This is a genomic window from Moraxella boevrei DSM 14165 (assembly GCF_000379845.1).
GTDB lineage: Bacteria > Pseudomonadota > Gammaproteobacteria > Pseudomonadales > Moraxellaceae > Faucicola > Faucicola boevrei.
On record NZ_KB903804.1, the window covers coordinates 1 to 57,671 of the forward strand.

At 39.0% G+C, this 57,671-nt stretch carries 45 protein-coding genes, 3 tRNA genes and 1 pseudogene (1 of these 49 running past the window's edge); 12 read left to right on the top strand and 37 right to left on the bottom strand.

Annotated elements, in window-relative coordinates; all coding sequences use genetic code 11:
• From A3G3_RS0108955 to A3G3_RS14070, 4 genes and pseudogenes are all read right to left on the bottom strand, one after another.
• Window positions 1–350, bottom strand: a pseudogene (locus tag A3G3_RS0108955) (hypothetical protein); the annotation flags it as partial.
• 133 nt (window positions 351–483) lie between these two features.
• Window positions 484–909 carry a hypothetical protein gene (locus A3G3_RS0108960; RefSeq protein WP_019520189.1) on the bottom strand — a complete coding sequence of 142 codons (426 nt, stop codon included), beginning with the start codon at window positions 907–909 and terminating at the stop codon, window positions 484–486.
• 40 nt (window positions 910–949) lie between these two features.
• The gene (locus A3G3_RS14770) at window positions 950–2,137 is read right to left on the bottom strand and encodes an alpha/beta hydrolase family protein (protein WP_019520190.1); all 1,188 of its coding nucleotides are present in this window, start codon (window positions 2,135–2,137) and stop codon (window positions 950–952) included.
• A gap of 719 nt (window positions 2,138–2,856) precedes the next feature.
• Window positions 2,857–3,210: a hypothetical protein gene (locus A3G3_RS14070; protein WP_019520192.1), complete on the bottom strand. Its 354-nt coding sequence runs from the start codon at window positions 3,208–3,210 to the stop codon at window positions 2,857–2,859.
• 155 nt (window positions 3,211–3,365) lie between these two features.
• Here A3G3_RS14070 and A3G3_RS14935 point away from each other — a divergent pair, with 155 nt between their 5' ends.
• Window positions 3,366–3,446 carry a transposase gene (locus A3G3_RS14935; protein WP_156802147.1) on the top strand — a complete coding sequence of 27 codons (81 nt, stop codon included), beginning with the start codon at window positions 3,366–3,368 and terminating at the stop codon, window positions 3,444–3,446.
• A gap of 211 nt (window positions 3,447–3,657) precedes the next feature.
• On the opposite strand, the gene A3G3_RS0108985 is transcribed toward A3G3_RS14935, so the two are convergent.
• The 7 genes from A3G3_RS0108985 to ndk form a co-directional block, all read right to left on the bottom strand.
• A tRNA-Lys gene (locus A3G3_RS0108985) sits at window positions 3,658–3,733 on the bottom strand.
• Window positions 3,734–3,823: 90 nt separating this feature from the next.
• Window positions 3,824–5,806: a MacB family efflux pump subunit gene (locus A3G3_RS0108990; RefSeq protein WP_019520194.1), complete on the bottom strand. Its 1,983-nt coding sequence runs from the start codon at window positions 5,804–5,806 to the stop codon at window positions 3,824–3,826.
• 49 nt (window positions 5,807–5,855) lie between these two features.
• Entirely contained in the window at window positions 5,856–7,157 is a 1,302-nt protein-coding gene (locus tag A3G3_RS0108995; RefSeq protein ID WP_019520195.1) for an efflux RND transporter periplasmic adaptor subunit, read from the bottom strand.
• 270 nt (window positions 7,158–7,427) lie between these two features.
• Entirely contained in the window at window positions 7,428–9,887 is a 2,460-nt protein-coding gene (gene lon, locus A3G3_RS0109000) for an endopeptidase La (RefSeq protein ID WP_019520196.1), read from the bottom strand.
• 255 nt (window positions 9,888–10,142) lie between these two features.
• Window positions 10,143–11,168, bottom strand: a complete 1,026-nt coding sequence (locus A3G3_RS0109010) for a cell division protein ZipA C-terminal FtsZ-binding domain-containing protein (RefSeq protein ID WP_019520197.1) — start codon at window positions 11,166–11,168, stop codon at window positions 10,143–10,145.
• 247 nt (window positions 11,169–11,415) lie between these two features.
• Window positions 11,416–15,180, bottom strand: a complete 3,765-nt coding sequence (locus A3G3_RS0109015) for a chromosome segregation SMC family protein (protein WP_019520198.1) — start codon at window positions 15,178–15,180, stop codon at window positions 11,416–11,418.
• Between the two features lie 204 nt (window positions 15,181–15,384).
• Window positions 15,385–15,816 carry a nucleoside-diphosphate kinase gene (gene ndk / locus A3G3_RS0109020; protein ID WP_019520199.1) on the bottom strand — a complete coding sequence of 144 codons (432 nt, stop codon included), beginning with the start codon at window positions 15,814–15,816 and terminating at the stop codon, window positions 15,385–15,387.
• A gap of 175 nt (window positions 15,817–15,991) precedes the next feature.
• Between ndk and A3G3_RS0109025 the strand changes: the two genes are divergently transcribed.
• Window positions 15,992–16,068, top strand: a tRNA-Ile gene (locus A3G3_RS0109025).
• A gap of 132 nt (window positions 16,069–16,200) precedes the next feature.
• Here A3G3_RS0109025 and A3G3_RS14075 read toward each other — a convergent pair.
• The 4 genes from A3G3_RS14075 to rpsO all read right to left on the bottom strand — a co-directional run bounded on the left by A3G3_RS14075 (window position 16,201) and on the right by rpsO (window position 22,111).
• Complete coding sequence (locus tag A3G3_RS14075; RefSeq protein ID WP_019520200.1) at window positions 16,201–17,166, bottom strand: TaqI-like C-terminal specificity domain-containing protein; 966 nt, start codon at window positions 17,164–17,166, stop codon at window positions 16,201–16,203.
• 57 nt (window positions 17,167–17,223) lie between these two features.
• On the bottom strand, window positions 17,224–19,320 hold the full coding sequence (locus A3G3_RS13565; RefSeq protein WP_019520201.1) for an Eco57I restriction-modification methylase domain-containing protein: 2,097 nt from the start codon (window positions 19,318–19,320) through the stop codon (window positions 17,224–17,226).
• 117 nt (window positions 19,321–19,437) lie between these two features.
• Complete coding sequence (gene pnp / locus A3G3_RS0109035) at window positions 19,438–21,558, bottom strand: polyribonucleotide nucleotidyltransferase (protein WP_019520202.1); 2,121 nt, start codon at window positions 21,556–21,558, stop codon at window positions 19,438–19,440.
• A 286-nt stretch (window positions 21,559–21,844) separates the two neighbouring features.
• Window positions 21,845–22,111, bottom strand: a complete 267-nt coding sequence (rpsO, locus tag A3G3_RS0109045) for a 30S ribosomal protein S15 (protein WP_019520204.1) — start codon at window positions 22,109–22,111, stop codon at window positions 21,845–21,847.
• A 507-nt stretch (window positions 22,112–22,618) separates the two neighbouring features.
• On the opposite strand from rpsO, the gene A3G3_RS0109055 reads away from it, so the two are divergent.
• The 4 genes from A3G3_RS0109055 to A3G3_RS0109070 all read left to right on the top strand — a co-directional run bounded on the left by A3G3_RS0109055 (window position 22,619) and on the right by A3G3_RS0109070 (window position 27,118).
• A complete protein-coding gene (locus A3G3_RS0109055) occupies window positions 22,619–23,161 on the top strand; it encodes a porin family protein (protein WP_019520206.1) in 543 nt (180 codons plus the stop codon).
• Window positions 23,162–23,328: 167 nt separating this feature from the next.
• The gene (gene metG / locus A3G3_RS0109060; protein WP_026212950.1) at window positions 23,329–25,380 is read left to right on the top strand and encodes a methionine--tRNA ligase; all 2,052 of its coding nucleotides are present in this window, start codon (window positions 23,329–23,331) and stop codon (window positions 25,378–25,380) included.
• Between the two features lie 96 nt (window positions 25,381–25,476).
• Window positions 25,477–25,890, top strand: a complete 414-nt coding sequence (locus A3G3_RS0109065) for an FMN-binding negative transcriptional regulator (RefSeq protein ID WP_019520208.1) — start codon at window positions 25,477–25,479, stop codon at window positions 25,888–25,890.
• Complete coding sequence (locus A3G3_RS0109070) at window positions 25,853–27,118, top strand: TIGR03862 family flavoprotein (protein ID WP_228702725.1); 1,266 nt, start codon at window positions 25,853–25,855, stop codon at window positions 27,116–27,118. The genes A3G3_RS0109065 and A3G3_RS0109070 overlap by 38 nt, the downstream gene beginning before the upstream one ends.
• Before the next feature lie 40 nt (window positions 27,119–27,158).
• On the opposite strand, the gene groL is transcribed toward A3G3_RS0109070, so the two are convergent.
• Both groL and A3G3_RS0109080 read right to left on the bottom strand, forming a co-directional pair.
• Window positions 27,159–28,802, bottom strand: a complete 1,644-nt coding sequence (gene groL, locus A3G3_RS0109075) for a chaperonin GroEL (protein ID WP_026212952.1) — start codon at window positions 28,800–28,802, stop codon at window positions 27,159–27,161.
• 81 nt (window positions 28,803–28,883) lie between these two features.
• Window positions 28,884–29,168: a co-chaperone GroES gene (locus tag A3G3_RS0109080; RefSeq protein ID WP_019520211.1), complete on the bottom strand. Its 285-nt coding sequence runs from the start codon at window positions 29,166–29,168 to the stop codon at window positions 28,884–28,886.
• A 334-nt stretch (window positions 29,169–29,502) separates the two neighbouring features.
• On the opposite strand from A3G3_RS0109080, the gene A3G3_RS0109085 reads away from it, so the two are divergent.
• Window positions 29,503–30,189 (top strand): DUF3108 domain-containing protein, encoded by a 687-nt coding sequence (locus A3G3_RS0109085; protein ID WP_019520212.1) that lies wholly within the window; start codon window positions 29,503–29,505, stop codon window positions 30,187–30,189.
• Between the two features lie 74 nt (window positions 30,190–30,263).
• On the opposite strand, the gene A3G3_RS0109090 is transcribed toward A3G3_RS0109085, so the two are convergent.
• The gene (locus tag A3G3_RS0109090) at window positions 30,264–31,235 is read right to left on the bottom strand and encodes a porin (protein WP_019520213.1); all 972 of its coding nucleotides are present in this window, start codon (window positions 31,233–31,235) and stop codon (window positions 30,264–30,266) included.
• Window positions 31,236–31,749: 514 nt separating this feature from the next.
• Window positions 31,750–33,915: a malate synthase G gene (locus tag A3G3_RS0109100; protein ID WP_019520215.1), complete on the bottom strand. Its 2,166-nt coding sequence runs from the start codon at window positions 33,913–33,915 to the stop codon at window positions 31,750–31,752.
• A 199-nt stretch (window positions 33,916–34,114) separates the two neighbouring features.
• On the opposite strand from A3G3_RS0109100, the gene miaE reads away from it, so the two are divergent.
• A complete protein-coding gene (gene miaE / locus A3G3_RS0109105; RefSeq protein ID WP_019520216.1) occupies window positions 34,115–34,786 on the top strand; it encodes a tRNA-(ms[2]io[6]A)-hydroxylase in 672 nt (223 codons plus the stop codon).
• Window positions 34,787–35,101: 315 nt separating this feature from the next.
• On the opposite strand, the gene kdsA is transcribed toward miaE, so the two are convergent.
• The 11 genes from kdsA to A3G3_RS0109165 all read right to left on the bottom strand — a co-directional run bounded on the left by kdsA (window position 35,102) and on the right by A3G3_RS0109165 (window position 46,899).
• Window positions 35,102–35,959 (bottom strand): 3-deoxy-8-phosphooctulonate synthase, encoded by an 858-nt coding sequence (gene kdsA / locus A3G3_RS0109110; protein WP_019520217.1) that lies wholly within the window; start codon window positions 35,957–35,959, stop codon window positions 35,102–35,104.
• Window positions 35,960–36,125: 166 nt separating this feature from the next.
• Entirely contained in the window at window positions 36,126–36,299 is a 174-nt protein-coding gene (locus A3G3_RS0109120; RefSeq protein WP_019520219.1) for a hypothetical protein, read from the bottom strand.
• A gap of 35 nt (window positions 36,300–36,334) precedes the next feature.
• Window positions 36,335–36,877, bottom strand: coding sequence for a signal peptidase II (gene lspA / locus A3G3_RS0109125; RefSeq protein WP_019520220.1), 543 nt, complete (start codon window positions 36,875–36,877; stop codon window positions 36,335–36,337).
• Window positions 36,878–36,895: 18 nt separating this feature from the next.
• Window positions 36,896–37,765: an alpha/beta hydrolase fold domain-containing protein gene (locus tag A3G3_RS0109130; RefSeq protein ID WP_019520221.1), complete on the bottom strand. Its 870-nt coding sequence runs from the start codon at window positions 37,763–37,765 to the stop codon at window positions 36,896–36,898.
• An 82-nt stretch (window positions 37,766–37,847) separates the two neighbouring features.
• Window positions 37,848–40,643, bottom strand: a complete 2,796-nt coding sequence (ileS, locus tag A3G3_RS0109135) for an isoleucine--tRNA ligase (protein ID WP_019520222.1) — start codon at window positions 40,641–40,643, stop codon at window positions 37,848–37,850.
• Window positions 40,644–40,777: 134 nt separating this feature from the next.
• The gene (locus A3G3_RS14850; RefSeq protein ID WP_267283250.1) at window positions 40,778–40,900 is read right to left on the bottom strand and encodes a hypothetical protein; all 123 of its coding nucleotides are present in this window, start codon (window positions 40,898–40,900) and stop codon (window positions 40,778–40,780) included.
• Window positions 40,901–40,913: 13 nt separating this feature from the next.
• A complete protein-coding gene (locus A3G3_RS0109145; protein ID WP_026212956.1) occupies window positions 40,914–41,264 on the bottom strand; it encodes a helix-turn-helix domain-containing protein in 351 nt (116 codons plus the stop codon).
• Window positions 41,265–41,370: 106 nt separating this feature from the next.
• On the bottom strand, window positions 41,371–42,375 hold the full coding sequence (locus A3G3_RS0109150) for a hypothetical protein (protein WP_019520225.1): 1,005 nt from the start codon (window positions 42,373–42,375) through the stop codon (window positions 41,371–41,373).
• Window positions 42,368–44,110, bottom strand: coding sequence for a hypothetical protein (locus A3G3_RS0109155; RefSeq protein ID WP_019520226.1), 1,743 nt, complete (start codon window positions 44,108–44,110; stop codon window positions 42,368–42,370). Before A3G3_RS0109155 ends, A3G3_RS0109150 begins: the two co-directional genes overlap by 8 nt.
• Complete coding sequence (locus A3G3_RS0109160; RefSeq protein ID WP_019520227.1) at window positions 44,110–45,222, bottom strand: hypothetical protein; 1,113 nt, start codon at window positions 45,220–45,222, stop codon at window positions 44,110–44,112. Before A3G3_RS0109160 ends, A3G3_RS0109155 begins: the two co-directional genes overlap by 1 nt.
• 93 nt (window positions 45,223–45,315) lie before the next feature.
• Window positions 45,316–46,899, bottom strand: coding sequence for a peptide chain release factor 3 (locus tag A3G3_RS0109165; protein ID WP_019520228.1), 1,584 nt, complete (start codon window positions 46,897–46,899; stop codon window positions 45,316–45,318).
• Window positions 46,900–47,058: 159 nt separating this feature from the next.
• Between A3G3_RS0109165 and A3G3_RS0109170 the strand changes: the two genes are divergently transcribed.
• Window positions 47,059–49,566 (top strand): TonB-dependent receptor, encoded by a 2,508-nt coding sequence (locus A3G3_RS0109170; protein ID WP_019520229.1) that lies wholly within the window; start codon window positions 47,059–47,061, stop codon window positions 49,564–49,566.
• A 193-nt stretch (window positions 49,567–49,759) separates the two neighbouring features.
• Here A3G3_RS0109170 and A3G3_RS0109175 read toward each other — a convergent pair whose 3' ends face one another.
• Together A3G3_RS0109175 and A3G3_RS0109180 are read right to left on the bottom strand one after the other, a co-directional pair.
• Window positions 49,760–50,245, bottom strand: a complete 486-nt coding sequence (locus A3G3_RS0109175; protein WP_019520230.1) for an FKBP-type peptidyl-prolyl cis-trans isomerase — start codon at window positions 50,243–50,245, stop codon at window positions 49,760–49,762.
• Between the two features lie 204 nt (window positions 50,246–50,449).
• The gene (locus tag A3G3_RS0109180; RefSeq protein ID WP_019520231.1) at window positions 50,450–50,698 is read right to left on the bottom strand and encodes a hypothetical protein; all 249 of its coding nucleotides are present in this window, start codon (window positions 50,696–50,698) and stop codon (window positions 50,450–50,452) included.
• Between the two features lie 499 nt (window positions 50,699–51,197).
• Here A3G3_RS0109180 and A3G3_RS0109190 point away from each other — a divergent pair, with 499 nt between their 5' ends.
• The 3 genes from A3G3_RS0109190 (at window position 51,198) to A3G3_RS0109200 (ending at window position 54,008) form a co-directional block, all read left to right on the top strand.
• A complete protein-coding gene (locus tag A3G3_RS0109190) occupies window positions 51,198–52,898 on the top strand; it encodes an NAD+ synthase (protein WP_019520233.1) in 1,701 nt (566 codons plus the stop codon).
• A gap of 73 nt (window positions 52,899–52,971) precedes the next feature.
• Window positions 52,972–53,472, top strand: coding sequence for a L,D-transpeptidase (locus A3G3_RS0109195; RefSeq protein ID WP_019520234.1), 501 nt, complete (start codon window positions 52,972–52,974; stop codon window positions 53,470–53,472).
• Window positions 53,473–53,492: 20 nt separating this feature from the next.
• Window positions 53,493–54,008, top strand: coding sequence for a hypothetical protein (locus tag A3G3_RS0109200; protein ID WP_019520235.1), 516 nt, complete (start codon window positions 53,493–53,495; stop codon window positions 54,006–54,008).
• Between the two features lie 59 nt (window positions 54,009–54,067).
• On the opposite strand, the gene A3G3_RS0109205 is transcribed toward A3G3_RS0109200, so the two are convergent.
• The 5 genes from A3G3_RS0109205 to A3G3_RS0109225 form a co-directional block, all read right to left on the bottom strand.
• The gene (locus A3G3_RS0109205; protein ID WP_019520236.1) at window positions 54,068–55,138 is read right to left on the bottom strand and encodes an ABC transporter substrate-binding protein; all 1,071 of its coding nucleotides are present in this window, start codon (window positions 55,136–55,138) and stop codon (window positions 54,068–54,070) included.
• Window positions 55,139–55,269: 131 nt separating this feature from the next.
• Window positions 55,270–56,004: a 2-C-methyl-D-erythritol 4-phosphate cytidylyltransferase gene (gene ispD, locus A3G3_RS0109210; RefSeq protein ID WP_019520237.1), complete on the bottom strand. Its 735-nt coding sequence runs from the start codon at window positions 56,002–56,004 to the stop codon at window positions 55,270–55,272.
• 36 nt (window positions 56,005–56,040) lie between these two features.
• The gene (locus A3G3_RS13570; protein ID WP_019520238.1) at window positions 56,041–56,427 is read right to left on the bottom strand and encodes a septum formation initiator family protein; all 387 of its coding nucleotides are present in this window, start codon (window positions 56,425–56,427) and stop codon (window positions 56,041–56,043) included.
• A gap of 82 nt (window positions 56,428–56,509) precedes the next feature.
• A tRNA-Asp gene (locus A3G3_RS0109220) sits at window positions 56,510–56,586 on the bottom strand.
• 140 nt (window positions 56,587–56,726) lie between these two features.
• Window positions 56,727–57,671, bottom strand: partial view of an HlyD family type I secretion periplasmic adaptor subunit gene (locus A3G3_RS0109225; RefSeq protein WP_019520239.1) — the 3' portion only. The gene runs 249 nt beyond the window's last position; only the last 945 of its 1,194 coding nucleotides appear in the window; its start codon lies beyond the right edge, outside the window; it ends in the stop codon at window positions 56,727–56,729.

Sequence of the window (57,671 nt, forward strand, 5' to 3'; positions counted from 1 at the left end):
TGTAATTTTGGGATATTATTGATTAATGATGAGCAATAGATTTGCGTGCAAATAACTTGTTCACTAAGCAATTGATAGTTAACAAATTGTTGTGAAAAATGATAAGCAGATTGCTTTAACCATGTTTGTAAAAAATCTGTGTTATTTGAGTCAATGAGTTTTTGATACACTTGTTGTCCAATTTGGTCTATACCATTACTTGCAAAGATACCATCTTTCCAAAGATAGGATTTTTGAATAGATTGGTCAAATTTGGCTTGTAACTGATAGTCGCTATCAAGCCCAAAATTTCGGGTATCACTTGCTAGAATAATACTGTCTTCTGATTGAATGGCGATAATAAAGGTCATAAAAACTCACAGGTTGTAATAGAAGTGTATGGCGTAAATTACTACAAATTAGGGTAGTCATAAAATTTTTGCAATTTGGTTATCCGCTCAAATATTTCAATGAAACGCTTTTTTACGCCATGAATTATCTGACCTAAGGAATTACTAGCTTAAACTCTTTAGTTTGATAAGTCCTTTTCAAGATAGAATTAAAAGCAATATAACACTTTATCTCTGTACCACTCGGAATTTCTATATAATCATTTGTATAACAATCATTTGCAGAATTTTTTGCACAAGAAAAAAGACTGACCCGTGATGTTAAATCGTGTCTATTCATCTTGTCTGCTAACCCAGTGATTATCTGACCAGACTTTAAATGATTGGTACAATGAAATTTACCTACTTGATATTGCGAAAGTTCATCTATCTGCTTTGCATTAAGTCCAGAAAATTTAATCACGAAATAGACATGTTGATATTTTCTTTCAAAATCTTTTGCATCTACAACTGTAAAAGTCTGCGTACAACCTGTTAATAAACAGCTACTTAAAAGTAAATAGGTAAAAAACATCTTCATTATTTATAAATCCTTTTTAAATTATGCAGTTAATTGAATATTACTGAATTTTTTTGATTTCTCGTAACAAAATATCCGCTGCAGAAAGTGTATTATTTTCAAAACACTTAGTTATAAACATTTTTTCAGCTTCACCATGGTGAGCTTGTGATGTATAGTTATATTTTGCTTTTTTCATCTCATCGTTATTCCAGCGACCACCAAGGTTAGCTATTGTGTCATCATCTTCATTGCTTTGAGGTTGTGAGTATATATTGACCCAAATTTTACTAATAGGTTTAGGCTCGAAAACATAAATAGCGGTTCTTATTACAGTAGGAGAGATACCAGGTACTGGCACATAAGCCTTACTAGCTAGTTGCCCTACAGGGTCAAGCGTAATCAGACAATTGACAGTACAGATTTTCTTATCATATAACTCTTTTGCTAAACCTGCTACATTCCAACCACCAAGGCTATGTCCAACTAGATTAATCTGTGTTTTAGGTTCATTTTTTAAAATCTCTCGAATATCTGATAGTAGGTTATCTAATACTTTATTATTGTATTTTTTTCCAACACTATAATCAGTATAAGCCTCTTCATAACCATAGTATTTAGTTTTAGCAGTAGGAATATTTAAAATTTTACTGCCAAAATTATTTAGACACTTTTGCATTATGTAAGTTGGTGAAACTAGCTTATTTAGAGGAGGTTCCAAAAACTCATATTTGTCTGCTGCTCCACCCACAAAAGCAGTAAAGCTGGCTTTTGGCTTATCTCCTAAATTTTGTTTCTTTTGAGTATTATCCTCAGTGCCATTAGTACCTTTCGTTAAAGAAAATTTATGCTCTGAAACTTTATTTTCGTATTTATAATACCAATCGGCATTTAAAGTTTGGAGCAATATCTTTTTGTTACTCTTTTTATTTTTCTGAAAAATGTTATACGTTACACGACCTTCTCGACTCCCCGAGCTATCCTCTTTAATTTTTAAATAATCATAAAAAGTAAATAAATTGTATTCATCAGTAACATATGCCAATCGACCACCATAATTAGACTTTGGCTCAGGTGAAAAGCTACTAGAAAATGTTCTAGTACGTTCTTTTACAAATTCTGCCTTATTTGAATAAGCAAACTGTCTATAAGTTACTTCATAACTTAAATCATCTATTTTCCAAATAGGGTCTATTAATATGCGAAGTTTAGTGATGCGATTTTTATTTGGTTGTTTACCGTTTGACATATAAGTTTCCTACCTAATCTTTGAATGTTAATCAATACCCAAAACATGAATAAAGTATTCTTTTTCAACCCTATCATGAAGTATAGGCGTTTTCCCCTCATCATCAAGCACCCCCATACTCACTACATCACCTGTTTCATCATATAAAATATAATTCTTACCTGCCAATGGATTACCTGCATCATCTTCNATATACTCAGCAACTTTTATCGCCCCATCAATTTTATGTGGACAATCTTTTCTAGATATAGCCTGATCTTTCACATTATCAGGGTTTGTGCTATTCAAGCCTTTGGTTACTTCCCAATAATTACGTATTACCTTGGCTTCATGACGATAAATCCAATTAATACTTTTATGCTCAGCAATTGTTATAACCCCCTTATTTGTTTGCTGATGAATACTAATGAAAGCCCTACCACTTCTATCATTTAGCGTTCCAAGTAATTTGACTGCATGCTTGGCTTTAGCTTTATCAAATAATAAAAACTCGCTAGTATCAACCGCCAACCAGCCTTTTTCATTTTGCTTAGGGTTTGGTTTAAATTCTCCTGTAAATTTAATGGCTTGAAACGATTGTATACCACCGCCTGCTTGCATATAAGCAAATGGTGTATAAACAATCGTGTAATAAAACTTGGCGGATTTTATAGAATCTCTAATCATTAACCTAAATTGGACGTAGATATCTTCTAATTTATCAGTCATCAATTAGCTCTCTATTTTTCTACCATGTCAAAGTCAAAATTCACATCTAAAACATGAATAAAGTATTCTTTTTCAACCCTATCGTGAAGTATAGGCGTTTTTCCCTCATCATCAAGCACCCCCATACTCACTACATCACCTGTTTCATCATATAAAATATAATTCTTACCTGCCAATGGATTACCTGCATCATCTTCCATTTTAAAATGTAAGTTATAATTCCCTACTTTCGGTAATTTAGGTACAGAAAATTGCACCCCCTCCCCGTCTAAAAGCTCATGCTTACTCGCCTTCACCTTAAAAATATTTGGCGTCGTAATAAACACCCCTTCAGGCGTAATTTTTATCTCAGAACCTGCTACCATATTATCCTCTTAAATGTGAAAATCTTGACTAACCCAAACATCTGTGCTGTTTATCTGATAAAATATAGGCTGTAAATAACTTAAATAATACTGCATCCAGCTAATATTATCAATAAATTGGTGTCTTGCAATAATCGCCTTTTTTAAATTTTGCAATAAGACTTCCACCTTATAGTCCTGACCTTAATGCTATTGAAAATATTTGGGCTTGGATTAAGCAGAAACGTAAGGATTAGCAGTTAAATTGTATTGATTCCCTATTCTTTTATTTGATGTGGATTTGTACCATTTTTTAATTTTTTTTACTATAGAATAATATTGTCTTCTGATTGGATGGCGATAATAAAGGTCATAAAAACTATTCATCTTGAGTTTATCAAAAGACACGTTTAATTTTTTCTTAATACAACAAAAAACCCTTTCTAATTAGAAAGGGTTTTCAAATGATGGTGGATCGTCCGCGACTCGAACGCGGGACCAACGGATTAAAAGTCCGCTGCTCTACCAACTGAGCTAACGATCCAATGAGTGCGTATTATACGGATATTTTTTTGGATTGCAAGTTTTTTTTGCAATTTTTTCAAAATTTTTATCCACTTTTAACGTTTAGCCGTTATTCACCACCGCTTAATGCGTCCACAGGATTAAGGCATGCAGCGTTACGAGCAGGGATAAACCCAAACACGACACCAATTAGTGTAGAACAGACCACGGCTGCCACGATAGATGCGGTGGAATAAATCACTTGGAATTTGCCACCGCCCAAGCTGTTAATGGTATAGCCAATCAAATACGCAAAACCAATCCCAAGCAATCCACCCAAAATGCACACCAAAATCGCTTCTATCAAAAACTGTTGCATGATATCCGACTGTCTTGCCCCAACTGCCATACGCACGCCGATTTCACTCGTGCGTTCAGTAACAGACACGAGCATAATGTTCATCACACCAATACCACCGACAATCAATGAAATGATGGCAATCGATGAAATCAACAGCGTCATGGTGGTGGTGGTAGACTCAATGGTTTGGCGAATAGAATCCGCATTTTGGATACGAAAATCGTCCGTGCCATGGCGTTGCTCAATTAACTCGCTCACCGCTTTTTCGGCAACACTAGATGACACGCTGTCCTTAATCAGCACCACGAACGCATCTACGTTATCTTTGCCAAGCATTTTTCGCATGACGGTGGTGTATGGCATATAGATGGTTGGCGTGTCCGAGCTTGGACCAAAGGCTTTTTCCGATTTTTCCAACACGCCAATCACCCGAGCAGGGGTACTGCCAATCAACATGATTTTGCCGACAGGGTCTTCACCATTGGGAAAAAATGAATTTACCGCATTGTCATCCAAAATAATATCTTGGGTCATGGATTTAATATCAGTAGTACTAAAGTTTTGTCCACTTTTAAGTTTTTCACCTATCACGCTCAGATACCCTTCACCAACGCCACTCACATTCGCAGACACTTCGGTATCACGGTAACGAGCAGTAACGCTTGTACCGATTTGTGGGCTGACGCTTTGTACATAGGGCTGTTCGGCAACGGCATTGGCATCGCCATCGGTCAAGTTGTCATCGTGATAACGACGGCGTGGGTCACCAAATTTATAGCCGTCTCGCACGGTAAGTGTGTTTGTGCCAAGTGAGCTGATATCGCTTAAAATTTTTTGTTGCGAGCCTTGCCCAAGTCCGACCACCGACACCACTGAGGCAATGCCAATGATAATTCCTAGCATGGTTAGTAGCGTTCGCATCTTGTGAGCTTTCATCGCCAATAACGACATTTTAAAGGCTTCGCCCAAACGGTCTAAAAACGCCCAAATACCTGTTTTTTTGGCAAAACTAATCGCTTTATCCGATTGTTTGGCAGGCAAAGTTTGATTGGTATAATAATCTTTTAAGATATAGCCGTCTTTGATTTCAATAACTCGTTCGGCTTGCTCGGCAATACTTGGGTCATGGGTTACCATGATAATCGTATGCCCTTTGGCATTCAAATCTTGTAAAATCGCCATAACGTCTTTACCAGATTTGCTATCCAACGCCCCTGTCGGCTCGTCCGCCAAAATCACATCACCGCCATTCATTAAGGCACGAGCGATAGACACCCGTTGCTGTTGACCGCCAGAGAGCTGGCTTGGGCGATTTTGGGTTTTTTCGGCTAAGCCCAAATCCGCTAATAATTTAGTCGCTCGCTCATCTCGTTTATCACTTGGCATACCTGCATACACCGCAGGCACGGCAACATTATCTCTTGCATTAATGTCACCTAACAAATGATAACGTTGAAAAATAAAACCAAAATGTTCACGGCGAAGTTCAGCAAGTTCGTCCGCAGTGAGTTGGCTAACGGATTTGCCATAAATTTTGTAACTGCCTGCAGTGGCTTGGTCAAGACAGCCTAAAATATTCATTAAGGTAGACTTACCAGAGCCTGACTGCCCGATGATTGCCACCATTTCGCCTTCATAGATAGTTAAATCAATGCCGTGCAACACACGAATTTTTTCTTCGCCTGCAGGAAATTCTCGGATAATTCCGCTCACTTCCATAATCGGATTTTTGGCGGTAGTTGAATGTGTCATTTAATGATTATTCTCACATTTTTATTTTTTTTAAATTTATTTTTTAATATTACATCATCGGTGGACGGTTGGCATTGCGTGTTTTTTCACTTGTTGCTTCGCTAATCACCACTTTTTCACCTTCTTTTAAACCCGATAAAATTTGGGTATTAACACGATTAGACACACCAATTTTTACCGTTTGTTGTTTTAAACTACCGTTAGCTTGCACCACTTGGACATAGTGTTGTTGTGGGTTTTTTGGGTCAGTTTTTACCGCAGATGCAGGTACGGCGAGGGCATTTTCTACTTTTTCTTCCACGATGTACACTTGGGTAGTCATGTTAATGCGTAACTGCCCTTCGCTGTTTGGTACATCAAAATAACCCATGTAATAAATCGCTTCATCATTGCTGTTGCTACTATTGGCGGTGGTATTCTCAGGAGCAGGTTCAATCGCTTGCAATGTAGCGGTAATTTTTTTGTCGCTGTTACCAATGATGTTAAAGTACACAGGCATCCCAGGTTTTAGGTTAATCACATCGGCTTCGGAGATTTTGGCTTTGACACGCATGGTACTCAAATCCGCCAATGTGACAATGGTCGGTGCAGTCTGATTGGCGTTCACCGTTTGACCTTGCTTGGTGGTTACCGAAATCACCGTGCCGTTCATCGGAGCGGTAATGCGAGTGTAGCCGAGATTTTGTTCAGCGGTGTTAACTTCGGTTTGTGATTTTTTAATGGTCGCTTGGGCAGTGGTGATATCTGCTTGCCCTGATAATAGATTGGCTTGGGCAGTTTTAATCGCTTGTTTAGCACTTTCAACGTTGGCTTGGGCAGTTTTTAGTGCAGTTAAAGCTTGTTCTACTTCTTGTTTTGATACCGCATTGCTATTGGCTAAACCTTGCAAACGGTTATACTCGCTTTTGGCTTGGCTTAACGTGGCTTCACGACTGATTAAATCGGCTTTGGCAGTATCCAAACTGGCTTGACGTGTTGCTAAATTCGCCTTGCTACTTTCAAGATTGGCTAAACTTTGTTGTAAAGTTGCTTGTTGATTGGTCAGATTATTTCGCTGAGTAACAGGGTCAATTTGGGCAATCACATCACCTTTTTTTACCACATCACCCACGTCCACATACAAGTTGGTCACTTCGCCAGACACTTGAGCCCCTACGTCCACCATGTCTTTGGCTTCAATTTTGCCAGATGCCATAACGCTATTTTCAATATCCATGCGTTCAGCGGTGGCAGTGATGTGGTTCGGGAGTTGTGGTTTTGGTTTTAAAAAATAATACGCAACGCCGACAATGGCGAGTAGAACCAATGCAATCATCACAAATTTAGTGTATTTTTTTTGAGTTGCGGTCATGATAATGCCTAGCACAAATGAATGAAAGTGAATAGAAAAATTAACAATTAGAAAGTTATCAAAACAGATAACACAATAAAAAATTGGAATGATTAACTATAAAACTGGATTAAACAACAAAGTTGTATTATAAAGTATGGGTTTATCAGAAGTTTTGTAAAAATGTAATGTTTTGGTAAAATTATCAACGTAAATAGCAAAAAAGCCAACCCCAAGTTTGACTTTTTTATTTTAACGATAATTATTGATAAAAATTATTTTTAAAAAAAATTAATTTTTTAGGGCTTTTTCTCCTGCCAAATCCATTGCCAAATTTGTAGGTTTTAACGGTACAGGCGGTTTAACAAAACTCGCCAAAAATACATCATCAATCGTTTCTACAGGTTGAATGGTTAAGCCTTGTTTTACATTGTCAGGGATATCCACCAAATCTCGCTCGTTGGCTTTTGGGATTAACACGTGCTTGATACCACCACGGTGAGCGGCGAGCAGTTTTTCTTTTAAGCCACCGATACGTAATACTTTGCCACGTAACGTGACTTCGCCTGTCATCGCAATATCTGGACGAATAGCAATGCCTGTCATGGCTGATGCCAAAGCAGTGGTTAACGCAATCCCTGCAGACGGTCCGTCTTTGGGGGTTGCCCCTTCAGGTATATGCACATGAATATCCGTGCCTTTAAAGTTCTCGTAACTGATGCCCAAGGCTTCGCCACGAGCCCGCACCACGGTCATGGCTGCACGGATAGACTCTTTCATCACATCACCAAGCGAACCTGTAAAATTCAGATCACCTTTGCCTTGGGTTGCTACCGCTTCAATGGTAAGTAGTTCACCACCGACTTGCGTCCACGCCAACCCTGTGATACGACCGATTTCAGCCTCTTGCTCCGCCAAGCCAAAATCATACGGTTGCACACCCAAATAATCATTGATGTTATCTGCAGTTACGCTGACGGTATCCGCTGTTTTACGGTTGCGTTTTTTAGTTTTGGCTGGTTTTTCCTGTTCCACGTTGGCTTTCACCACTTTACGTGCGATTTTGTTAATTTCACGCTCCAAATTTCGCACGCCTGCTTCACGGGTATAGCGTTGCACAATGGCTTGAATGGCATCGGTAGTAATGTCAACTTCATCATTCGCCAAACCATTTTGTTTCACCGCTTTTGGCACAAGGTATTTATCAGCGATGTTAATTTTTTCGTCTTCGGTATAACCTGACAAACGGATAATTTCCATACGGTCAAGCAACGCAGGCGGTATGTCCATGCTGTTGGCAGTACAGATAAACATCACTTGCGATAAATCTAAATCCATATCAAGATAATGGTCATTAAAACTGTGATTTTGCGACGGGTCAAGCACTTCTAACAAGGCGGACGCTGGGTCGCCACGAAAATCTTGTGCCATTTTGTCTATTTCATCAAGCAAAAATAGCGGATTTTTCACCCCAACTTTTGCCAATGATTGCACGATTTTACCCGGCATCGCCCCGATATAAGTACGTCTGTGTCCACGAATTTCCGCTTCGTCACGCACACCGCCTAACGCCATACGGATAAATTCTCGCCCAGTCGCTTTGGCAATACTCTCACCCAAAGACGTTTTACCTACCCCCGGTGGCCCGACAAGGCATAAAATTGGTCCTTTGAGATTATCCACCCGAGATTGCACTGCCAAAAATTCCAAAATACGGTCTTTCACATCTTTTAAGCCATAATGATCGGCATCAAGCACCGCTTGGGCTTTTGGTAAGTCAATGTTCACTTCGCTGGCTTTTCGCCAAGGGGTGTCCAAAATCCATTCAATGTAAGTACGGACAATTGCTGACTCTGATGAAGCAGGTGGCATCATTTTGAGTTTACGCAGTTCGTTGTCGGCTTTTTTTCGCACGTCATCAGGCAAATCAGCTTCTTTAACTTTGTCTGCTAACTCGTCTATGTCGTCTTCATCGCTTGGCAATTCAGGTTCGCCATTTTCTTGACGCATGCCGTTTAACTCGTTTTTAATGGCTTTCATTTTTTCATTTAGAACGTATTCACGGTGGTTGCTTTCTAGCTGATTACGGACTTTTTCTTGCAATTCTTGTTCAATGTGTTGGTCGGCTTCTTGTTTAACCAAATAATCCGTTAAATTTTCAAGATTGGTTTTTAAGTTGTCATTTTCCAAGAAGCTTTGTTTCACATCAATGTCAAGCGATACACGTGTTGCGATAAAATACAGCAGTTCTTCCAAACGCTCAACTTTTTCGGCAACTTTTAATAATTCTCTAAAATTGCGTAGGCGAGATTGGGCGTATTCGGCAAATAATGCCAACAGCGTGTCTTTATATTCTTGTTGTTGGGCTTTGCTAATTCGGCTTTTGTTGGGTTTTAGCATAGCGTGAGCGATTAACACTTCGTCATGCACGTTGCTCACGTCTTCTAATTTAGCACGGTGTAGGCCTTCAATCAGTACTTTTACCGCATTTTTGTCGCTTTCGTGGGGCATGGTGCTGATAATGCGACACACCGTACCATATTGATACAGGTTGTCTGGGCTGATGTCTTCAAACATGGAGTCTTGTTGCGTGATGACAAAAATTAAGCCATCATGCTCTGACTGGGCAAGCTCCACCGCATTGACCGATGCACTACGACCGACAAATAACGCAATCTGCATATAGGGATACACCACCACATCTCGCAAGGCAACGAGCGGTAGAGTTTGGATTTCGCTAGGATTTGGCATAATCATTCCTTCCATTTTCATGGTTTGCTTTTATATTGTACAAAGGCATTAGTGGCGGTTTTTTTCAAAAATGCAAGGTGTTAACCAACGGATTTTGCAAAAAGCCTGTTCAAGCATTTTCAAAGAAAGTGAGTAAATTAGTCGCACCCGACCTTATCAGCCTTATTTAAATTCAATAAATTGACAAAAAAATAAGTTGGCAATCAAGCCAACCTAATTTTGATATAAGTTTTATGTGTTTGGTTAAAAACACCATCATTTAACAAAATTCACCGCAATTTCTCGCATTTCTTGCACATTTTCTTTGTTAAGCGGTTCGCCTGTTTCATCATAAAGACTCGCCTGCAAATCATGCGACAACAACCCAGAAATACTCATCATACTATCAAAACCACGCGATGCTTCAGGATGTGGCAAGGATACAAACATCACCAACCCTTTCACATATTGGTTCGGCAATTTGTTCAAATCAAACGGTAAAATCCCCTCTTCTGTCACCATCATCACGCTAAACCACAACAGCCCCGTACCGTCTTTATTAGCATAACGGTGGAACATATTCATCGCCCCAAATTTTAAGCCATATTTGTCAAATAATTTTAACAAATCACGCCCAAAAATCCGTGCAAATTGTTCGTCTGGGAACAAACTAATGTTGATATTTTGCGTCGCATGATTCAGTGGACTGTCTTGGTCGTTATCAATTTGAGCTTGGATATGACTATCCAAAATCGGACTGCTTTCGCTAAAGCCTTCTTTTTTCAGCTTGCGTTCGTCATAAGTTTGCACCATTGGTGTGATGGTTTCGGTCGCATTCGCCAACGCACTAAACGCATCGTCACTATTTGGTGAATCCGCCACTTGAGCTTGGGCTTGTAGTTGTTGCAAGGCTTGATTTTTTTCGTTCGCTAGTTGCTGATTTCGTCGTAGGGCTTGCTGCTCTGACTGGCTAAGATGATGTTGCAACTCATGACTGCTAATTAATTGCAAGGTTTCAAACGTTTGATTTTCATCGGTTTGATTGAGCATTACATTTTGCGTTGGCTCGGCTAATTCGGTATTTTCTGCAGACAACGTAATATTTTTTTCTTCATCAGCATCAGGGTCGGGACGTTGATGACGTGGCAAAATCGGCAAGCCGTCTTTATCCGCGGTTTCATCGGATAAATCTTCTAAATGCTTGGGCTGGTTAGCATTTTTTGCCGAAAACAGCAACACATACGCACCCCACACGATAGCGACTACCGCCGCCACAATTAACAAAAAATTCATCACGGTCATAATCAATCCTTAAACCCAAATATGCTAAATTTAACGAAATAATTAGCGAAAAATTGGCACACAGCAAAAAGCCAACTTTTATTTAATATTAAACAAAAATTTGGCAATCAATAAAGTGCATATAGTACCATGCCTTGCGGTTTTGGGCTACCAAAAAGCGACATAAAACCACAAATTTTGCCAATTTTTTCGCATTTTTTTTGCCAAAATTTGCGTAAAGTTGTTAAAAATGGTTACCAATCCGCCCTTATACCACCTTACCCTGCTCCAAATATTCCGCCACATTATTCATATCCACGCTGACAAGCCGTGAAATCCCTGCATTTGGCATGGTGACGCCTTTAAGTTCGTCCGCCACTTGCATCGCTAATTTATTATGACTGATAAAAATAAATTGCACATCTTTGGCTAACTCATTGATAAGATTAGTAAAACGTGCCACATTGGCATCATCAAGCGGGGCATCCACTTCGTCCAACACACAAAACGGTGCGGGCTGTTGTTTAAAAATCGCAAATACCAAACTCAGTGCCGTCAAGGTTTTTTCACCCCCCGACAATAACGCCAAACGGCTATTTTTCTTACCCTTAGGCTGTGCCATGAGCTCTAATCCCGACTGCCAACTGTCATCTGCCAGTACCAAACTCGCCTGACCACCGCCAAACACTTGCACAAATAATTGATTTAAATCAATATTAACTTGATTAAGCATATCCATAAATAATTGTTTGGTTTGACTGTCAATTTGGGTAATCGCTTCTCGCAAGGTATCAATACTCGCCGTCAAATCGTTCACCTGCTCCGCCAAAGGCGACAAGCGTTGGTTAATTTCGTCCAATTCTGCCAGCGCCGTATGGTTCACCGCCCCAAGTTGTTGCAGTTTTTGCTGTAACTGGTGCAAGGTTCGCTGTTGGGCATCTACATCATTCATGCTCAACAAAGGTTGGCTTTTATTAGGCATTGCCACACCTTGAGCCGTCCGTTGTTCTGCAATTTGCTCAGCACGTTGGTTAATCAGTGCCAATTCAGTTTGTTTATCGTAGCCTTGTTGTTGTAGGATTTGTAGATGCTGTTGCTCAGCTTGCAGTCGTTGTTGCTGTTGGATTTTTTGCTGTTCTAATTCAATCAATTCAGCGTTAAAATCTGCCAAAATCAATTCACTTTCTGCCAAGCGTTGCTCACACACGCTGAGTTGCTCGGCAAAAGTCGGTAATTTTTGTTGCAATTCTGCCAAAGACTGGATAAATGTTTGTAATTGTTGCTGTTCACGTTGCTGTTGTGCGTGTAATTTTTGCTGATTATCCGCTTGATGTTGCTGTTGCAATTGGGCTTTGCTTAACTCTAGGCTTAAGGCATGATATTGATTTTCATAACCTTTTTGCTCGGATTGTCGTTTGGCTAAATCTTGGTCAAACGTTTCTCGTTGCTGAATTTTTTGGCTTAATTGTGGCTGAATATCGGCTAATTGTTGGCGAATGTTGGCTTGTTCGGCTTGATAGTTTTGTATCGTTTGGCTAATTTCTGTTTGTTCATAAAATAAAGAATTTAACTCATCGGCAAGTCGCTGTTTTTCATTTTGTAATTGGTTAATTTCATGTTGATATTGCAATTGCTCATGGCTAAGTTGTTGTTTTTGTTTGTTTAATTGCAACAACTCATTGCGACTGGCTTGGTCTTGGGCTTGCCATTCTTGCAACGCAATCATTTCTTCTTGCACTTGATTTGCCAAACGTTGACAAATCGGCTGTTGTTTTTTAATCAAATTTTGTAAAGTTTCAATGCGTTGCTGTTGGCTAAAATATTGACTCACCGCAGGGATTTGTCTGTTCCTATCACTAGATTGTCCCCATGCCAAGGCGTGTAAATCCAAGCAAAAATGCTGATGAAGCAATAAAATTTCATCATTTTCGCCAAACAATAACAGCCAATCTGTCGGCAAAAACTGCGGTAATTGCTCAATTAATTTAAAGAAAACATCAGGATTATTAACCAAATTTTGCTGATTAATAGGGTGCTTTAACAGCCAAACATCGGAAAAAATCGGCAAATTTGGCGATGAAAACAACGCATTTAACCGCACCCAATCTTGCGTTTCTAGCGTGTTTTGTGCATTGTGTTGTGTATTGTTTTCTGAATTGATTTCTAAGTTGTTTTGAAATTGTGCCAACTGTTTCACAAAAAACGGTTCAAAGAATACCGCTTGTTTACCAAACATCGCCCCAATATCAAATGAAAAATTATCAAGCAAGTTTTCACTATCTTGCGGTTGAGTCGGTGTTAATATCAGCCATTGTGCCAATATTGCCAAACATTTATCCAGTTGTTTGCTAAATAATTTGCCTTGCTCACTCAAAGTTAACTGGGTTAATAACAGTTGAAAATCCACATTGACAAAGTTTTGTTTGTCAACTTTGCCTTGTGTTTCAGCGATTTTTTGCAAAAATTGCTCATGTTCCTCTACCAACTTTTGTAAGGTTTTTTGCTCAGTTTGCCATTGTTCTTCTTGTTGCTCGGCTTGGCGATGTTGACGTTGCAAGCTGTCTAATACATCGGTTTGGTCGGCGATTTGTTCTTGCCGATGAATGATGGCATTTTCCAAACGATGTATTTTTTCGGTGAGCATGACAATGTTGCGTTCGTCAAAGTCAGCGTGTTTGGCATATTTGGCATCGTGTTGCTTTCGTTTTTGCTCAAAAATGGTTTGATTTTTTTGGTGTTGTTGTTGACGTTGAGCGATCCTATCGGCTTGTTGTTGGGTGGTTTTTAGCAAATTTTCCACAATGGCAAGTTGCTTGTCATACTCTTGTTTTTCTTTATGTAATTCACTGATTTCATTGACTATTATTTGGCGTTGTTGCTGGCTTTGCTGTTGGCGTTGTTGTTGTTCTGCGATAATTTTTTGTAATGTAGCCATCTCATTCGGCAAGGTTTGCAAACGTTCAGCATGGGCGTGTTGTTCGCTGATAACTTCGGCAAGTTGAGCGGTTAAGGCTTGTTCCGTTTTGGTCAATTCATCAATTTTTGCTTGCTGTTGAGCCAGTAGATGTTGCTGTTGTTGGTACAGAGTTTGAGCTTCGTGTTGCTGTTGCCAATGGCGTTGATACAGGTTTTGCTGTTCTTGTTTTGCTAACTGTTGTTCATAGATTTTTTGTTGTAACTGCTTGCCTTGTTCAGTTAATTGATTAACAAGTATTTGATTTTCTTCAATTTTTTGATTTAAGCCTTGTTGTTGATCAAGCAAGTTTTGGCGTTGTTGCCATACTTGCAATGTTTCATTAATCAATAATTGTTTGTTAATTTCATCAATCTGTTGCTGATACGAATTGGCCTGTTGGGCAGTTTTTGCTTGTTTTTCCAGCCGTTTTTGTTGAGCCGTTAGCTCGCTGGTCATGTCATGTAGGCGATTAAGGTTGTCACTGGCGTGGTCAAGCTGTTTTTGGGTTTCTTCACGGCGATGCTGATAACGAGAAACGCCTGACGCTTCTTCAATGAATTCTCGCAGCTGCAAGGCATTGGCATCAATAATCCGCCCAATCATCCCTTGCTCAATCACCGCATAACTTCTTGCCCCAAGCCCTGTCCCCAAGAACACATCCACCACATCACGGCGACGCACTTTTGTGCCATTGATAAAATAATCCGACTTGCCATCTCGGTTCATCTGACGGCGTACCGACAACTCATGATACAGATTCAACGGATGATGAATACCGCCTCTGCCACGGGCTTGGTTAAAAGGGTCATCCGCTTGGGTATGTTCAAAAACCAGCTCCACACTTGCCAAACTTTTGGCAGATTTTTCCTGCGTGCCTGCAAAAATCACATCGCTCATCGCCCCGCCACGCAACTGTTTGGCAGAACTTTCCCCAAGCACCCAACGAATGGCGTCAATCACATTGGATTTGCCACAGCCATTAGGCCCGACAATCGCTGTAATATTGTGCTTAAAATCAAAAGTTGTCGGGTTGGCAAAAGATTTAAAGCCTGATAATTTGAGTTGTTTTAAACGCATGGTTGGATAATTTTTTTAGGATTTTTCTAAAAAGTATTCGTAATTGTGGCATTGGAAAAAACAGGCTATTTTAACATTTACCCTAACATTTGCCAAAAATAATTTGTGATAAAAACAAAAAAAAGCGACCGAAAAATTTTCAATCGCTTTTTATTGGATAATTTTTAATTAAAAATAATAATTAAAATAAATTGTAATCAAAAATTAACGGGTGCGTGGGCAAACTTCGTTGTCTGCAAAGAAATATGCAATTTCACGTTCAGCAGACGTGGTGCTGTCTGAACCGTGTACCGCATTTTCGTCAATGCTCGTTGCAAAATCACGGCGGATAGTGCCTTCGGCTGCATCTTTTGGATTGGTTGCCCCCATAATATCACGGTGAGCCAATACCGCATTTTCACCTTCTAATACAGACACAACCACAGGACCTGAAGTCATGAATTTGACAAGGTCGCCATAAAATGGACGTTCTTTATGCTCAGCATAAAAACCGCCTGCTTTTTCGTCATCTAGGTGTAGCATTTTTGCTGCAACGACTTTGAGACCTGCTTTTTCAAAACGGGTATAAATTTCACCGATATGGTTGCCTGCCACTGCGTCAGGTTTGATAATAGAAAGGGTGCGTTCAATTGCCATGATAAATTCCTTAAAAATAAAAGTGAGTAAAATAGCCACGTCGCATAAGTTTTGGCTATTTCTCGGCTATTATAACGCAGTCTAAATCTAAAGTAAAAGATAAAAATGTGTAATTTTTATAAAAAAATTATTGCAAAAAATTTTTTTTAGGGTATGATAGTACGTCTAAATAGTCGGGCCTATAGCTCAGTTGGTTAGAGCAGAGGACTCATAATCCTTTGGTCCACAGTTCAAGTCTGTGTGGGCCCACCAAATTTAAACCTTGTAAATATTTTTTTTGCAAGGTTTTTTTATTTTTGATAGGGTGGGCTACGCCCACCATAACGTACAATATTTTGAATGGTGGGTGAAACCCACCCTACGTTTTTTTTGATATCTCTCACATCACGCCATTTGTAAGATTTTTATTTCTTCGTCATCAAGTCCATACAGTTTATACACCCGCTCATTAATTTCATCATCTATGGCACGGATTTGGTTTTGTAGGTTGGTTACTTTTTGGTGTTCGGTGGTGAAGTAGTCTCGCCATTCTTTGCGTTTGGCTAGGGGGATTTGGTGTTTTTGTTTTTTGAGTTCTTTTTGTAGGGTGTCAAAGTCGGTTTCGTGCCAGTTTTTTAGGGTTTTAGTGAGGTTTAGGTTGGTAAATTCTTCGCTTAGGGTTGCCAAAAAGTCGGTACAAGCGGTTTGTAATGCTTGGTTTAAGCTAAGCATTTGGTCGGCGAGAGTGATAAATGGCGTTTGTTCGTTTTCTAAAATGGTTGGAACAACAAATTTTTCAAAAAATGTATGCTTCATTCTTACGCCAGTATCGCCCAATCCGCCACCGCCGTAAATATTTTTGACCGCATAAAAGAATAATTTGCTATTAAAAATCGCCAATAAAAATTTTAAATTTTTTCCTGTAATAATTCGCCCTGTGTCATTACAAAACATTGTTTCGGTTGAATAAGCAAAACACGGATATTGTACAATTTCTTGATAAATAATTTTTTCATTACTAAAATTATCAATATAGGCACAATTTCTTAAATTATAAGGCGTTGCACCTTTATCAGAACGTTTTTCCAATTTATCATAAAATTGATTTAAAAATTCTTTTAAAGTTGGATAATTTTCAATATCAATTCTTGGCGTATTTTTATAACCATTATGCACATTAATTAAATAAAGATTTTGATAATCAATAGAATATCGTCCAATATCACGCCCACGCAAAATTGGTTTGATGAGTTCAACGTTTTTATTATCTTTGGCAATCAATTCATTTTTGGTATTTTCATCAATAATAAAAGCGTCATTAAATCCTGTTTTAATGCCGTAATTGATTTCAATATCCCAATCTCTCAACATTTTGCCATTCTGTTCAATTTTTTGTTTAATGGATTGTTCAATATTTGATGAAATTGTCTAAATATCATCATTTTGTGGAAATATTTTCAACATTAAATGTTCAATATTTTCAAAATCACGGCGTTCTTCTTTTAAAGTAATGGCATTAAATTCATTATAATTTCGTGCATTTTTTTCAAAAATTAAAATATTTGAATCAACGGTTGCACTTTCAAAAATACCAGAACCCAAATCCATGAGTAAAATTGGATTGGTTTTTTGTGTTAAAAATTGGCGTAATTTTTTACCATAATTGGCACGCAACCATTTATTTGACGTAATAAAACCCAATAAACCATTATCTTTTAAAATATTATGAGCCAATTCATAAAATAATACATACAAATCGCCTGTTTTTTCAAAGGTTTGATAATTCAGTTTTTCTAATTGATTGGACGTATCTTTTAATTTTTGTAATTGCACATACGGCGGATTTCCCACGACCACATCAAAACCACCCTTTGCAAAAACTTGCGGAAACTCTTTTTCCCAATCAAATGCCTTATCCCCCGCCACATCCACATCATCAATCAGCGAATTACCACACTTGATATTTTGATTTAGATTAGATAATTTGCGATGCGGTTCAGCCGTGCGTAGCCACAGGGACAGTTTGGCTATTTCCACACTTTCAGCGTTAATATCCACCCCAAATAAATTATGCTCCAAAATATGATTTCGCACTTCTTGGAACACAAGCCCACCGCCAAATAATTTACTCTCCAACTCATCAAGATAAGCGTGCTCGCTGATTAGAAAATTCAAACTTTCGTTTAAAAAAGCCCCCGAGCCACACGCAGGGTCACAGATGGTTAAATCAAGTAACCACGCTCGATAATCTTTGAGTTTTTGCAATAATGTTTCTTGGGTTTTCTTTTGACGTTTTTTATCGGTGATATAATCTTCATCATTGAGATTTAATTCACGTTTTTTATCATCGCATAGCTTGCCAATCGTATTTTGGATAATGTAGCTGGTGATATATTTTGGGGTATAAAATACGCCGTCTTTTTTACGTTTGGTGGATTTTTTGTCAATCTCCTCGCCATTAAGTTCAGCTTTAATTTCATCAATTTCATTTAAGCTGTTTTCAAAAATATGCCCTAAGATATTCACATCAATCTCACTGGCAAAGTTATAATCAGCGATTTTTTTGATGTGTTTGGATAAAATATCGTCAGAAATAATTAAATTATCCAAGATTTCATCAGGTTTAAACAGTCCGCCATTATAAGCAAAAATCTCGCTATGTTCATCTTTATAGCCTGTATTTAAAAAGTGAAAATAACGTTTTAATTGGTCATAGACGCTAATCGGCATTTTTAAGTCTTTGAGTTTTTGCCATTCAATCAGCATGGTATGAGCGGTATTGGCGGATAATAAGCCACTGTCTTCAGCAAAGAAAATAAATAATAGACGGTCTAATAATTTTTGGGTTTTGGCGAATAATTCTAGGGCATTATATTGGGAATTTTTGGCACACAAATCAGCGAATAATGCACGCTTAAAGGCGGAATAATCTTGATATAGAGCGTGTGTGATTTTTTCTTCTTGGGAGATACTTTCGGATTTTAATTTAAGCGGTAAATCGTTTAATAAATTCTCCGCTTGTAGTAATAAATACAACAGTTTAAACGCTTCAAAATCCAATTTAAATAAATCAAATTCTAAATATTCCACCGCATTGTCAATATAAAAACGGAGTTTTTGAAAGTTGGACGTGATAACATAGCGACAGGTCGGATGATTATTTTTATAGCCAAAAGCTTGGGCTTCAATCCGAGATAAATCAGTAACATTCATGCCTTTTAATTCAATCACGGCAATGGCTTTATCATTTTTTAAAATTGCACCGTCGCATTTTTTTGCCCCTTTTAGATTTTTAAATTCAGTGGTCAAATTATAATTATCCGCAGGATTTAACATATAGCCAAATATTTGTACGAATAAATCTCGTAAAAAGCCCTCTTGATATTGTTCTTCTTTTGATGTGCGGATATTATCTTGAATGGTAGGATTATGAAAATGGGCGGTAAAGTTGGCGTAAGCAGATTGCACCGCATCAGGGCTTAAACTTTTGGTATATTTATCAATAATGATGGATTGGAATAACATGAAAATTTCCTAAAAAAAATAAACACAATCATAACAAAAAAGCAGTGAAAAATCTTTTTTTATTCAAAAAAAATCCCCAAACCGAAATTTGGGGATTTTCTGCAGATTTAAACCAACTTATTCAGCAGTTGGCTCAACACTGGCTTGAGTTTGGTCAATGCCTTTCATGGTCAATTTGATACGTCCACGATTGTCAATATCTTGTACCAACACATTGACGATTTGATCTTCTTTTAGCACATCGGTAACATTTTCCACACGAGCATCGGTGATTTGTGAAATATGCACCAAGCCATCGGTATTTGGTAAAATATTCACAAACGCCCCAAATTCTGCCAAACGCACCACTTTGCCCGTATAAACTTTGCCAACTTCTACTTCCGCCGTAATGGCTTCAATTTTGACAATCGCAGCTTTGGTTGATGCTTTGTTTTCACCAAAAATACGGATTGTACCGTTGTCATCAATATCAATCACCGCCCCTGTTTCTTCGGTTAATTGGCGAATGGTCGCACCGCCTTTGCCAATCACATCGCGAATTTTTTCAGGGTCAATGTCAATCACCGCAAAATTTGGTGCGTGAGCGTTGATTTCTTTACGGCTAGTTGCCAACACTTCATTCATCGCATTTAAAATGTGGATACGTCCTGCATGGGCTTGATGTAGGGCTTTTTCCATGATTTCAGGGGTAATGCCTTCAATTTTGATATCCATTTGCAAGGCAGTAACACCGTTTGCAGAGCCTGCCACTTTAAAGTCCATATCGCCTAAATGGTCTTCATCGCCCAAAATGTCCGACAATACCGCAAAACGCTCGCCTTCTTTTACCAAGCCCATCGCAATACCTGCAACTGGGGCTTTTAATGGCACACCTGCGTCCATTAACGACAATGACGCACCACAAACAGAAGCCATTGATGATGAGCCGTTAGATTCGGTAATATCTGACACCACACGGATAACATACGGGAAACGCTCATTTTCTGGTAACACCGCTTGCACGCCACGGCGAGCCAAACGACCATGACCAATTTCACGGCGTTTTGGTCCACTATCACGCCCTGTTTCGCCCACCGAATAGCTTGGGAAATTGTAATGTAGCATAAAGTGGTCTTGTTTTGTGCCTGCCAACGTGTCCACCAAGTTTACATCACGGGTATTACCAAGGGTAGTTGTAACAAGGGCTTGCGTTTCGCCACGAGTAAACAACGCTGAACCGTGTGTATAAGGCAATACCCCCACTTGAATGTCCAACGCACGCACCGTTTGCAAATCACGACCATCAATACGGGGTTTACCTGATAAAATATTATCACGCACGGTACGATATTTTAACGTTTCAAATAACGCTTTGATTTCTTTAACTTTATCCGCATAATCTTCAGCCGTTTCATCGCCTGCCAACGCTAACGCTTCTTTTTGTAATTCATCAAGGCGAGCGTAACGGTCTTGTTTTACGCTGATGGTATAGGCTTGTGAAATACTTTCGGCAAACTGTGTTTGTAATTGATTTTGCAAACTTTCATTGACCGCAGGCGGTACAAATTCGGCTTTTTGCACGCCAACTGCTTGAGCAAATTCATTAATCGCATCAATGACGATTTGTTGTTGCTGATGACCGTACAACACCGCACCGAGCATTTGGTCTTCTGACAACTCTTGGGCTTCTGACTCAACCATTAGCACCGCAGATTTTGTCCCTGCCACCACCAAATCCAACGCACTTTGTTTCATTTGTTCAAAGTTTGGATTTAATACATATTCGCCATTGATAAAACCAACACGAGCCGCCCCAATCGGACCATTAAACGGAGCAGACGAAATCGCCAACGCCGCAGATGTACCTATCATGGCTGCAATATCTGCATCTTGCTTTTTGTCTGACGAAATCACCGTCGCGGTAACTTGAATTTCGTTGTAATAACCTTCAGGGAATAGCGGGCGTATTGGACGGTCAATCAAACGAGATGTCAGCGTTTCAAGCTCACTTGGGCGACCTTCACGCTTGCCATAGCCACCGGGGATTTTACCTGCAGCGTACATTTTTTCTTGATAATTTACCGTCAATGGAAAAAAGTCTTGACCTTCTTTGGCATCATCTTTTACCACGACAGCGACCAACACCGACACACCGCCCATATGCACCAATACCGAATTGGCTTGGCGAGCAATACGACCTGTTTCTAGCGTAACTTGTTGATTACCATACTGAAATTCTTTCGTTGTGAGATTAAACATAAGTTTCCTTAAATCTTAACTTAATTTATTAAAAAGCGTGATGAATAAATTGTGATAGCCCCTAATATTAAACTTCTTTTTAATGTTCTTTTAAAAAAGTCTAATATTAGAAGCAATCTACCCAAGTTTATTCACGATTTTTGATGATGTTTGGTTAGTTTTGACAAAAAACTGGCAAAATAACCCAAATATTGTACCGTTTTTTGGTAAAAATCGCCACAAAAAAATGCAAAAAACGGTTACTAATCCAAGTAACCGTTTTTATCAAACGTCAATCAACACCGAATTAACGACGTAAACCAAGCTCATTAATCAATTTTGAATAACGGTCTAAATCTTTACGCTTTAAATAGTCAAGCAAACTACGACGTGAATTTACCATACGGATAAGACCACGACGGCTATGATGGTCAGCTTTATGCGCTTTAAAGTGTGGTTGTAAGTCGTTGATACGAGCGGTTAACAAAGCAACTTGTACTTCTGGTGAACCTGTGTCGTTTTCAGATTGTTTGAATTTTGCGATGATTTCCGCACGTTGTTCATTGGTTAGCATGGCTAGTTTTCCTTTGATGTGAGAAGCCAAATTTATGCTTTATCTTTTATATAATAGCGTATAAATTTGTGTTAAAAAATAAGGTCGCTCCACGCTTCTCAGTAGCACGCCTTAAATTAGAGTGCGATATTTTAGCATAGTTTGCTTGAAAAAACAGGATTTTTTGAAAAAATTTGCCAAAAAAGTAAAAAATTTTAAATTTTTTCAAAAATTTCGCTTGTCTTTAGATTTTTATCGGCAATAATCAATCGTCCAAACTATTAGAATCAAAATAAAGTTGATTAAAATTGCAATAATTGTAACAAAACTTTGCAAGTTATCAAAATTGTAACTTTTTGAGAAAATTTATTTGCAAAACTTAACATTTCACCTATCAAACACTGACAAACTTTTAAATTTTTTTTGCTAATATACACACCAAGCGGTAAGCAAGAAGAAAACAACCTTCATATTTACTTTTATTCACAAAATTGAATTATCAATTTTTTAGGAAATCGGAGAAAAACGATGAAAACTTTACAAAAAACATTATTAGCCTTAACTGCTGGTGCATTATTATCAACAGGTGCAAACGCTGCCATCAACTACAGTGCTGGTCAACCATACGTAGGTGTGAAAGTAGGTCAGTTTGATAGCAAGAACGACAATCTTGACGCTAAAAAGCAAACTGCTTACGGAGCATTTGGTGGCTACCAATTTGATGAAAATTGGGGCACTGAAATTGAATATCTAGGCTCAAAGAAAGCTGATGTAACATTTAAAAATACCTCTGCCAAGGGTGAAATGAATACTAAGACCTATGGCATATATGGTACTTATAAATACAACTTTGCAACGACACCTGTTTATGCAAAGGCCAAACTTGGTATTGCTAAAACAGAAGTTGAAGCAAAAACAACGACAAGAACTGTTAAAGCAGATGACACAGGTCTAGCTTATGGTGTTGGTCTTGGTTTCCAAGCAACCCCTGCGATTGCTATCGAAGCTGAATATGCAAAACCTGAAAGCGATACGAACCTTTGGACAGTGGGTGCAAACTTCAAATTCTAATATTTGACAAAATCACTTAACAAAAAACACAAAAAACGGCTCTAATTTTTTTAGAGTCGTTTTTTGTTGTGGCAAATATTAGCAAATTTTTTAATTTTCGGTTATGATACACTTTATTTTTGATGACTAGCTTATTTTAAAATTTTTTGATAAAGAAAGGTGATTTTGTGAGAAAAATTCTAGTAACTTCCGCCCTACCCTATGCCAATGGTCCAATCCATTTGGGGCATTTGGTGGAGTATATCCAAACCGACGTTTGGGTAAGAGCCATGAAAGCCCAAGGACACGATGTCAAGTACGTCTGTGCTGATGATGCTCACGGTACGGCAATCATGCTAAAGGCACAAGACAATGGCGTAACGCCCGAAGAACAAATCGCCACTGTGAAAGCCTCGCACGAAAAAGATTTTAGCTCATTTTTAATCAATTTTGACAATTATTATTCTACCCATAGTCCTGAAAATGAGAAATTTTCGCAAGAAATTTACACCAAACTCAATGAACGTGGCTATATTTTTACCAAAAATGTGGAGCAATTATTTGACACCGAAAAAGGGTTATTTTTAGCTGACCGTTTTGTCAAAGGCGAATGCCCAAAATGCGGTGCCAAAGACCAATACGGTGACAACTGCGAAGTGTGCAGTGCCACTTACAATGCCACTGAGTTAAAAAATCCGTATTCCACCCTGTCTCAATCCACACCGATCGTCAAAGAGTCAAAACATTACTTTTTTGATTTGCCACGATTTACTGACTTTTTGCAAGGTTTTACGAAAGAAAACGGGCGACTGCAAACTTCCATTACCAATAAACTCAACGAATGGTTTGAGGCTGGGTTACAGCCTTGGGATATCAGCCGTGATGCACCATATTTTGGCTTTAAAATTCCGAATACGCCAACTGATGAACCCGATAAATATTTTTATGTGTGGCTAGATGCTCCTGTTGGCTATATGGCAAGTTTTAAAAATTTGTGTGAGCGTGAAGGCATTGACTTTGATGCGTATTTTAAAAAAGACAGCGCCACTGAACTGTATCATTTTATCGGCAAAGATATCGTGTATTTTCACGCCTTATTTTGGCCCGCCATGCTTCACGGCACGGATTACCGTACGCCAACTGCGATTAATGCTCACGGATTTTTGACCGTCAATGGCGAAAAAATGAGCAAATCTCGTGGTACATTCATCAAAGCCGAAACCTATATTAATCACTTAAATCCTGAATATTTACGCTATTATTTTGCCAGTAAACTATCCGACACGGTCGAAGATATCAACCTTGATTTGGATGATTTTATGCAAAAAGTCAATTCAGACTTAGTCGGTAAAGTCGTCAATATTGCCAGTCGCTCGGCAAATTTTATCCATAAAAACAACGGTGGAAAATTGGCAAATGAAATCACCGAAAAGGTGTTGCTACAAGACATCATTGATGCTGGTGATGAAATCGCCAAAGCTTACGAAAACCGTGAATTTAGCCGTGCGATGCGACTAATTATGGCGTGTGCGGACAAGGCGAATGAATATATTGACGACAAAAAACCATGGGCGTTAAATAAAGTTGACGGCAAGCAAGCGGAAGTCGTGGACGTGTGTACGGTAGCAGTTAACATTTTCCGTCAATTAATCGTCTATCTGTCACCTGTGTTACCTGAGCTTGCCAGAAAAGCTCAAGAATTTTTGAACATTGACAGCCTAACATTTGACAGTCGTCATGAAATTTTGACGAGCCATAGGATTAACGCCTTTAGCCCGCTGATGAGCCGTGTGGAAAAAGAGAAAATCGATGCCATGGTAAATGATTCTAAAAGCAGTCTCGCCGAAGAACCTGCCAAAAAAGATAAAAAACCAGACAAAACCACCAAAACTGAAACATCTGAAATTACAGGTGAATTTATTAATATTGACGACTTTGCCAAAGTAACGATGAAAGTTGCCAAAGTGTTAGAATGTAACAGCGTGGCAGGGGCTGATAAACTGTTGCAATTTACGCTAGACGTGGGCGAAGAAAAAACTCGCAATGTGTTTAGCGGTATCGCAAAATTTTATAAACCTGAAGAATTAGCAGGTAAAACGGTGATTTGTGTCACCAACCTTGCCCCACGTAAGATGAAATTTGGCGTATCCGAAGGTATGATTTTGTCAGCGGAAAAAGATGGGCAATTACAAGTGGTGATTTTGCCTGATAGCATGGTGGCTGGAGCGACATTGGCATAAAACAAACTAAGCCTTTATCCACCAAAATCCGCTTTAAATCAATGAGCTATTTAAAGCGGATTATTTTTAAGCTTTAGGGCATTTTAGAAATAACATATGAAACTTTTCCGTAAATTTAATGAACAAAAATTTACTAATATTCAACAGCTAATTGTGAAATTTCCGTTAGCCACGCTAACTATCGCCAACAACGACAAAATCAAAAATTGCCATATACCCCTAGTTTGGCAAGATAACAGCAGTAATACGGCTGTATCTATTCTTACCAATAAATTTGAACAAATTGAAAAAAATCCTTGGTCATCAAGCGATAATCAGCAAGATTTTTTCGATAAATTGTGCAAGGCGGTTGTTGGATTTAAACTACAAATTATAGATATTCAAGCCCAATTTAAACTCAGCCAAAATAAATCTTCCGATACAATCAACAGTATTATCAATGACCTACAAAAAATTAACACAGCAAAAACCAATGAGATGGCAAATAATGTACAACAAGCCAACCGCTAAAAATATGACTTCACAAAAAACCATCGCCATCATCGGAGCGGGGGCATCGGGTCTCATGTGTGCCGATTACTTATGCCAATTTGATGTCAATATCCACGTTTATGAGCAACTACCGACCGCAGGACGAAAAATCCTGTGGGCGGGCAAAACAGGCTTAAACATCAGCCACAATGAAGCACTTGACGATTTTATCAACCGATATTCACACAGTTGGCTTGGCGATTTTGTCAAACTATACGATGCCACTTGGCTACAAAACTGGGCAAAAAATCTGGGTATTGACACCTTTGTCGGTTCGTCTGGACGGATTTTCCCGACCATGATGAAAGCATCGCCATTATTGCGTGCGTGGTTAAAAGCGTTGGAACAGGACGGCGTGCAATTTTTTTATCGTCATAAATGCGTCAATCTTGATAAAAATACGCTGACTTTTCAACATAAAAATCAATCATTTAACCAAAATTTTGATGCGATTATTTTGGCGTGCGGTGGTTTGTCTTATCCAAAACTTGGCAGTACAGGCGAATGGCAAAACTGGCTTGGAGCAGATAATATTGAGCCAATGTATGCCAGTAATGTGGGGATTTGCCGTGATTGGTCAAAATTTATCGAGCCATTTTTTGGGCAAGCCTTAAAGCGAGTAAATGCTTGGGTAAAAAATGAAGAGCAAAAACATCGGGGTGATATTATCATCACCAAATACGGTTTTGAAAGTGGTTTGATTTATAAATTTAATCGTGACTTGCGTGACAATTTTTATGCGAATGACGATAAAATTATGTGCTTACATTTAGATTTATTACCTGATATTTCATATGATAAAATTTTGCAAATTTTTAGTAAAAACAAAAAATTATCACTTAATACACGCTTGCAAAAACTAGGCTTAGACAAAGCCAAAATCGCCATTTTACGAGAATTTACCGCTAAATCAGATTGGCAAGATGATAAAAAAATTGCTCAGTTTATCAAATATCTAACGGTAGAATTTAATGATTTTCGCCCAATTAATGAAGCGATTAGCTCAGGTGGTGGGGTAAAATCATCGGCTTTTGTCAATCATTTTCAGTTGAAAACCAATCTATCTGTTTTTTGTACAGGCGAAATGATGGATTGGGACGCACTAACAGGGGGCTATTTACTTACCGCTTGTTTTGCTCTTGGGCGTGGTTGTGGGGAAAGTGTGGTAAATAAGTTACATCTGAACAAAAAAACTTCCGCCATGTGACGGAAGTTTTTGATTTAAATGGGTTTAGTAATCGGTAAAATTACATCATTCCGCCCATACCACCCATTCCGCCCATGCCACCACCCATTGCAGGTGCATCATCTTTGGCAGGTAGGTCAGTAATCATCGCTTCGGTAGTTAGCATCAAGCCTGCAACCGATGCGGCGTGCTCTAACGCTGAACGAGTGACTTTGGCAGGGTCTAAGATACCCATTTCCAACATATCGCCATATTCGCCAGTGGCTGCGTTGTAACCGTAATTACCTTCGCCATTTTTCACTTGGTTAATCACAACTGATGCTTCATCGCCTGCATTGCTGACGATTTGACGAAGGGGGGCTTCAATAGCACGGCGTAAAATATTAATACCAGTAGTTTGGTCGTCATTGTCGCCTTTGACATCGTCAAGAGCAGACAATGCACGCACCAACGCCACGCCACCACCTGCTACCACACCCTCTTCTACCGCTGCACGAGTAGCGTGTAAGGCATCATCAACACGGTCTTTTTTCTCTTTCATTTCGGTTTCGGTGGCTGCACCCACTTTAATCACAGCCACGCCACCTGCCAATTTGGCAATGCGTTCTTGCAGTTTTTCTTTGTCGTAGTCAGACGTTGATTCTTCTACTTGACGACGGATAGATGCCACACGCTCATCAATGTCAGTTTTTTGACCTGCACCGTCTACAATCACGGTATTTTCTTTGCCAACGGTGACTTTTTTGGCAGTACCCAATACCGCCAAATCAGCCGTTTCTAGGCTCATACCGACTTCTTCTGATACAACGGTTGCACCAGTCAAAACCGCAATATCTTGGAGCATCGCTTTACGGCGGTCGCCAAAGCCAGGGGCTTTAACAGCACAAACTTTTAAGCCACCACGCATATTGTTTACAACCAAAGTTGCCAATGCTTCATTTTCCACATCTTCTGCGATAATAAGTAATGGCTTACTGGTTTTCATCACATTTTCAAGCAGTGGAATAAGCTCACGGATATTGCTGATTTTTTTGTCCACAAGCAAAATCATTGGATTGTCAAGCTCAGCGGTCAAAGTATCTGCCTTATTAGCAAAATATGGGCTGATATAACCACGGTCAAACTGCATACCTTCAACCACTTCTAACGTATCTTCAAAGCCTGAGCCTTCTTCTACGGTGATAACACCTTCTTTGCCCACTTTTTCCATGGCTTCGGCAATTAAGTTACCAATCGTTTGGTCAGAGTTAGCAGAGATTGAACCAACCTGAGCAATGGCTTTGCTGTCATTAGCAGGGGTTGAGATTTCTTGGATTTTGGCAACGACAGCACGGACGCCTTTGTCAATGCCACGCTTTAAATCCATTGGATTCATACCTGCAGTAACCGATTTCATGCCTTCTTGCAAAATCGCTTGTGCCAATACCGTTGCGGTCGTTGTACCGTCCCCTGCCACATCATTGGTTTTGCTCGCCACTTCACGCACAAGTTGGGCACCCATGTTTTCAAATTTGTCTTCTAATTCAATCTCTTTTGCAACGCTAACGCCATCTTTGGTGATGGTTGGGGCACCAAAAGATTTGTCGATTACCACGTTACGACCTTTTGGACCTAAGGTAACTTTAACCGCATCTGCCAATACGTTTACGCCTACAATCATTTTGCTACGTGCATCTGCACCAAATTTTACATCTTTTGCCATGATAAATTCTCTCTTAAATTTTAAAAATTTTTACAATAAAATGCTGTTTTTTTTAAGTTGGGTTAAAACCCAGCCTACAAAAAATTAAACAAGAACACCTAATACATCGCTTTCTTTCATAATCAACAGTTCTTCGCCGTCCACTTTCACAGTTGAACCTGCGTATTGACCAAATAACACCTTGTCGCCAACTTTGACATCAAGTGGGCGTACACCATTTTCAGTGATTTGACCATTACCCACAGCGATAACTTCGCCTTGTTGTGGTTTTTCTTGGGCGTTGCCTGCCAATAATAATCCGCCTGCGGTTTTTTGTTCTTCTTCAGAACGGCGGACAACGATACGGTCGTGTAAAGGACGAATAGCCATATTTTTACTCCAATTATTGTTAAAATTTCTATAAAAATTGGGTTAGAAACCCATAAATTTTGTTAATCAAGAAAAGTTTGCCACTTTGCCAAGATTAACAACTTGATTGTAAAAATGGGGATAGGTAGTAATTTGTTCAAGTTGCTTTTGTAAAAAAATCCAAAAATTTTGCGATTTTTTTATAAATTTTCGCCGAGTTGGGCAAAAATTATTGCGTTAAAATTGGTATATTGTCATATTTTGTTATGTTTTAGGGCGTTTTGGCAAAGTGACTTGTTTTTTGGCAAAAAGACCTTAAGTTAGTTTCGTTCATTTTGATAAAAAAGGTAAGATTATGAACTTTCAAAAGACACTTGTTAGTACCATGTTAGTCGTATCGGGTCTGGTAGCAATGCCTGCGATGGCAGTAATTTCACCATTTTCTGCGAATTATGATTTTAACATCGAAGGCAAATATAAAGGCTCGGCAACCCGTGTACTAAAGCAAAACGGCAGTCAATGGACGTATAACATGAACGCTACGGCAGGCAAGCTCGCATCGGCAAATATGTCATCGGTATTTAATGATAATGGTGGGATAGTGATACCAACTAAAAGTAGCACACAATACAAAATCTTGGGGGTGGGTCGTACTGAAACACTCAGTTTTAACCCTGCTCAAAAACAGTACATTAGCAATTATAAAGGCAAAAATACCACGGTAAAAATGCTAACAACAGCGTATGATGATTTGAGTTTGGAAATGCAAATTCGCGAAGACCTAAAGGCGAATAAGTTCCGTGGTAGCTATAACACTGCCGACCGTGACAAGGTAGAAACGGTAAAATTTACAAAATCCGCCACGACCAAAATCAGCGTACCTGCAGGGACGTTTGATGCGGTGCGAGTTGACCGTGTGCATGATGCTAAAAGCCGTCAGACGAGTTTTTGGCTTGCACCAAAGTTAGACTATTTACCTGTAAAAGTGGTACAAACCAATGACGGCAAAAAAATGGAAATGAATTTAATCAAAGTTAATTAATTTATTAGCAGATATTAAAAAAACCCACACCAAAAAAGATGTGGGCTTTTGATTGACCGTTTGGTTAAGTGAGATTAGAAGTTGTATTCTAGACCTGCACCTACACCAAAACCGTCTTTTTCTGTACCGTTGCTGTCAACGTTTTGATGACCAACATACACATGACCTGTGGTTGCTTGGTTAAAGTTGTATTTACCACCCACAACAAACTGTGTGCTGTCTACGCCGTCAACACCACCCATATTTTGGATTAGGTGTGCTTCGCCATAAGCCAACCAAGGTGTACCAGTTTTGTATTGACCGCTTAATGCAACGATATTTTCTTTTTTGGCATTAACTGCACCAGTATCAGTGTTTTGATATAAACCACCAACTGTTACCGCTTGATTTACATCATATTGACCGCTGACACGTGCGGTTTTAAAATCGCCCGCTTGGATATAAGTTGCACCACCACGGTAAGCTTGACCTGCTGGCTCATATTTCACACCCACACCAAACGCATCACGCTCTACAGAATCTGTTTTGTTATCTTCATCAAGGGCATACATACCCAGGAATTGCACACCATTATAGTCTGGCGAGAAGTAAGCCATTGCGTTATTAGCACGTGGACCATCCCATGAAGCACCACCAAAGCTGTTGTCATATAGACCTTCTGCTACGGTTACATAGTTCACTTGGTCATCAATGGTAGTCAAACGACCTGCAACTAAGGTACCGTATTGTTTGTTTGACAAACCTAAGTAAGTATCACGAGAATAAAACTGGTCAGTTTTGCGTTTTTCGTGGGTATTGTTACCTGAGTCAACCCAGTTATCACCTGCATCAACATCAACCCCATATTCTAATTGGTACACAAGATCAGTATTTGCAGTTAGGTTTTCAGAACCTTTGATGCCGATACGTGAACTGTTCGAGTTCAATTGGGTACGAGCATCTTCTACATAGTCAAGCGTTAAAAATGCTTTACCATAAACTTGTGGTGCAGCTTGGGCAGATACTGATAGAGCAGCGACAGCTGTTGCTAAAAGTAATTTTTTCATGGGAATTCTCCACTTTAACAAAAAACATTTTTTAGGGTTTGGGCAGGTGTTGCACGCCCTATCTTTGCTTATATTCCTAATTTTTTAAGTTATCTTTTCAGCAAGTTTGAAGTATGGCTAATCAGACAAATTAATCAATCAGCAATAACAGTATAACAACATTTTGGCAAAAATCAAGTAATATGCAACATAGTTTTAGCAACTGTGCAAAAAAAGTTACAGAATAGCTACGTTTTTACCAAAACATTACTTAATTCATAGCATACCAATTTTGAAATAATTTGCAACACTTTTTTGCAAATTTTTAGTAAATTCCTTAAAAAAATTGTGGTTATTAAGAATAATTATCAATAAAATCAGTTTTTTACCAATTTTTTGGTAAACTTTTAGACCTTTTTGCATAAAAAACGGACGGATTGAACGCCCATTTTTTGGATTTTTTAAAAATATTAATTAACCTTCCCGATGCTTCGAGAAGCTCAGCATGAACAAAAACGCTGATAAGGCTATGTTTTTATTGGGCTTTTAAATTTAAGCGTGCTTGATGTAATAATGGTTCAGTATAACCGCTTGGTTGTTCTGTTCCTTTAAAAATCAAGTCGCACGCACAGTTAAATGCAATGGTGTCATAGCTATCCGACATACGAATGTAAGCAGGGTCATTGGCATTTTGCTCATCAACGATTTTCGCCATGCGTTTTAGCACGTCAAGCACTTGTTCACGGCTGACAACGCCATGCTCTAGCCAGTTGGCAACGTGTTGGCTAGAAATCCGTAAAGTGGCACGGTCTTCCATTAAGCCGACATTATCAATATCTGGCACTTTAGAACAACCAACACCTTGGTCAACCCAACGCACCACATAGCCCAAAATACCTTGACAATTGTTTTCCAATTCTTTGGTTTTTTCGTCATCTGTCCAATCGGTCGCTTTTGCCAATGGAATGCTTAATAAATCGTTCAATTTTGCAGGTTCACGAGTTTTTACACTGTCCAACACGTCCATCACATTGGTTTCGTGATAGTGCATGGCGTGCAAAGTTGCCCCAGTCGGAGACGGTACCCACGCACAAGTCGCCCCAGATTTTGGGTGATTGGATTTGGTGGCAACCATTTCTTTCATGCTGTCTGGTTTTGCCCACATACCTTTACCAATTTGTGCTTTACCACGCAAACCACACGCTACGCCTACGTCCACATTCCAGCGTTCATAGGCATTGAGCCAATCTTCGTTTTTCATGTCATTTTTGCGAACAAATGCCCCTGCCTGCATACTGGTGTGCATTTCGTCCCCAGTTCTATCCATAAAGCCTGTGTTAATAAAAATTGTGCGTTCTTTGGCTTGGCGAATACATTCTTTTAGATTGACGGTAGTGCGGCGTTCTTCGTCCATAATCCCCACTTTTAAGGTATTTTTTGGTAGGTTTAACGCCTTTTCCACTTCACCAAATAGTTCAACGGTAAAGGCAACTTCTTCAGGGCCGTGCATTTTTGGCTTTACAATATACATTGAACCTGCACGAGAGTTTTTTAAGGTATTTTTATTTAATAAATCAGGCAAACTACATAATGGCGTAATCAAAGCGTCCATCATCCCTTCAAAAATCTCTTCACCATTTACCAAAATGGCAGGATTGGTCATCAAATGTCCGACATTACGCAGTAACATCACCGAACGTCCGTGCAAGGTGATTTTTTCGCCATTTGGGGCGGTATATTCACGGTCGGCATTCATTTTTCTGGTCATTTGTTTACCATTTTTTTCAAAGCTATCTTGCAAATCGCCTTTCATCAAACCAAACCAGTTACGATACACTTCAACTTTTTCTTCGGCATCAACGGCAGCGACTGAATCTTCACAGTCTTGAATGGTGGTAACAGCGGACTCTAGTACCACATCTTTAATGCCTGCTGGGTCAGCTTTTCCGATTGTACTGGTTATGTCAATTTGGATTTCAACGTGCAAACCATTGTTTTTTAACAAAATGGCGTTCGGACTGTCTGTATCGCCAAGATAACCTGCAAATTGGGTAGTATCTTTTAGTTGGGTTGCGGTATCGCCTTGTTTTACTGACAATTTGCCATTTTCAACGGCAAAACCTGTTACATCTTGATAACTGCCTTGTGCCAAAGGTAGATTTTTATCAAGAAAAAATTTAGCATACGCTACCACTTTTGCTCCACGCACAGGGTTATAAGCTTTGCCTTTTTCCGCACCGTCCGTTTCGTCAATCACATCTGTACCGTACAAAGCATCATACAGACTACCCCAACGAGCATTGGCGGCATTTAGGGCATAGCGAGCATTGCGAACAGGCACAACCAATTGTGAGCCTGCAATGGTGGCGATTTCATCATCAACGTTTTCGGTGCTAATACTAAAATCTTCACCAACTGGTAAGATATAGCCAATTTCTTTTAAAAAGTTTGTGTATTTTTCTTTATCAAACTGTCCATCTTTGGCAGGATTTTCTTTATGCCAGTTATCAATTTTTGTTTGTAATTCATCACGTTTGGCAAGTAATTGTTTGTTTTGTGGGGTAAATTGTTTGACAATGTTTTCAAAATCTTGCCAATATTTTTCACTGTCTAAGCCAACCACGGGCATAACTTCGTTGGTGATAAAGTCGTAAAGTTCACGGTCAATGGCAAGACTGCCTTTTTGGATACGGTCGGTCATGATAAATCCTTATTTTGCTAATTAAGTGGATAAAAATGGTAGAACGGTGCTTTGATTATACTGATATAAATTACAAAAATAAAGAAATACAAAGTATTTTTTTAAGAAATGGTAAAAGCTAAAAAAATTAACCACCTTACAAAAATTCGCAAAACTGTTATAATATTGACAATAAACCTTGATATTAAAGGCACAAAAAATGTCCATTCCCCAAACAACGTCTGATGATGACAACACACCACATCAACCCAAAGCCGTTGATATTTCGCATATTTTAAATTTTTTAGGCTGTGAAACACCACAAAAATGGCTGGCTGAAGCGGTCAAAAATTTACCGATTATTATCCAAGACCACGCTAACTGCGAAAAAAAGGCAGGCGGTACGGCGATGAATTTGATTTTTCGCTATCAAAATGCTGAACATGACGAACTGCAACGCAAACTCGCCCAACTTATTCGTGAAGAAATGCTCCACTATGAACAAGTGCTAGAAATTATGGCAGAGCGTGGGCAAACGTGGAAATACTTATCTGCAGGGCGTTACGCAGGCGGTATGTTAAAACACAAACGCACCTATGAACCTGATGCAATGATAGATGTGTTGATTATTGGGGCGTTTATTGAGGCACGTTCGTGTGAGCGTTTTTCGGCATTGTCAAAAGTGATTGATGATGAAAAACTCGCCAGATATTACCGCTATTTGTTAAAATCAGAAAGTCGTCATTATGAAGATTATCTATATTTGGCTCAAAATTTATCTAAAGAACCGATTGACGAACGTGTGGCGTTTTTCCGTGATGTGGAAAGCGAATTAATCAGCACACCTGATAGCGAATTACGCTTTCATAGTGGCGTGCCTGACTGGGTTTAAAATGATGTAGTTGTAGGCGTGTATGTTGCTTATCATAAACCATGATTTAAACTCGTCCGCCCACCACAAGTTTATATTCTGTTCTATAAATCTCGTCTTTAAGATTTAAATGCTCGGCAGTTTTGGTTAAATTAAAAATCTCGCCACTTTCTTTTTGTTAATGCGATAGTTTGATTAACTGTATTGATATTGCGATTGGCATAAGCCTTGGTTTCCAACGTCGCCATTAAAAAAACAAGAGAAATTTTTTCATTTTAAAACCCCCTTATTTAAATTAAAAACGGCAAGAATAAAAATTACCCTTGCCATTTAACATCAATGCGTATCCAAAACTTCAAACCCTTTTACCAAATTATCTAATGCTTTAATTTGACGTAAAAACGGTTCTAATTGTGACAATCTTAACGCACACGGACCATCGCATTTTGCCTTATCAGGGTCTGGGTGAGCTTCTAAAAATAGTCCCGCAAGCCCTGTTGCCATACCCGCCTTAGCCAGCGTGGTAATCTGATGACGGCGACCGCCCGCACTGTCGGCTCGCCCACCGGGGGTTTGCAGGGCGTGTGTCACATCAAAAAACACAGGCACATTCATCGCCTTCATCGTGTCAAAGCCAAGCATATCCACCACCAAATTATTATAGCCAAACGCCGACCCCCGCTCGCACAAAATCAGTTTATCGTTGCCTGCTTCTAGGCATTTGTGCAGGATATGACGCATTTCGTGTGGGGCAAGAAATTGGGCTTTTTTGATATTGATGATTTTGCCTGTTTTTGCCATCGCTTCAACTAAATCAGTCTGACGGCTCAAAAAGGCAGGGAGCTGTAAAATATCCGCCACTTGTGCCACAGGCTCGGCTTGATACGGTTCGTGAATGTCGGTAATAATGGGGACATTTAGTTTATTTTTGATTTCACCTAGAATTTCAATGCCCTTATCCATACCAAGCCCACGATAAGAGTGTAAACTTGAGCGATTGGCTTTATCAAAACTTGCCTTAAACACATAGCCAATGTTTAATCTTTGGCAGATTTCACTATAAGTCTCAGCAATTTCAAATGCCAACTCACGGCTTTCTAAAACATTCATACCACCGAACAGCACAAAAGGCTTATCGTTGCCAATGGTAATATCGTTTAATTCAATGATCGATTTTGCGGTTAATTGAGACATATTAATTCACCTAAATATATATTTTTAAATAATTAAATAAGATTTTTGGATTGTAATTTCGCTTTTAAAGGTGTATCTGACACTTTTTTAAAACCTTTTAAACGATGTTCATCAGCATTAAAATTTGCCAAAAAAGTCACTTCTGCAATGCTATCTTCATCAAGATTTAATTGAACGGTTGATAAAGGCTGTCAGCTAACACGTCTTTCGGCTCTATGCTGTTTTGCCCTGCCTTGTGAAATCGCTTTGCGAGATGATTTGTCGTTTTCGCCATAGGAATTACGGCAATCTTTTGTAAGACTTTTTTGCTTTTTTCATAAGGATGTTTAATTTTGCTCATATTCATTACTCATCAAAATCATCACTTGACCTATCTTATACCACTTTTAATCGTTTACTTTCTAAAAAAAACGAGTCAATCAAAATCAACGCCACGCCCATACACACCCCAATATCCGCCACATTGAAAATCGGATAATGCCAAATATCGTGCCAATGCACATGCAAAAAATCCACGACATAGCCAAATCGCATGCGGTCAATCACATTGCCAATCGCCCCACCCAATACCAACGCTAAGCCAAATGCCAAAACCTTGGCATTTTTGGGCAATTTACGCAAATACGCCACAATAAAGGTAGACACCGCCACGCCCAACACGGCAAAAAACCACTTTTGCCAACCGCCTTGATTTGCCAAAAAGCTAAATGCCGCTCCGTGATTAAACGCCAGCGTAAAATCAAACAGCCCATCAATTATCGGCGTGCTTTGGTATAGCTCATAACTTTTATGAAAATACTCTTTTGTGAGTTGGTCAATGACAAGCACAACCAAGGCGATGGCATAATACAGGGTCGCTTTATTGCCATTGGGCTCTGCAATGGGCGGGTTTTGTAAATTGGGGGCATTTTTTGACATAATGGTTTCTTAAAAATTTTATTTTATTAAATTTGATACTTCATTTAACACTTCATGGCTTTCTGGTAAAAAAGTCGCTCCCATAAAAGCGTGAAAACCACCATTATAAATCTTAGTTTGGCAATGGGTGTTTGCATTTTTAATTTTTTCATCAAATTTCTGTACATCAGCCAAAAATATATCGGCTGTACCTTGGTAAATATATAAGGGTGGCAAATCATTTAATTCATCATAAATCGGGCTAATGAGTGGGTCGGTTGTTGCTCTATCTTTTGCCCATTGTCTGCCACACCAAATTAAACCTTCGCTACCAAGCATAATGTCATCTTTTTGCAATTCATTTATTTTTGGATTACTCATTGTAACATCTAGCCAAGGCGAAAATAAAAATATTGATTTTGGTAATGGCTTATTTTGATTACGCAAATAAATGGATAACGCCAATGAAAAGCCACCACCAGCACTATCTCCTGCTATAAAACAGTTATTTTTTCCATAAGTTTCATACACCTTTAACATGAAAGGTAATTCATTATCAAAATAACTGCGTGTTGCAATCCAATACATTGGAACAATAACACAACAATCAGATTTTTTAATTAAATATTCTATAATATCCCAATGAGCTTTTACCAACTCTTTGACATAACCCCCACCGTGAATATAAATTAAGCGATTTTGCTTGTTATTATTTTTGTTATTTAAAATAATAACTTCTCTATTGTCCAAATAATCAATTTGAATGGCATATAGTTTTTTTAAAGAAGTATTAATATCCGCTCTTGGTGTATGATAGCTTACAACTTCTTGTATTTTTTGTTCCGAAACAAAATTATTTTCTCGCAAAATACCAACTATTTTTTTGGTTATTTTTAAGCGTTTGGACATGTTGACATCTCATTTGGTTAATTCTTTTCTAACATTTAAATTAAACGGTACGCAAATAATATTACGCACCGTTTTTCACCTTTTAAGCAAACTTCCGCACTTCCCCCGCCCCAAAGGCATTGTCCACACATCTTGGGCAGATGTCTGGGTGGTCGGTATTGTCGCCCACGCTTGGCAAAATATGCCAACAGCGTACGCATTTTTCGCCAGTCGCAGGGGCAACTTTGACCGAGAGTGTATCGCCCTGATTTAGGCTGACGCTACTGGTGATAAACACAAATTTTAGCTCATCGCCCAATTTGGCAAGGGCTTGATAGGTGTCCTCTGGGGCGGTGATGGCAAGACTTGCCGACAAAGAGCTACTGATGAGCTTATCGGTACGCGCCTCGTCCATCGCCTTATTTGCCAGCTCTTTGACCGCCAAAATCGCCTGCCAGTCGCTCTCTGTAATATCAGTCAATGCCACAATTGGCAAGGCATACCATTCTTGGGTAAAGACATAGCCGTCTGTGCCTTTTAACACCTCCCATGCCTCTTGTGCGGTAAAGGATAGGATTGGGGCAATCCAGCGAACCAGTGCGTGGGCGATGTGATAAATGGCAGTTTGGGCAGAACGGCGAGCGTGTCCCTCCGTCTTAGAAGTGTATTGGCGGTCTTTGATGATGTCAAGGTAAAATCCGCCCAAATCCTGCCCACAAAAGCCTGTGATAAGCTGGCACACCTCGTGAAAATCCATATTGGTGTAGGCGGTACAAATGTCGTTTTGGATTTTGTTCGCTTTATAAAGAATGTATTTATCAAGGCTAACCAATGTATCCGCAGGGACTAAGTCGGTCGCAGGGTTAAAGTCATCAGTATTTGCCAAAAGAAAACGCACGGTATTACGAATACGCCGATACATATCACTGACACGGTCAAAGCCTTCTTTACTCACCGCCATCTCATACCGATAATCGGACGAGGCAACCCACAAACGCACAATGTCAATGCCGTATTTTTGGGCAAGCTCGGCAGGCTCAAAGCCTTTGGTGTTGCCTTTGGATTTGGACAGCTTATAGCCTTTGGCATCAACGGTAAAGCCGTGCGTTAGCACCTGCTTATAAGGGGCAACGCCACGCACCGCCTCGCTGACAAGGAGCGACGACTGAAACCAACCACGGTGCTGGTCTGACCCTTCCAAATACAAATCGGCAATGGGGGCAAGCTCATCTCGTCTGCCAAGCACGGTAAAATTGGTCGCCCCAGAGTCAAACCACACATCAAGCGTGTCGGTGGATTTGACATAGTTTTGGCAGTTTTGTTCATCTAAAAAGTCACTCATCGGGGCGTCAAACCACGCCTCAATGCCCCCTTGTTCAATCACTTGGGCGACTTTTTCAATCAAGGTAGAAGTTTCAGGGTGCAAGTCGCCTGTGTCTTTATGCATAAAAAAGGCAATCGGCACGCCCCAAGTACGCTGACGGCTGATACACCAATCAGGGCGACCATTCATCATCGATTCAATGCGATTTTGCCCCCATGCTGGTGTCCAAGTCACCTTGCCAATGTCACTGAGTGCTTGCTCACGCAAGCCTTTGGCTTCCATAGAAATGAACCACTGGGGCGTGGCACGAAAGATAATGGGCGTCTTGTGTCGCCAGCAATGCGGATAGCTGTGAGTAATTTCTTTATGGTCAAGCAAATGTCCGCTTTCTTGTAGCGTGGCGATAATCTTGGGTTGTGCCTTATAAATATGCTCACCCACAAACACTTTGGCAGATTCCAAATACACGCCATTACCGCCCACAGGGTTTTCGGTAGGCAGGTTGTTGGCACGCCCCACATTATAGTCGTCCACACCGTGGGCAGGAGCGGTATGCACAAGTCCTGTACCGCTATCGGCGGTCACATGCTCGCCTGTGATGATGGGAACTTGGCGGTCAGAAATTAGGGGGTGCTGGGCTTTTAGGGCGGTCAAATCCGCCCCTTTGACGGTTGCCAAAATTTCCACGCTTTGCAAACTCACATTTTTGGCAAAATCGTCCACCAAATCAAGGGTGATGATAAAATGCCCCTTTTCACTCTTGACAACGGCATAATCAAGCTCGCCATGCACGGCGATGGCTTGGTTGGCAGGCAATGTCCACGGGGTGGTTGTCCAAATCACCGCTTGTAATTTACCGTCAAGATTGGCAATCGCAGACAAATTTTCACGACCCACAACATCAAAACCCACATAAATGGCATCGGAAGTTTTGTTCTCATACTCAACTTCCGCCTCGGCAAGGGCAGAGCCACAGTCCAAGCACCAGTTCACAGGCTTTAAACCACGCACAATGTGTCCGTTGTCATAAATTTTGCCCAAGGCTCTTACAATGTCCGCTTCGGTGGCAAAATTCATGGTAAGGTAAGGGTTGTCCCAGTCGCCAAGCACGCCCAAGCGTTTAAAATCCGCCTTTTGTAGCTCAATTTGGCTTTTGGCGTATTCTCGGCAGGCACGCCGAAACTGCGTTGCGGTAATCGGCTCGCCATTCTTATCATTTTTTGGGGGGTGTCCTACCTTGCCAAACTCATTTTCTACTTTTTGTTCAATCGGCAAGCCATGACAATCCCAGCCCATCACATAAGGGGCGTCAAGCCCATCAAGGGTTTTGTATTTGACGATGATGTCTTTTAGCACTTTATTGACCACATGACCTAAGTGGATTTGGCCGTTGGCATAGGGCGGACCATCGTGTAGCACATATTTTTTACGCCCAGCTCGTGCTTTACGGATTTGTCCATAAACATCGTCTGCCTGCCATTTTTCAAGCCATACAGGTTCTCGCTTGGCAAGGTCGCCTCGCATGGCAAACGTGGTATCGGCAAGGTTTAAGGTGTCTTTATAATCAATCGTCATGGGGTTTCTCGTTTTTAAAATGACAGTTTTTAAAATTAAAAAATAGATAACCGCTTATTATAAGCGAAAATTACACCAATAACAATTAACTTGGTACAAAGACGAATTAATCGCTTTGGCAGGCAGAATTTGGATTATGTTTTATCGTTGGGCTTTGGATTGGATAGTGATGTTTTGTCAGTTTTGCAACTACTACGGCGTGGCAGTAACAGCAAGGTGGTGGCGAGTGTGAGTTTTAACAAGGTGGATTTTTTCATTAATATGATTTTATCAAGATAATTTTGCTAAAAGTTTTTCTAAAAGTTCAATCTGTTTGTCTTTTTGGGCAAGCAGTTCTTGTTGATGCTCAATAATCAGTTGTAATTTTTCTATTTCTTGGTTTTGATTATAATAATTGTTTTGAAAATTTGAATAATTATCGCCCAATAATAAATTAACATCGCTTCTTTCTTTTAATAACTCATTCATTTCTACATTAAAAATATTGGCGATTTGTTCTAATCTTGCGACTGTTAAAGCCGTCTCACCTCGCTCAATTTTGGCATAGCCATTTTTGGTTAGGTGCATTTTTTCTGCCATTTGTTCTTGGGTCATTTCTAACTTTTCTCTTAATTGACGAATGTTGTTTTGTGCAACATTTTAGTTTTCCCAATTAGTCAATCATTCTTTTGGTTAATTTTTGGTTGGTGGAATTTGGATTCTCATTCACTATTCTAACCATTTTTCGTTATTTTTTAAATCCCAAAATCTCTATAACTTCCAATGCTTCCCAATTTAGATTGTTATTCTTATCTAAAAATTGTGCAGCCAAACATTGAACATTATAGATCTTATTCTCTTTAAAATGTTTTGCACAGCGTGGTGGTACATAGATAACAGTATCTTGACTATCCATAAAGGCAGAATCTTCTCCCATTTTACGCTTTAATTTACCTTCAAATTTATTCAAATTAAAATTTGATTCTGAAATTGGAACAGGGCTATAAGACTCAACATTTACAATCTTGCCTAAGTCATTTATTAAGCATTCAGCTTTTATTGTTGCTCCAATAGGCAAACATTTTATATTTATAAAAGAAGTATGTTTAATTTTAAAAACATCTCCCCTATTTAAGGAAGTTCTTATATAGGTGTATTCAGAAGAATGGTTGCGAATATATCCAATCTTTGTAGAATGAGAGATTTGTTTATCTATTTGATTCTCTGGATTATTGCTTGAATTTTCTAATATGAATGATTGTTTTAAATCATTTTTTTCATTAACTTTATTGGCTTTTTTATTATTTAATAAAAAAATGTTTTTATCGGATTTTTTAGTTTGTTTATTTTTATTTTCTTGATCAACAAAATCAAAAAACTCTTTGACATCAAAATAAATAAAATAAGCCAATTCTACACCAGCTAATTTAATGGTTGTGATTTTTCTACCTGTATTAGGGCAAATATCAATACACAGTCTTTCATCAAGTGTAATGCAAACTTTTTTCCTATACACAACTTTATTATTTTCTTTTTTAATATCATCTAAAAAATCAGTGTAAATATAATCAAAAATCTTATTTTCTTTATTTTTGAAATCTTGAAACGATAAATGTCTTTCAAAACCAATGATTTCATAATCATCAGTTGAAATAACTTTTTCAATAATTGGTTTGGCAATATCATCAATAAAATTTTGATATAATTTTCCTTGTAAACCAAATACAAAATTACTTCTAAATAATTCAACCATTTAAATATATCTCTTGAACTTTAATAAAATTGATTTTAAATAATTTAACACCACAATTTAAAGATTCTCTTGAAACTATCACATCATTGCTTAAATTATAGTATGGTACACCAAAAGCATTGATAATGTCTGCATCAATAATTTGCGATAAACAAAACTCATAAGCCAATGATTTTATAATATCTTTTTTGATATATGGCGTATTATTTGATAAAAAAATCTGATAAGGTCTATACTTCCAATCTATGATTGTAAATACTGGACTATTTAAAGAATTTTTGCTTATTTCCCCAATTTCTTTATGAATTTTATTGTATATTTTATTATAAATATCTTTTGATATATTTTTAACCTGAATAAAATTTGGCGTTTCTGTAAACTCTATATTATTTACCTGTTTAACAATCAAATTATTATCATTTTTTAAAAAATCCATTTTTCCAAATCTGGTATTTTTTACCATAGATAAAGAAAGAATGTTGAATTCTTTTTTGAACATTTCAAAGACTTGGCTCAACATAATCCTATATTTGCTTTCTTCACAATTGTTATTTATTGAAATTTTTACATCTAAAACATTGGTAATTCCTTGATATTTTTCATCAAATACCAAACTTTCATTTTGCCTAAATAAGTCTAAAAGATTAATATCTTGCAGGCTTTTAAGAATAATATCTGGTCTAATATATCTTTGAAACTCATTTAGTTCAAAATGAAAAATATTTTGAATTTCTGTTGTGTCAATCCATACATCATTATTTTTATCTTTGGATAGTTTTGGCTGATACTCATTCATTTGTAAAGTATTACTATCACAATAAATTATTTTATATTGTTGATTTTTTAAGAACGCGTAGTTGCACATTTCTTCCCATATTAGGATAAAATCATCAATTCCCCAAAAATTTTGTCCGCTATTCTCATCAAACCCCAAACTGCCATATAAAAAATACTCTACCGCCTCATAAATATCCCAATACTGGTAATTTTTATAAGCAGTGGTTTTGTGAATATTATCCAAGCAATCTTTTAGAATGCTGATTGTAGATTCAAAAGAATATTCAGAAAATAAACTTTGTTCTGGGCTTAGATATTTATAAGAAAAATTAAAGGCAATTTCTTTGATTTGTTCAGATAATTCTTTCTCCAACTCACTTGCTAATTCTTTATAGATATAGCAAAATAACTCAATCAATTCGGACGGTACACCACGCACAATGTTGCGATAACCAACCATATTTTCAATAAAAATGGCGTGATTACTTAGAAAAATTCCCTTATCCAAATAATTTTCAATTTTGGAATAATCCACTTCTTCAATCAAGCCCAATTCTTGGATTAAAGATTCAATTTCTAACTCTTGATAAGTTTTGAATATTTTATCAATCAAATCAATTTTGCTATACAAAACAGTTTCGTTATTGTCTTCATCAGTAAAAACATAAGCCCCTTTGTGACTACTGTTTTTGGCATTTTCTTTTTGGCTATCATCTAAGAATTTATTGCCATATCTTTCACCATTTTGACGAAATTTCTCAAAAGTACGATACATTTTAAAAAATAAATTTTTAACATTTTCATAACTTTTATCAAAATCATCAAAACCCTTAGGCAAGAAAAAAGTCATCTTGCCTTGATATGGGCGAATGCCTACAAATGAATAATAGTCTTTTTCATCAGATGAAAATCTAACTTCATTGGGTCTTAAAACATTTAATTTATTAAAATTAAACATTATCTTTCCTGTATGGCTTTAACAAATTCCTTGACCTTTATGGCAAAATCCCCAAAAGTAACCAATTTATTTTTGTTTTGCTCTACATTATCGTTACCGAAAAGGAGTTTTACTAAGGGTGTTTTATCCCTATTAAAGACACTATCCCAAATAAAAAACATCAATTTGCTTTGAATGATAGAATATTCAATTTGATTTTGCTCATTACCTTTAATAAAATACCTACCAATCTGTTTATCTTCAATCCCACGAATATAGCTATGGTTGGATTTGATAAATTGATTAAGCTTGGCGATAAAATCAAACCAATCGCTTTCAGATTTAAAAGCAATGCCATCCGTTTTTACCAGTTTAGAATTAACATCAATAAACTGCCATTCCCAACGGCGTTTAAAGGCAGTATCCATATGATAAATGGAACTGTCCGAAGTATTCATCGTAGCGATAATATGGAGATTTGGTGGGATTCTGATTGTTTTATCTGCAATATTAAATTCTTTCAGAGCAATATTAAAGCGACTTCTTATTGTTTCTAATTTATCGCTATCAAGTCCTAAATCTGTGAATGTTGCTGTATTTATTTCTCCATTGTCGTGTGATTGAATTTTTTCAAAACCAATAATTTCAAGTAATTTAACAAATACCACACCTTGAATGGTTATGTCGTAACTTGATAAGCCTTCATTATCTCTATCTAGCAATTGAAATACAGAACCAAAAATTGCTGATGAATTACCACGATTGATTTCATCAATGACAAGAGCGACATTTTTTGGTTGTAATTCTTCGCCATTTGCCTCATTTTTTTTCTTAATTTCTTTTTTCTTTTCATCATACTCATAAGTATTTAAAATATTCTTATAAGCTTGTGCCAATGCTTTTAAAAAATGCCCTTCATAAAAATTATATTCTACTCTTCCTGCTCTTGTAATTGGCAATAATTTTCCCATAAAATCCCCATAAGTGTATTCAGGGTGAAATACGGCTTTAATTACATTTTCAGGATTTGCTTTTTCGTCAATGCCTAGAGAGGGAATGATTTTATCTTTAATCAAATGGCTTTTACCAGTTCCTGGGCTACCAAAGATGATTTTTTGAATGGGCTGTGTCATTGCTTTTTTCCTAAAATTAACCAAATTTAAAATAAGACAGAACTTGCGTTCACAAATTCTGTCCATTATACACCAATTTTTGTACTTTTAAAATCAATGCTCCCTAGTCGCCCGAAACTCCACCTCAGGATAGCGTTCTTGCATTAGTTGCAAATTGACACGGCTTGGAGCAAGGTAGGTCAGATAGCCACCGCCGTCCACCGAGAGTTGGTCGTGGGCTTTTTTCTTAAATTTTTCAAAGGCGACTTTGTCATCATAATGTACCCAACGCACGGTTGCGATACTAATCGGCTCAAAGGTGCATTGTACCTTGTATTCTTCTAACAATCTGTGAGCCACCACCTCAAATTGCAACACCCCCACCGCCCCCAATATCAAATCGTTGTTGATTTGAGGCATAAATACTTGCGTTGCTCCTTCTTCGGAGAGCTGTTGCAAGCCTTTTTGTAGGGCTTTGGATTTTAAAGGGTCTTTTAGCACCACACGGCGAAACAGTTCAGGGGCAAAGTGCGGAATGCCTGTAAAATTCAAGGTCTCGCCACTCGTGAAACTATCGCCAATTTGGATTGTACCGTGATTGTGCAAGCCGATGATGTCGCCAGCGTACGCTTCGTCCAATGCTTCACGGTCGCCCGCCAGGAACATGAGTGCGTCCGACACTCGCACTTCTTTGCCGATACGCACATGGTTCATTTTCATGCCACGCTCGTATTTGCCCGAACACACACGCATAAAGGCGACACGGTCTCGGTGCTTGGGGTCCATGTTGGCTTGAATTTTAAAGACAAAGCCCGTAAAGGCAGGCTCGTCCGCTTTTACCAATCGCTCCACCGCATCGTGGTCTTTTGGCGGTGGGGCGTATTTTGTTAAAACGTCCAAAATCATGTTTACACCAAAGTTACCCAACGCCGTGCCAAATAAGACAGGCGTTTGCGTGCCATTTAAAAATTCTTGTTCGTCCCACTCTTCATGTGCCATTTGCACCAGTTCAAGACTTTCTTCAAACTGTTTAAACGCCATTTCACCAATTTTTGCACGCACATCAGGATAATCGTAACCGTCTCGGCTTTCGATTTCCACTATTTCTGTGCCGTGTCCTTTTTGGTAAAAATAGGTTTTGTTGTCCAACAGATTATAGACACCGACAAAATCTTGCCCCATGCCAATCGGCCAACTAAAAGGCACACATTTAATTTTTAACACATTTTCAATTTCATCAAGCAAGGCAAGCGGATCTTGGATTTCACGGTCAAGTTTATTGACAAAGCTAATAATCGGTGTGTCTCGCATACGGCACACTTCCATTAGCTTGATAGTGCGTTCTTCCACGCCCTTAGCCCCGTCAATCACCATTAAGGCAGAATCCACCGCCGTCAGCGTGCGGTAAGTGTCCTCGCTAAAATCGGCGTGTCCGGGGGTGTCTAGTAGATTGACCATACAGTCATTATAAGGAAATTGCATGACCGAGGTGGTAATAGAAATGCCCCTTTCTTGCTCCATACTCATCCAGTCGGAGGTGGCATGTTTATCGGTTTTACGAGATTTAACCTCGCCTGCTTTTTGGATAACTTGCCCCCACAGCAAAAGTTTTTCGGTCATGGTGGTTTTACCTGCGTCAGGGTGGGAAATGATGGCGAATGTTCGGCGTTTTTGGATTTCGGTCATGAGTTTTTTCATAATAATCACTTGATAAGGGTTGGTAAAACTGCTTATTTTAACATTTTTTGCTTAAGCGTTGTGCTTTTTTATCAGATTAAGATTTTGAAATGTTATAATATTACATTTTTATAAAGTTATGTTATAATGTTTCTTTTTTATAAAAATAAGGTTACATTTATGATAAAAAACACGTTACATTTATCTGTGTTGGCGGTATTAGCAAGCTCAAGCATGAGCGTGTTTGCCAATGATAGCTCACCTGAGACGACTTTGGATACGATTGTGATTGAAGCAACGTCTGCTAATAAGGTCAATTCGTTAGCCTTTGCTGAAAGCCAAAAGGCGAGCGATATGGTGATTTCAAAGGAAAGATTAAAAAGCAAGTCCGCCACGCTTGGCAATGCGTTGGCAGGTGAGAGTGGCATTCATTCTAATCCGTTTGGCGGTGGGGCATCTGCTCCTGTGATTCGTGGTCAAGAAGGCGTGCGGGTTAAGATTTTGCAAAATGGCTCTGCGGTTGCCGATATGTCCACAGTTAGCCCTGACCATGTGGTTGCGGTGGATACGCTTCTTGCCAGCCGTGTAGAAGTGGTGCGTGGTGCGTCCACGCTCATGCACGCAAATGCTTCGCCTGCTGGGGTAATTAATGTCGTTGATGGACGCATTCCAGACAAGATGCCAACAGGCATCACAGGTGAGACGATGTTACGTTTTAATTCTGGTAGCGATGAAAAACTTGCAACAGCAGGGATTTCTGCTCCTTTAAATGATAATTTTGTCCTACGATTGGAAGCAATGGGGCGAGATGCCAACCCTTATAATGTTCCTGCCATTAATTTTGGTGAAGTGTTGAATTATTTACCAGATTCTTATAATAAATCCACAGTTGGAACATTGGGCTTGTCTTATATTGGCAATCAAGGGCATATCGGTTTGGCATATAGCGAACGCCGTGATAAATATGGACTGGTTGGGCACAATCACAAGTTTGATAATTGTGAAGGACACGCTTTTAACACCAGCCGCGGACTTTGGGGACCTGAACGTAGATATTTAATCCCTTATCCACATCTGATGAGCGATGAAGACATGATAACGTCTTTGCATTTTCACTGTGGTACAAATTATGATTTAGACCCCAGCCACAGCCATGAACACGTCTATGGACATAAGCATGACCACACTCAAAAAGGTCCTTGGGTGGACATGACATCAAAAACTTTTTCTCTGCAAGGTGAAATTAACCAGCCAATCCCAAGTATTGATAAAATCCGTCTTACCGCAAGCCACAGCAATTATGAACATCAAGAATACGATGACGGTAAGCAAATTCCTGATCCATCAAAAGGAAAGATTTTTGTAAAAGGTAATACGTCTTACTGGGATAATCAAGGTTTAAGCTCCAAACTTTCTATTTACCAATCGCCAACAGACCGCCTGTCTTTTGTGTGGGGTTTTGACAATCAACGCAATAAAACCCACGCCCTTATCCCAAGCCCAAACGAAAAAGCAGGCAATCGCCGTCTTTTGGTGAAAAATACCCAAAAAACCCACAGTATTTTTGGGCTTAGCGAATACAAAATTGGCAATGTAAAGCTCCACACCGCCCTACGCCAGGAACGCACTCGTATTCCTGTAGAATACAACATGGACGAAATCAAAGCACAACTTGCCAACGGTATCGGCACACAAGAATTGCCCGATTTAACACCTTATAAAAGCAATGCCACTTCCTATGCAATGGGAGCGATTTGGGATATTAACCCAAAACTTCGCCTTGATACCACATTTTCGCACAATGAACGCACACCCACGCCTATGGAGCTTTATTATCACGGCAAACATTTGGCGACCAATTCATTTTTATATGGCAATAAAGATTTAAACAAAGAAAAATCGGACAATGGTGAGCTTGGGTTAACCTTTAAAGGCGATAAATGGCGTGTCAAAGGCAGTATTTATGCCAACAAATTTGACAATTACATTCACCCAGAAAATTTGTATAAAAGTGGCAATTTAACCATGCGACGCTTTACCCAGTCTAAAGCAAAATTAAGAGGGGCGGAGCTAGAAATTGGCTATCAATTTAACCCAAATCTCAATGTTAGCCTCTTTGGCGATATGGTACGTGGCAAATTATATGGCTTTAGCCCCATTACTGGCGGTAACCTTTATGAAAAAGTGAAAGTGATTGACCCAAATTGCGATTTAGAAAAAGACGACCCAGACTATGAAGATTTTTGCATTGATATAGAAAATAAAGTCGTTGGCAAAGACACCATTACCCGCCCAGACCGCACACCGCCACGCCTATCCCCTGACCGTATCGGTATGCGTATCAACGGCGAGTATGGCAACTTCTCGCCATCGCTAGAGTTTATCCGTGTTTTTGACCAAAACCGTACGTCAAACTCTGTCGCTGCCAAATATAACAGCGAATGTACCCACCACCAATACGGCAATGAGCGTCTATGTCCTATTTTTATCCAAGAAGATGCCACCAAAGGTTATAATCTGCTGAATGTGGGGCTTGATTATCACAATTACTTTAAAGGTTTGCAATATACTGTATCATTGAATGCCAACAACTTATTAAACGAAAAAGTGTACATACATAACTCGTTTTTGCCATTTGTGCCACAGCAAGGGCGTAACTTTAGCCTTGCTTTGACCACAAAGTTTTAACCTATTTAAGTAATAACGCATAATTTTTTCTAAATTTTTATTAGACCTCTTTTGGAACAAAAAATAGACCCTCATAAATCTGGGTCTGAAATTGTTAAAAACCCACAAAATAGGTGTTTACAAAAAGGTCTATTTGCAAGCATTACAAAAAAAGAACGCCGAAACGTTCTTTTTTTGTCAGTCCACCATCAAATTAATGATGATGACCGCCTGCACCGTGTACATGACCGTGAGCCAATTCCTCTTCAGTCGCTTCACGAATTTCTACCACTTCTACATCAAAATGCAAGGTTTTACCTGCCAATGGGTGATTCGCATCCACGATAACCAAATCATCTTGCACATCACGCACGGTTACCAGCATCACATGACCGTCTTCGGTTTGTGATTGGAACTGCATACCTGCTTCAATGTTATCAACACCTTGGAAGTTTTCACGTGGCACTTCTTGCACTGCACTGTCTTCAAACTCGCCATACGCATCCGCAGGGGCAACGGTTGCGGTGAATTTGTCGCCAACGGTTTTACCTAAAAGTTGGTTTTCTAAACCTGGGATAATGTTTTGAAAACCATGTAAATACGCCAATGGCTGACCTTGTGATTGGTCAAGGATATTCCCTTCATCATCTTTTAATGTGTAATTAAAATATACGACACTATTGTTTGCAATCGTTGTCATCGCTCATTTTCCTATAAAAATGGATAAATAAAAAAGTTAAAAATTTGTGATTTAAAACCCACGTTTAGAGTTATTAATAAGGTTAAAATTTGGTTATTCAAGGCAAAAATTGATTTTTATTGATTTTTTGCCAATGATTAAAATTATTCAATACTTTAGATTTTTCGCCAAGCTCAGCACAAACGGTTTTACAACCTAAGTATTTTACGATGCCTGATAAGTTTTGCCTGCGTAAAAGTCGGCTTGATGTTCATGATTACAAAAAAAATGCTCACCGTCCACGATGCCACGCCATTCTGCCAAACTATGTTGACAAAAACTACAATTTCTTGGGGTCAGATTGTCCCCTGCTTTTGGCATATAATCGCCTTTTGGTGGGCGTGGATACATAAATTTCATCGCAATCCAACTACACACCACAATGATAAACATCACAAAAATAAATGAAAACATAATTTTCTCAACCAAAAAAACCGTATTAAATCAATGATTAGCCAAAAGGTCAAGCAAACTTTTGACGGTTTTTGTAAAATTTTGACAAAATTTCGCAGAATTTCACAATAACTGTCAAAATTACCCAAAAAATTACTCGGTCGTGTACATTTTTTTGTTGCTATGCGTGGCAATTTCTTTATAATAGAATAGCCGATTTAGAACCTGTATTCATAACGTTTTTGCAATGAAAAATGCGATAAATTGCCCGCTTTTCAAGGAAAAAACGCAGGTTGATAGTCATTCTATCAAGCAAGTTTTTGACGCAGAAAAGCAAGATTTAACCAGTTTTCATGCAAAAGCAAACTTTTATTGACTACTTTTACAAAAAAAATTAAGTTGCGTAAGGTTGTGAATACAGGTTCTATGGCAATGTTTTGATAAAAGATTATTTTTAAAAAACGGTATTATTTTTAATTTTTATTACACAGTTAAAATCAATATTAAAGGAACAATAAGTATGTCAACGACAAACAACCACGAAGCAACTTTTAACCATTCACAAAGCCCCAACCCAAACAATGAAAATTTGGCAACTGGTTTAAAACTTGCTATTGTTCAAGAAAAATTTATGGTCGGCGATGTGATAGGCAATGCCAAAAAAATGGTCGCATTGGCAAATTCCGCCCGTGAAAAAGGGGCAAATTTAATCATTTTCCCAGAACTTGCGTTATTGGGTTATCCACCTGAAGACTTGCTGTTACGCCCAAGCCTTGCTAGTCGTGTAAAAATGGCGTTTGAACGATTATTTAGCGTCAAAGATATCGTGATGTTGGTCGGTTATCCGCATATTGACCAATATGGTACGTTTAACTCGGTGGCGGTAGTGCATAATGGGCAACAAAAAGCCTTTTATCACAAGCAACATTTGCCAAATTATGGTGTATTTGATGAACGCCGTTATTTTAGCAAAGGTCAAAATCAGGTATTGTTTGATTACCAAGGCTTAACAATTGGTTTGTTAATTTGTGAAGATTTATGGCAAGAACAACCAACCAAATTGCTCAAAGAAAAAGGGGCGGATTTGATTGTGTGTATCAATGCTTCGCCGTTTGAACAACATAAGCAAGAACAACGCAAAGCCCTGTTAAAACAACGTGCGAGTGAACATCAACTGCCAATCGTGTATGCCAATAGCGTAGGTGGACAGGATGATTTGGTATTTGACGGCGGTTCTATGGTGGTGGATGCCCATGGCAGTGTGATGCATGAAGCCCCACGCTTTTTGCCACATACACTGTACGCATCAATACGCATGAATGATGACCAAAAACTGACACTGTCACAACAACGTAAAGCTCCGTTAGCATTAGGACAAATCGCCGAAACTTATCAAGCCTTGGTGGTCGGTTTGCGAGATTATGTGCAACATTCAGGTTTTAAAAGCGTGTTAGTCGGTTTGTCAGGGGGCTTAGATTCGGCGTTAACTCTGTGCATTGCGGTTGATGCGTTAGGAGCGGACAAAGTATATGCGGTGAGTATGCCAAGCCAACACACGCTTCCTGCTAGCGTGAACGATGCTAAGCAACAAGCCCAACGCTTGAATGTATCATTTACCATTTGCCCCATTCATTCAGCAATTGATGGTTTACGTCACACGCTTGACCCAATCTTTAGCCACACGCCGACTGATATTACCGAGATTAACCTAGAAGCCCGTGCAAGGGGTACGGTACTCATGGCGTTGTCAAATAAATTTGGGCAACTGGTACTCACCGCAGGTAACAAAACTGAAATGGCAGTCGGCGATACCACCCTGTACGGCGATATGGCAGGCGGTTTTGACGTATTAAAAGATGTTTATAAAACTCAAGTGTATGCCCTAGCCAACTACCGTAATCGCCTAGAAGACACGCCAGTTATCCCTGAACAACTGGTAAATCGTCCAGAATTACAAGATAATTTGCATATTTTAGATGATTATGAAAAATTAGACAAAATTTTGGAATTATACATTGACAAAGATTTTGGTTTTGATGCGATTATTGAAGCAGGTTATGACAAAGATGTGGTACAACAAGTGCTAACCATGGTTGATCGCAACGAATATAAACGCCGTCAAGCACCGATTGGCACAAAAATCAGTCATAAAGCCTTTGCTAGAGAGCGTCGTTATCCACTCGTCAATCATTGGACGCTTGAGATGCCAAAGTTAAATTGATTGTTACTATAAAATACACCTAAGGCGTATTTGGTTACGCCTTTTTCTTATCCAATCTTTAACATTATTCCCCATGAGAACTTATCCATTTATCCAAATTTTTGTTGCAAAACAACACCTGATTTTACAGTTGTCTGAGCAACATTTTACAAGTTTTGTAATTTCTACTGCCAAAAACGGTGTTGGACAACAAAACGGCTCAGGTCGTACACCGCTTGGCAAGCATCAAATTTGTGAAAAATTTGGCGAAAATTTACCGATAAATAGCGTCTTTGTTGCTCGGCAATTTACAGGGGAAATTTATGATGACGTTTTGGCAAAGCAATTTCCTGATAGGGATTGGATTTTGACACGGATTTTGTGGCTAGACGGCTGTGAACAAGGTTTCAATCAAGGTAAAAATGCCCTTGGCAATTGTGACACTCGCAGTCGTTATATTTATATCCATGGCACGCCAGAGTGTGAGCCGATGGGCATACCGATGTCACACGGCTGTATCAGAATGCGAAATGCGGATATTTTGGCGATTTTTGACCAAGTAAGCGTTGGCACAATCGTTGAAATTTTTCCCTAATTTTTATCATAACAGTTAAAATGATGTTAACCAAATATTTTCAATCTAAATTTACTCGTGGTATTTGTTTTATACTGATATGGCTAAGTTTATCGCTTATCATCAATTTTTTTACCAAGCCAGATTTTCAAAAACCGATTAACGCTGAAACTTTTAGCATTTGTGCCCAAAAAAATCAAGAAAACGACCATGAACCACCGTTACCACTGTATTCACTCATAGATTATCACGCCAATCCACAAAATTTTCGCCTATGCCAAGCCCCCTATCAGCAAGCATTAGCAAGTAGCATTTTTCGCTTACGATTTGAGCAAAAAAAGGATGGTAGTTTTGTATTAATGACATGGAATGATAGCATGGGTGATCCTTTAGAATACCATTATAGGGTTGTTAATACATCACCAACACCTGTCATCGAGCCGATTGGTTGGCGACATGGTACAGCAATGGCTTTAGGGTTAAGTTATTTTTTCGGATTAATCATCAGTACCCTCATTTATAAAATTATTAAACGAAAAATGACAACACAAAAATAAAAATGCGAATGTCAAAATTTGACAGTCACATTTTTTAATTTTTAAAAAAAATATTAAAATTATTTAGCTTTACCGTGCGTTGTCACAGGCGTGGTATCTACATTGACCGCCTTTTGCAATACCGTATCAGAAAAAGTTAGACCTTGTAATTGGGCGTGTTTTGGGCTAACGTATAACGTCAAATCATTCATCACGGCAGGGGGAACTTGGGTGACAGGCGTACCGTCAAGGATTTTTACCACCATTTTGCCTGTTGCACGCCCAAAGTCATAGTCATTCACCCCCAACGCTGCCGCCGCCCCACGTCGTACACTAAACTCATCCGATGCAATAATCGGTAATTTTAAAGTATTGGCAGACTCTACCATTGACTCCATGGCCGATGCGACATTGTTGTCCATTGACGTATAGATGATTTGGGCTTTGCCATCTAGGGCTTTGGTCGCCATCCCGATTTCGTTGGGGCGATTGGTTGGCATTTCTACCAGTTTTAGCCCACGTTTTGGTAATTCAGCATTTAAATCATTTTTTAGCGATGATGCGTTCATCTCGCCTGCACTGTACACATAGCCGATTGATTTGACATTTGGCATAATTTGTTGCATAAAATCCAACTGTGGGGCTAATGGTAATTGGCTAGAAAGCCCTGTAATATTGGCTTGGGTGGGTTTATTATTGCTGTCAATCAGCTTGGCAGCAACAGGGTTAGAAACAGCGGTATAAACAATCGGAATATCTTTACTCGCTACTGCCATAGACTGGGCGGACGGTGTGGATAATGCCACAATCACATCAGGATTATCCGCAACAAACTGCTTAGAAATCTGCCCAACCGTGGCGGTATTGCCTTGTGCTGATTGAAAATTTACGGTCAAATTTTTACCCTGTTCATAACCTTGGGCTTCAATCTCATCAATCACGCCTTGACGAATGGCATCTAACGATGGATGTTCCACAATCGCTGTAATCGCAACAGTTTTGGCGGTTTTTGTGGTGGCGGTACTTGCTTGGCTACTGTTTTGTGAGTTGCTCGCTAAGCCTTCCTTTGAACTGTTTTGTGTATTAGAACAAGCCGTTAAACCTACCACCGCAGACAACACGCTCAAGTGTAACGCTGATAAAATTTTCATCAAATTTCTCCAAAATAATTGTGTCGTTATACAAATACATTTCAATGTACTAGTTTAATAGTACACATCATAACATAAAATTTTGGTTAAACAAACTATTTTTTCAAAACGTTAAAAAATAACACCCAAAATTAGGTTAAAAAAACTTGTGCAAATTGTAAATCTTCTGGAAAGGTCAATTTGATATTTTGTTGACTGCCTGCAACCAACATTGGTTTTTTGCCAAAATGCTCAAACAAGCTCGCTTCATCGGTAAAGGCAATCTTCTCATTAATTGCGATTGTCAAATAGTCATACAAATCCACCAAGGGAAAAAGTTGGGGCGTTTGGGCAAGCCATAGCATACTTCTATCCAAGGTTTTATCGCTGACAACATATTGATTTTCAAGGTTTTGACTGACAAGGCTTTGTTGTTTTACCGTATCACGCATCGGCACTGCCAATAGTCCACCTGATTGATAATTTTTATCGCAAACAGTTTGAATTAAATTTTTAATATCGCTTGGATTAACGCACGGTCTGCCCGCATCGTGTATCAATACCCAATGTGAATGTAAGTCGGAATTAACCGTATCATACACCGTTTCAATCACCGCTTGCACGCCATAATAAACCGAGTTCATGCGTTCTGCACCACCCACCACCCAATGTATTGGCAAATCGAAATTCAGCGATTTTGCCCAACTGTCATGGGCTGACACCACCAAATAACAACTGTCAATCGCTGACACTTGACTCAGTGCCGAGATAGTATGTTGCAACACGGTTTTACCGTGAATTTGACAATATTGTTTAGGAATGCTCGTACCAAACCGCTTGCCCACACCTGCTGCGACCACAACCGTATGAATAATATTTTTTTTCATGATAATAGAAGTTACAAATAATTAAATTTTGATAAATTATGGATGATTCGGGTTATCACCATTATCGGTATGTTGTTGGCTATCCGATTGGTTGTCATAGGGTTGATACAGCGGTGCTTGCGTATCAAATGTGGTGGTTGCGGTGGACATTTGCACAAAGGTTTCACCTGATTTTATCAAGCCCAAATCTGCTCTTGCATGTTCTTCTACCGCTTCTAGCCCATTTTTGAGGTCTTTGACATCGGCTAATAACACTTTATTGGCTTTTTGTTGTTCATCGTTGATATATTGTTGTTCGGCGATTTGTTTGTTTAACAGTGTCAAATCTCGGTGTCCATTCGTGCCAAACCAATATTGGTATTGCAAGGCTAATAACACCACAATGGCAAACAATATCATCATCACTTGGCGAATGTAAATCATACTACAACTCGTTGATAAATAACAGGATAATTCCTTTAATAAAAAACCCCAAACCTAAAAAAGATTTGGGGTTTTTGGATAATGGCGCAGCGGACGGGACTCGAACCCGCGACCCCCGGCGTGACAGGCCGGTATTCTAACCGACTGAACTACCACTGCGTATAAAACTGATTGCCATTGTCGGTTGGCTTGTTGCGTATTATAGCGTTTTTTGTGACATTGTCAACTAGATTTTTAAAAATTTGTGAAATTTTTAACATTTTTTCTAGTCCCCATTTTTGCCAATCCAACCCTTTTAATTAACGCTCACCCAAACCTTCGGATAAGGTTTTGGTGATTGGTTTGGTTAAATAGTTTAATACGGTACGTTCTAAGGCTTTGATTTCAACGGTTGCGGTCATACCCGGACGGATAACGATATCTTTTTCACGTCCTTGAAATTCCGCCCCTTTGATGTGGATTTGCACACGGTAATAGGGTTCTTGACCTTTTGGGGTTTGTTCCATCAGCGTGTCTGGGCTAATATAGCTGACCGTGCCGTTCATCGCCCCAAAAATTGAGTAATCATACGCATCTAGCTTGACATTGGCGGTCTGCCCTTCTTTGACATAGGCGATATCAGCAGGTTTGACTTTGGCTTCCACAATCAAATCGCTAGAGGTTGGCAAAAGCTCCATGATGACTTCCCCCGGTTTTACCACACCGCCCACGGTATTAATTTTGATGTTATTTACAATGCCGTCTGTCGGTGAGTTCAGGCGTTTTTCCTGTAACACTTGGCTACGGTCTCGCATTTGCTCTTCTTCGGATTGTAAATCTTCTTGGGCTTTGGTGAGTTCGGTTTGGGCTTCTTCAAAATATTTGTTACGTTTGTTATTAATTTGGGCTTCAATATCTGCCACTTGACGGCGTAATTTTATCACGTCCGCTTGGCTCACATCGCCATGTGCCAATAAGGGCTCATTCATGGCAAGCTCTTGTTTTGCCAACACCAACATATTTTTTAACGATGCGACATCTTGGTCAATCGCTTGTTTTCGGCGGTTGTAAAGTTGGGTTTGGTTCACCACATATTCGCTAAATTTTTGCACATCGTCTGAAAATTTTAACGGTTTGTCAAAAATTTCTGCTTCTAGACGGGCAATTTTGGCTCTCAAGGCAGCAATTTTACTCGCTGAATTATCCACGGCGGCTTTGGCACGTTCTTCTTCTAGTACAATTAATAATTGTCCTTTTTTGACCGC

What these genes read in the sequence shown, in the direction of transcription:
- A3G3_RS0108960 (WP_019520189.1), bottom strand. Translation starts at nt 909, where the DNA reads ATGAAGATGTTTTTTACCTATTTACTTTTAAGTAGCTGTTTATTAACA.
- A3G3_RS14770 (WP_019520190.1), bottom strand. Translation starts at nt 2,137, where the DNA reads ATGTCAAACGGTAAACAACCAAATAAAAATCGCATCACTAAACTTCGC.
- A3G3_RS14070 (WP_019520192.1), bottom strand. Translation starts at nt 3,210, where the DNA reads ATGGTAGCAGGTTCTGAGATAAAAATTACGCCTGAAGGGGTGTTTATT.
- A3G3_RS0108990 (WP_019520194.1), bottom strand. Translation starts at nt 5,806, where the DNA reads ATGACACATTCAACTACCGCCAAAAATCCGATTATGGAAGTGAGCGGA.
- A3G3_RS0108995 (WP_019520195.1), bottom strand. Translation starts at nt 7,157, where the DNA reads ATGACCGCAACTCAAAAAAAATACACTAAATTTGTGATGATTGCATTG.
- lon (WP_019520196.1), bottom strand. Translation starts at nt 9,887, where the DNA reads ATGCCAAATCCTAGCGAAATCCAAACTCTACCGCTCGTTGCCTTGCGA.
- A3G3_RS0109010 (WP_019520197.1), bottom strand. Translation starts at nt 11,168, where the DNA reads ATGACCGTGATGAATTTTTTGTTAATTGTGGCGGCGGTAGTCGCTATC.
- A3G3_RS0109015 (WP_019520198.1), bottom strand. Translation starts at nt 15,180, where the DNA reads ATGCGTTTAAAACAACTCAAATTATCAGGCTTTAAATCTTTTGCCAAC.
- ndk (WP_019520199.1), bottom strand. Translation starts at nt 15,816, where the DNA reads ATGGCAATTGAACGCACCCTTTCTATTATCAAACCTGACGCAGTGGCA.
- A3G3_RS14075 (WP_019520200.1), bottom strand. Translation starts at nt 17,166, where the DNA reads ATGTTGAGAGATTGGGATATTGAAATCAATTACGGCATTAAAACAGGA.
- A3G3_RS13565 (WP_019520201.1), bottom strand. Translation starts at nt 19,320, where the DNA reads ATGTTATTCCAATCCATCATTATTGATAAATATACCAAAAGTTTAAGC.
- pnp (WP_019520202.1), bottom strand. Translation starts at nt 21,558, where the DNA reads ATGTTTAATCTCACAACGAAAGAATTTCAGTATGGTAATCAACAAGTT.
- rpsO (WP_019520204.1), bottom strand. Translation starts at nt 22,111, where the DNA reads ATGCTAACCAATGAACAACGTGCGGAAATCATCGCAAAATTCAAACAA.
- A3G3_RS0109055 (WP_019520206.1), top strand. Translation starts at nt 22,619, where the DNA reads ATGAAAACTTTACAAAAAACATTATTAGCCTTAACTGCTGGTGCATTA.
- A3G3_RS0109065 (WP_019520208.1), top strand. Translation starts at nt 25,477, where the DNA reads ATGAAACTTTTCCGTAAATTTAATGAACAAAAATTTACTAATATTCAA.
- A3G3_RS0109070 (WP_228702725.1), top strand. Translation starts at nt 25,853, where the DNA reads ATGAGATGGCAAATAATGTACAACAAGCCAACCGCTAAAAATATGACT.
- A3G3_RS0109080 (WP_019520211.1), bottom strand. Translation starts at nt 29,168, where the DNA reads ATGGCTATTCGTCCTTTACACGACCGTATCGTTGTCCGCCGTTCTGAA.
- A3G3_RS0109085 (WP_019520212.1), top strand. Translation starts at nt 29,503, where the DNA reads ATGAACTTTCAAAAGACACTTGTTAGTACCATGTTAGTCGTATCGGGT.
- A3G3_RS0109090 (WP_019520213.1), bottom strand. Translation starts at nt 31,235, where the DNA reads ATGAAAAAATTACTTTTAGCAACAGCTGTCGCTGCTCTATCAGTATCT.
- A3G3_RS0109100 (WP_019520215.1), bottom strand. Translation starts at nt 33,915, where the DNA reads ATGACCGACCGTATCCAAAAAGGCAGTCTTGCCATTGACCGTGAACTT.
- miaE (WP_019520216.1), top strand. Translation starts at nt 34,115, where the DNA reads ATGTCCATTCCCCAAACAACGTCTGATGATGACAACACACCACATCAA.
- kdsA (WP_019520217.1), bottom strand. Translation starts at nt 35,959, where the DNA reads ATGTCTCAATTAACCGCAAAATCGATCATTGAATTAAACGATATTACC.
- A3G3_RS0109120 (WP_019520219.1), bottom strand. Translation starts at nt 36,299, where the DNA reads ATGAGCAAAATTAAACATCCTTATGAAAAAAGCAAAAAAGTCTTACAA.
- lspA (WP_019520220.1), bottom strand. Translation starts at nt 36,877, where the DNA reads ATGTCAAAAAATGCCCCCAATTTACAAAACCCGCCCATTGCAGAGCCC.
- A3G3_RS0109130 (WP_019520221.1), bottom strand. Translation starts at nt 37,765, where the DNA reads ATGTCCAAACGCTTAAAAATAACCAAAAAAATAGTTGGTATTTTGCGA.
- ileS (WP_019520222.1), bottom strand. Translation starts at nt 40,643, where the DNA reads ATGACGATTGATTATAAAGACACCTTAAACCTTGCCGATACCACGTTT.
- A3G3_RS14850 (WP_267283250.1), bottom strand. Translation starts at nt 40,900, where the DNA reads ATGAAAAAATCCACCTTGTTAAAACTCACACTCGCCACCACCTTGCTG.
- A3G3_RS0109150 (WP_019520225.1), bottom strand. Translation starts at nt 42,375, where the DNA reads ATGGTTGAATTATTTAGAAGTAATTTTGTATTTGGTTTACAAGGAAAA.
- A3G3_RS0109155 (WP_019520226.1), bottom strand. Translation starts at nt 44,110, where the DNA reads ATGTTTAATTTTAATAAATTAAATGTTTTAAGACCCAATGAAGTTAGA.
- A3G3_RS0109160 (WP_019520227.1), bottom strand. Translation starts at nt 45,222, where the DNA reads ATGACACAGCCCATTCAAAAAATCATCTTTGGTAGCCCAGGAACTGGT.
- A3G3_RS0109165 (WP_019520228.1), bottom strand. Translation starts at nt 46,899, where the DNA reads ATGAAAAAACTCATGACCGAAATCCAAAAACGCCGAACATTCGCCATC.
- A3G3_RS0109170 (WP_019520229.1), top strand. Translation starts at nt 47,059, where the DNA reads ATGATAAAAAACACGTTACATTTATCTGTGTTGGCGGTATTAGCAAGC.
- A3G3_RS0109175 (WP_019520230.1), bottom strand. Translation starts at nt 50,245, where the DNA reads ATGACAACGATTGCAAACAATAGTGTCGTATATTTTAATTACACATTA.
- A3G3_RS0109180 (WP_019520231.1), bottom strand. Translation starts at nt 50,698, where the DNA reads ATGTTTTCATTTATTTTTGTGATGTTTATCATTGTGGTGTGTAGTTGG.
- A3G3_RS0109190 (WP_019520233.1), top strand. Translation starts at nt 51,198, where the DNA reads ATGTCAACGACAAACAACCACGAAGCAACTTTTAACCATTCACAAAGC.
- A3G3_RS0109195 (WP_019520234.1), top strand. Translation starts at nt 52,972, where the DNA reads ATGAGAACTTATCCATTTATCCAAATTTTTGTTGCAAAACAACACCTG.
- A3G3_RS0109200 (WP_019520235.1), top strand. Translation starts at nt 53,493, where the DNA reads ATGATGTTAACCAAATATTTTCAATCTAAATTTACTCGTGGTATTTGT.
- A3G3_RS0109205 (WP_019520236.1), bottom strand. Translation starts at nt 55,138, where the DNA reads ATGAAAATTTTATCAGCGTTACACTTGAGCGTGTTGTCTGCGGTGGTA.
- ispD (WP_019520237.1), bottom strand. Translation starts at nt 56,004, where the DNA reads ATGAAAAAAAATATTATTCATACGGTTGTGGTCGCAGCAGGTGTGGGC.
- A3G3_RS13570 (WP_019520238.1), bottom strand. Translation starts at nt 56,427, where the DNA reads ATGATTTACATTCGCCAAGTGATGATGATATTGTTTGCCATTGTGGTG.